This is a genomic window from Mycoplasma leachii PG50, assembly GCF_000183365.1.
Classification (GTDB): Bacteria; Bacillota_I; Bacilli_A; order Mycoplasmatales; family Mycoplasmataceae; genus Mycoplasma; species Mycoplasma leachii.
Genome location: NC_014751.1, coordinates 115,344 through 173,014, shown reverse-complemented (window position 1 = coordinate 173,014; position 57,671 = coordinate 115,344). Strand labels below are relative to the sequence as shown.

Below are 57,671 nucleotides of genomic sequence, written 5' to 3'. Positions count from 1 at the left end.
CTATGACAATTTGTTCAAATAATTTGCTATTCAAAAACAAATAATTGAACAAGCAACACTTGCATTAAATGAATCAATGTTTTTATTAGATGGAACATAAATATTAAAATCACTATTTTTTGTTAATAACTCACTAACACCTTTTTGCTCATTTCCAATAATTACAACAGTTTTATTAGCAAACTGGGTTTTTGTCATATCAGTTGAATTTTGATTTAAATTAGTTGCATAAATTCAAAATCCATTATTTTTTAAAATTTTAATAGCATTATTTAAATTATTAGTTTTACTTATTTTAATATCAAAAGCTGAACCGCTACTTGTTTTAAGAACTGTTGAGTTAACTTGTACTTGTTTTTTATCTAAAATAATAATTCCATCAACATTTAATAAACTACAACTTCTAATAATTGCTCCAAAATTATAAGGATCATGAATTTGATCTAAAACTAAAACTAATGATTTTTCTTTTGTATTTAAGTCATTAATTAATTCATCAAATGGTGTATAGTTAAAATCTTTAATTTCTGCAATAATTCCTTGATGTGGTTCATTTGTTTTTAATAACTGATCCAATTTATTCTCTGATACAACATTTATTTTAATTTTTGTATTTTTCAAATCAAATTCATTTAAAAGCTTTAAATTTTTAACTCAAATTTCTTTAACCATGTTTTTATGTTTTTTTAATAATTCATAAACTACATGCTTACCATAGATTAAGTTATGGTTCATATTATAAGATTCCTTGTTCTATTAAATCTTTTCTAATAAGATCAGCTTTATCAAACTCTTTGTTTTTAACTAATTGTTGTCATTTTAAAAATAATTTTTTAGTTTCTTTTTTAAAATTGTAATTAAATACATTTTTAAATCCTAAAACATCTAGTATATAACTTAATGAACTAATTAATAAGTTAAAGTTTTCAAATTTATTGTCAAGTATGTTTTTATTTATTTGTTTTATTAATGAATCAATTAAAGATAAAACTAAAGAAGTATTTAAATCATCATCCATATAACTATTAAATTGATCTATATATTCAGATTGATTAATCAATTCAATTTCTAAATCATTTTTAATAATAAATTGAATTGTTTTTTTACTTAAATTAGTTAATTTTTCAAAAAATTTATTAGCTTGATAAATTAAATCATCACTTATATTTAAAGGTTGAGTATAATTTGTTGTTAAAAAAATTCAACGTAAAGTATTTTTGTTATACTTTTTAATAAAGTCTTTTACTAAAATTACATTACCTAAAGATTTAGACATCTTTTCATTATTAATTTGTAAATGTCCATTATGTAATCAAATATTAGCAAGTTCTTTATTATTTTTTGCAATAAACTGAATTCTTTCATTTTCATGATGAGGGAATTTTAAATCAATTCCACCAACATGAATATCTATAGTTTGATGATTAAAATACTCATCAATTAAAAGAACACATTCAGTGTGTCAACCAGGTCTACCTAGACCAAAAACTGAATCTCATTTAATTCCTATTTCAGTTTTTTTTCACAAACTAAAATCTAAACTATAATCTTTTTTAGAATCAATCTCAATTCTTTTACCACTAATTAATTCATCTAATTTATATCCAGATAATTTACAATATTCATTTTGATATTTTTTAATATTAAAATAAACATCACCCTCAAGTTCATAAGCAGCTTTAATATCAACTAAATCTTTTATAAATTTAATCATTTCATTCATTTTTTCACTGATCAAAATGATTTTGTCAGGTTGATTAATATTTAAAGATTCTAAATCATTTAAATAAGCTTTAGTGTATTTTTGAGAAATTTCTAATTCAGTTAAATTATTATCTAAAGCTTTTAAAATGATTTTGTCATCAATATCAGTAATGTTTTGTAAATAATTAATTTTAATGTTTCTACTTTTTAAATATCTAATTAAAACATCAACTAAAATAACTGGACGAGCATTTCCTATATGAATGTAGTTATAAACAGTGGGTCCACAACAATATAAATTAATAGTTTTTTTATTTAAATTCTTTTTTGTTTTAGATAATGAATCATATAGTTGCATAAAAACTCCTATTTAACTTTAATTAGAGGTCTTAAAACAATATAAACAGTAGTTAGAATAGCAGTATTAAAAAAGATCTTAATTGGTATTTGAATAATTCTTACTACAACCATAGTAATAAATGGATTTTCAGAACCTGAAGAGTTTCTTAATCCAAACATTTGATAATCTCCTCAAGCCGCAACTAAAACAGTAACCAAAATTTCACTAATAACACATAATAAAATTATTGGTAACATTACTTCTAATCATTTTTGTCTTTTTCTAATATGTAATACTAAAACAATTCCATAAATAAAAATTAGTGTAATAGAAATCATTATTAAAAATAAAAACGGATAAATATCAGCAGGTATTTTAACACCAAATAGTGAAGTTTCTGGATTAATTTCTTTCATTCCTTGCATTAGTCAAAACATAATACCAGCAGATATTAATAAAAACACAGTAACAAATACTAAAGTTAATCAATTCTTTTTTAATTTAAAGGCATAAGAAGTCATTCCTGATCAAAAACCAAAAGAAAAAGCAACAATAAGATAAGCTACATGAATATATGAAGGAACAAACATTAACGTTAATAATTCAGTAACAATTCCAACAGTTAAACCAACAAAAGGACCAAAAATCATTCCTGTGATTTTAATCATAACTCCTTCAAAAGCTACTCTAATTGGTGGTAAAACTGTAATTGGTAATGTTAAAGAAATAACAGTTGTTGTTGCAACTGAAACTCCAACCATCATTGCTACGTATGTAATTTTTCTTGTACTAAATTTAACTTTACTACTAATTCTAAAACCGCTACTATAATTTTTGAAATGAACTCTAACTAGTTTAAAAATTGAATAAATAAAAAGAGCAGATAAAGTTATACATAATGAAGTAATTGCTAAATTATTACTATCTAGTAATAAATGTCTAAATTTATCCATAACTTACCTTCTTTTCTATTGAATCAATATATAAGCATCACGTTATAAAAGTGTGGTAAATTATCCCACACTTGATTAACTTATTATTTATTTTACCTTATTATTGAATTTATTAAAGTTGTTTTATTATTATTTGTTAGCAACTGTTCCATTTATTTTCTTATCTGAGATTTTTAAAAAAATATCTTTAAATCTATAGGGTGTATTAACTCCTTTTGAATAATCATTACTAAATCTATATGAATTAAATGTTCAACCTACAAATGAATGTTTTTTATCATCATTTTTAGTTTTTGGAACATAAGTTTCAATTAAAGGAGTATAAACTTTTCTTAACCCACCAAATTGTACATAAAATGTAAAATCTTTATTATTTATACTATGAGTTATTTGTAATTCCAAAGTTTCAGCATCTTTAGCCATATAATAGAAATTATGTTCTGAACTTAATTCTCATTTTTGATTAATATTATAAATAAATTTACTACTATTTCCATTATCAGCTAAATTAACATATGAGCTATCTTTTTTATTTAATTTTGTTGATGAATAGTTAATAGTTGGTTTTAGACTTTTAATATCTGGTCCCTTATTATCTCCAACAATACTCATTCCAAAAGGATCATTTGTAAGTGATGTTCCAAAAACATAAGCATTATGTTCTTTTAAATCTTTAATATCTCCAATTACACCATTATTTTGTTCACTTAAAGAAATAGAAGATGAACTAGATGGTGCTGTTTTAACATCTTGTTCAAAAGTAGAAAATGATGAATTTGTTTTAGAGACTTTTGAGACTAATTTAACATCTTTAATTTTGTTATCAGTTGATGAATTTACAATATTATTAAGATTTTTTACAAAATTTTCATCTCATTTTTTAACTTGTTCAGCATCATCTTTTAAACTTTTTGTTCATGAATTTACAATAGATGAGTTTTTATTGTTATTAACAAATTCTCTAAATTGTAAAAGACCCTTTAAAGAAGAAATGTGAGTATTTGAATCATCTAAATTTTTATAAAATTCTTGTTGAGTTATTTTCTTTTGTTTAGAATCAGCTCCAGTATAATATCCTAAAACACTAGTATTTTCAGCATTACCTCTAAATAGGTCATAAGATTCTTTTAAATTTCTTACTTCTTGAATATTTCTAGTTAATAAGTTTAAAACATCAGAAATAGTACTAGTATATGCATTAGTTGATCCATTTAAAGACTTTGTAATATCTTGAATATTAGTTGATTGTTCTTCAGTTGTAAATTTATTATCTTTTCAAACATACTTATCAACTTTAATATCACTATTAAAACTAGTTGTTATAGTATGTGTTTTTGTAGTAGAACATGAAATTACTGTTAATGTAGGAAAAACTGTTATAGATCCAAACATTAATACTCCTAATAACTTTTTCATCTTTTTCTCCTTTTTCAGAATATAATACATCAAAATATTATAACAAAATTAAGTCTTTTTTCTATTATCAATCTCTAAACACACCAAAATCTTTAATAAATCTTAAAAAAACTGTTCCAGTAGCACCATTTCTGTGCTTTGCTAAAATTAGCTCAGTTTTTTCTTTTTCTAAATTAGACTGATTATCAGATTGATTTTTTTTATAATAATCATCACGGTATAGAAATGCAACAATATCTGCATCTTGTTCAATAGCACCAGAATCTCTTAAATCTGAAAGCATAGGACGTTTGTCTTCTCTAGTTTCAGCTCTACGGCTTAATTGTGATAAACAAATAATTGGAATTGAAGTTTCTCTTGCAATTTGTTTTAATTGTCTTGAAATTTCACTAACTTCATTTTGTCTATCTTTATTTTGTGAACCAACTATTAATTGTAAATAATCTATTACACACAATTTAATATCATGATCTCTTTTCATTTTATAAAGTTTAGATCTAATTTCTTGAGTTGAAATACCAGGAGTAGCATCAATATAAATTGGAATATCTTCTAGTTTTTCTTTAGTTGCTTGAATTCTTTCTCAATTAAGTTTACTTAAACCTTTACCTGTTCTTAAATTAGTTGAATCAATACTTGTAAGTCTAGTAAATAAACGTTGGGTTAATTGTTCAGCAGGCATTTCTAGTGAAAAAAAAGCAACAGGGTATTTTTTCATAGCAGCATTAAAAGCTAAGTTTAAAGAAAAAGCAGTTTTTCCAACACTAGGGCGAGCAGCTAAAATAATAAAATCTGATTCTTGTCAACCTGAAGTAATTAAATCTAAATAATTATATCCAGTTGGAACTCCTGAAATAATCTCAGCTTTCATTTCAAGTTCTTTAATTTTTTCAACAACTCTCTTAGCAACATCTCCAACAGCTTCAATTTCAAATCTTTTAATAGAAAGATCAATATCTAAAAGTTTAGTCTGAGCAACTTTTAATAATTCATCAACATCAGTATTTCCATTATTTCTTTTTAATTCTAATTCTTTAATAACTGCATCAAGCTTTCTAACAACTCCAGATTTATGAATAACATCTATATATTCTTCTAAACCTTGATCTGTATAGTTTTCAGCAGCTATTTCATAAACAACAATATCTCCACCAACTTTATCTAATTTATTAATAGCTTCTAATCTATTAATCACCGAAATTGGAGAAACAGATTTATTTTTGTTATTTAAATCTATAATTGCTTGATAAATATATTTATTTGCCTCAATTGAAAAATCATCAACTTTTAAAACTGAAATAATATCTGCAAGAGCATTAGAAAAACTCATAGCTACACCTAAAACAAAACGCTCTGCATATAGTAATTCTGTAATTGATAATTCTTTTTTCATTTTAAACTTCCTTAACATCAATTTTGATTATTGCTTCAATACCAAAATCTAGTTTTACTTTTATATAATTAATTCCAATTTTATTAATATTTTTAAAGCGAATAAATTTCTTTTTATCTAGTTCAATTCTATGAACATCTTTTAATTGATTAACAATATCTTGACTTGAAATACTTCCAAATACTTTATCATCATTAGTCTGTAATTTAAAATGAAGTGTCAATTCTTCAAGAGTTTTTTTAATTTGTTTAGTTTGGGCTTTTGCTAATTCTTTTTCTTCTTGATCTGCTTTTAAATGTTCATTTAAAGTTTTAACACTATTATTTGTAGCAATTTTTACTAATTGATTTGGTAATAAATAATTTCTAGCATACCCGTCACTAACTTCTTTTATTTCATTTTTTTTACCTTGACCTGGTACATCTTTTAAAAAAATAACTTTCATAATAAGAACCTTTCTTTTGTTAATCTTATTATAACAATATCCTTTTTAATATTCCTAATTAGTAATCTACAATAACAAGACTGAACCAATTTTACTAATTAATAATAAAAAACTTCGTTTAATACGAAGTCTAATTATATTTATTCATTAAATAAATAAAAGTTTTATTATTAGTAAAATCATTTATAAATTCACTTTTATTAACAAAAGATTCTTTTAATAAATTTAATTCATCATCACTGAACTTTGATAATACCCAATCAATTATTTTTCATTGATTTGCTGGTTTATTTATTCCAACTCTTAATCTATAAAAATCTTGTGTGTTTAAATTATTAATAATTGATTTAATTCCATTATGTCCTGCTGATGAACCATCTTTTTTAAATTGGATTCTAGATATATTTAGATCTTTATCATCATGAATAACTATTAGATCATTTAAATCTATTTTATAAAAATTAATAATTTGTCTAACTGCTAATCCTGAATTGTTCATAAAAGTTAAAGGTTTTACAAACAACACTTTTTGATTATTAATAATAGATGTGTAAACTAGTGAATTAAATTCTTCTTTTACAGAATTATATTTATACTTTTCTAATAAAAGATCAATAGCTATAAAACCAGCGTTATGTCTAGTTTTTTCATACTCTTTTCCAATATTTCCTAATCCAATTATTACTTTCATTAACTTTCCTTATTTACATTTTTTTAATTTTAATAGTTCTTTAAATTACAACAATAGCTTTATTATTCTTTTATTTGTTTAAAAAATATTAATACATAAGACTATATATGTCTTATAATAAAACATTTAAAAGACTCTTTAATTTTTATATTATTTTAGCAACTTATAAATAAATCAATATAATTTAATGTTTTTTATATAACAAGCCAAACTTTTTTCAAATTATTTAATAATCTTTATAAATTTAATATTTACATTATCTTTTTATTTTTAAAATATAAACCTAATAAAAATAATAATGCTATTTTTATAAATTTTACAAATATTATTTTAATAATTTTTAGCAAAAATTTAGTTTTTATTATTCATAAAATCTTGAATTTTTAACTGAATTTCATCTTTGTTTTTATTATAAACTTCTGTTAAAGAATGATGTTCTTGTGATTCTTTAATCATATTTGCTAATAATGGGGCAACTGAAACAATTTTTAGTCCCTCAAAATGTCTTTCTTGTGGAATTTCAACAGTATTAGTTACAACAACATTTTTTACAATACCATCTTTAATAGCTTGAGTCATTCTTTCTTTAGCAGAACCATTAAATAAACCATGACAAGCAAAAATATAAACATCTTTTGCTCCATTTGCTTTTAATGCTTTAGCTCCACTAATAATAGTTCCACCAGTATCAATCATGTCATCTATTATAAAACAAGTTTTTCCATCAATATCTCCTAAAACAAATTCAACTTCAGCTTTATTAGGTTCAGGTCTTCTTTTTCCAATAACAGCAATGCCATTAGTCATATTAGTTGTATATGAATCAACTTTATGAACTCTATTTAATCCTCCATAATCTGGTGATACTAAAATACATTTTTCAGGATCAAACTTTTCTCTAATAATAGTATCAACTATTTCATTTGCTAGACTTTGTGAAGTTTGAAAATTATCCATTGGTACATCAAAAAATCCCATTGCTTGAGTAGAGTGAATATCAAAAACAATTACACGATCAGCTCCTGCTTTTGTTAGTAAATCTGCTACTAATTTAGCTGTAATTGGCTGTCTACCTTTTGCTTTTCTATCTTGTCTTGCATATCCATAATAAGGAATAACTACATTAATTTTTTCTGCACTACCTCTTTTAAAAGCATCAATAGCAATTAATAATTCCATTAAATTTTCATTAATTGGCATTGATGTTGATTGAATAACATAGATTTCTTTTCCTCTTACTGAATCAATTGATTCAACTAAAATTTCACCATCTGCAAACCTAGTAGTTTTTACAACTTTTTGCTCAACACCTAAAAAATGACAGACTTCTTTTGCTAATTGCTGACTTGCTGAAAGACCAAAAACATAAATATCTTTATTATCCATAATTACCTCATTTCATAAATAATAATAACAAAAAAGCAATTATTGATAACCTTGTTTTGCACTAAAAACAAAAAAGCAAAAAAGATAAAAAAAACAACTCTTTTTATAAGAGTTGTTTTTTGGTTCAATCTCCGTCTTTCGGGATCTATTATCACCCAGGTCCAGCAAGAACCACACTGCCAATCTTATAAATATACAAGATATTTATATTTTTAATGTGGCATAGCCTAGTTATATTTGTCAAATATTGTAAATTAATTTGTTTTTTTAGATATTAATTTTTTTTAAATTTTACATGCATCACATTCATAGTTTTCACTATCTTCTAAAACATCTTGACGAATTCTTACATAATAAATTGAAGAACAACCTTGTTTAAAGGCATTAACATATGCTCTATTTAAATCTCTAGTTGTTGCTTTATCAGTCATAAATAAAGTTAGTGAAATTGCTTGATCAACATGCTGTTGAGCTGCTGCAGCAATATTAATAATTGGATCTGGTCCTAATTCATAAGTACCCATTGCATAATATCCCATATTATCAAAATTAATTTGATATGCTGGAACATAAACTCTTCCTAATTTTCCTTCTTTTCTAACTTCAACTGTTGAAACTACTGGTTGTAGTGAAGGAGTACATGATGATAAATAACTAATTGATCCAGTTGGAGCAACTGCCATTAAATGTGAATTTGCTAAACCTGTTTTTTTAATTTCTTCAACTAATTGAATTCAATCAGCTTGACTTGGAATTTGAACATCATAATCTTTAAATAATTCTTTTACTCTATTTGTTTGTGGTGTTCATTTATCAAATTCACATTTAGTATATTTATCAAATCAAGAACCATCAGCAAATCTTGATTGATCAAATGAAGCAAATTTTTCAAATTCTTTAGCTAATTTATTTGAAGCTTTAAAAGCGTTATAAGCAACTGTATAAAAAAACATATTAGTAAAATCAACAGCTTCAGGTGAGTCATACATAATCTTATTAGTTGCTAAAAATCCATGTAGATTCATAGCTCCCAATCCAACGGCATGATTTTCAGCATTTCCTTTTTTAATTGAAGGAGATGCATTTAAATCTGAATTTCTTGAAACTATATCTAAAGCAGAAATTGCATTATAAATAGAATCTGAAAATTCTTTTCCTGATTTCATCATTTTATCAATATTTAAACTACCTAAATTACAACAAATATCTTCTCCAGTTTTTATAAATGATAAATCAGAACTATATTCACTTGCTGTACTTACTTGAACAATTTCACTACATAAATTACTCATAATAATTCTTCCCTTTTTATCATGAGCATTTCTTCTATTAACAGTATCTTCAAATAAAATATATGGATATCCACTTTCAAAATGTAGTTCAGCAACAGTTAAAAAGAATTTTCTAGCACTAATATATGTTTTTTTAATATTAGGATTTTCTAACATTTCATAATATTTTTCAGTAATTGAAATATCTGATAATGGCTTACCATATGTCTTTTGAACATCATAAGGGCTAAATAAAGCCATATCTTTATTATCTCTAGCTAATTCAAAAGTAATATCTGGAATTACTAATCCTAATGATAAAGATTTAATCCTAATCTTTTCATCAGCATTTTCTCTTTTAGTATCTAAAACTGAAATAATATCTGGATGATGTGCTGAAATATAAACAGCTCCAGCTCCTTGACGTTGGCCTAATTGATCAGCATAAGTAAATGAATCTTCTAAAATCTTCATAACTGGAATTGGACCTGAACTTAGACCTGAAATATTTTTAATAGGAGAACCTGTTTCACGTAAATTAGTTAAACAAATTGCAACTCCTCCACCTCTTTTTGAAAGTTGTAGTGAAGTTGAAATTGTTCTACAAATTGATTCCATGTTATCTTCAGTTCTTAATAAATAACAAGAAACATACTCTCCTCTATGCTTTTTAGCTGCATTTAAAAAAGTAGGTGTTGCTGGTTGAAATCTACCTAACATCATATCTTTTAATAAGTTTTTTGCTTTATTAAAATTACCATTACCTAAAAATAGAGCATTCATTAATACTCTATCTGTATAAGTTTCTAAATACATTGTAGTATCAAAAGTTTTTAATCCATAAGCATTAAAGAATTTTAAAGCTCCCATAAAACTTGGAAAATGATGGTTAAATGAATAAGCATAATTATTTAATTGACTAATTTGATCAAAACTATATTTATTTAAAATTTCTGAATCATAATACTGATTTTCTAACAAATAATCTAGTCTTTCTTTTAGACTAGAAAACTTTTTCATTCTAGGTTCAATATAATTTTTTAAATATAATTCAGCTGCTTTAACATCTAATTGGAAATTGTCTTGATCTTTTGAAAAAATCTTAGATCTAGCATTTAATTTAATATATTCATCATCAACATCATCTAAAACGATTGTGTTTTTATTTTCGTTCATTATTACCATCCTCTCAAAACCTAAATAGTATTTGCTTTATTTGACTAACATCATGTTGTGTTCCTAATAATTCAAATTGGTATAAAAAAGGAACATTTAGCTTTTTAGAAATAATTGGTCCAGCAATTCCAAAAGTATCACCAAAATTAGTGTTACCAGATGATATAACCCCTCTACAAAAACTTCTATTTTGTTTATTATTTAAAAACTTAATCACTTGTTTTGGCACTGCACCTTCAACATACTCTCCCCCACCACTATAAGTTGGTGTAACTAAAACATAATCACGATCAACACTAATTGATTGTTCTATTTCATAAGGGATTCTTAAATTTTCTATTTCTAATTTTTGAATAAATCTATGTGTATTATTTGAAATTGAAGAAAAATAAACTACAAAAGGCACACCAACTGGTTTAATTACATCTTTATCTGTAACCTTTTTAACATTTGAATGCATAATATACTCCTAAAATTCTCAATCTTCATCTTCTGTTTCAACTGAAACTCCCATCACATATGAAGAACCATTTCCAGAAAAGAAATCATGATTTTCATCAGCTCTTGCAGATAATTGATTAAAAATTTCTGGTTCAATTCTAGTTTCTTCTTCACTAAATGGTGAATCATATCCCAAGTTTTGTAAGAACTTACCAGCATTATATACACTAAATCTAATAGCATCATCAGCAATATCAAAACCAGCATACAGCTCTTTTAAATAATCGGTTTCTAAATCAATTAATTCATACAATAATTTAAAAACAAATTCTTTCATTTCTGCTTGTTTTTCAACTGATAATTTAGCTACTTTTTTTTGATATTTATAACCACTATAGTAATTATGAATTACTTTATCTCTTAAAATTAGTCTTACAATATCTGAAGTATTTGGTAATTTAGCTCTAGAAGATAAATAAAATGGTAAATAAAATCCCCCATATAATAAAAATCCAGGCATTAAAGCAGCAGCTACTTTAGATTTTAATGGGTCAGTTCCAGCATAATAAGGAATTAAAGCTTTTGCTCTTTTTTGTAATGATTCAGTCTTAACAACTCATTCGTGAGCTTCTTCTATTTGTTCACTTGAACATAATGTTGAAAAAATAGTTCCATAAGAACGAGCATGAACACCAACCATAAAAGCAAAATTAGAATAAATTACTTGTTCATGATCAGTTAGTGAGTGTTCAATTTGAGCAACATCTCCAACTGTTGCTTGAACTGTATCTAATAAAGTCAAACCTGTAAAAGTTCTAGTAACTAATTGTTGTCATTCAGCAGATAAACTTCTTCATGATGGTAAATCATTTGATACTGGAATTTTTTCTGGTAATCAAAAGTTTTGAGTAATTCTATTTCACACTTCTAAATCTTTTTCATCATTAATAACATTTCAGTTAACTGATCTTAAATTTCCTTTGAAATTATTTTTAACAAATTCGATTGGTGAAACTGATTCTTGATAATACTTTTGTTCTTTAGCCATTGTAATTTATCCTTTCTTTTTTTGTCATATAAACTCATTATATTATAAATTTAAGCCTGTAAATTTTTAACCGCTTAAAAAGTATTTCATCTAAAAAAACATTTTTTAGAAATTAAAAAAGTGGGGTTTTTAATAGATTTTTTATAAATTTTATGCTATGTAATAAAAAGATATTTATTTAATGATTAAGAGTATTTATTTAAATTTAACTTATTTTGAGATACTATTATATAGTAATATTTTGGAGGTTTTTATGATAAATCTATTAGCTTCAACAACTAAATTAGCTCAACAACTAATCTTAGGTTTTGAAATCTTTATTTTCATTATTGCATTTATAATGATTGCTATAGGTTTATTACAAAATAAACAATCTCAAACTGGACTAAGTGCTTTAAATGGTGGAAACGAAGAATTGTTTTCTAATTCAAAAGAACGTGGGTTAGATAAAACTCTTTCTATTTGAATGCTGGTTTTAGGAATTATATTTTTTATATTAGCATTAACAATAAGCATCATTACAAACACTATGTTATAAAATAGTGTTTATTTTTTTATTTAAAAAGGAGTAGTATGGAATCTAAAATTATTGAAGTTTTAAAAACTAACAAACATAAAGTTAGTTTAAATAAACTATTAACTTATTTTAATGCTTTAGATTATTCATTAATTAAAAACTACTTAGACCAATTAGAAAAAAATAATAAAATTACTATTTCATTAGAAAATAATATTTACTTATTAGATCAAATTTATAAAAAGGGAACTATTAAATTAAATCCAAAAGGTTTTGGATTTATAAATGATATTAATGAAATTGATGGTGAAGATCATTTTATAGCTGGAGTTGATCTAAATAATAGTATTCATCAAGATGAAGTAGTTTATATTTTAAAACAAGAAGAAGATAATAGATTAAAAGCTATAGTTATTGATCTAATTAAAAGAAATAAAGTTTATTTAATTGGTGAAATAAATAGAAGTTTTGATAAAAGATTTTTAGATTTCATTCCAAACGATAAGTCATTTGATAGTTTTAGATTTGTAATTGTTAATAAAAACGAATTTAAATATGAAGAATTCAATATTATTAAAGCAAAAATTATAAGTTGTAAAGAACGTAAAATTTTTATAAGACTTATAAGAATTATTGGCAATAGTAAAAAAGCAAGCGATCGCATTTTAGCAATAGCTGAAGAATTTGAAATAAAAACCAGTTTTGATAAACAAACTCTAGATAATGCAAAACAAATTAATTTATCAACTGATAAACTAGAAAAAGAATTTTTAAAAAGACAAAATAATTCTTTAGTTAATAAAACGATCGTTACAATTGATGGAATTGATTCAAAAGATTTAGATGATGCTATTTGTGTTGAAAAATTAAAAAATAATAATTATAAACTATTTGTTGCTATTGCTGATGTTTCTTATTTTGTTAGATACAAAACCGCTTTAGATAAAGAAGCTTTATTAAGAGGTAATTCAACTTATTTAGCAAATAAAGTAATTCCAATGTTACCAAACATTTTATCTGATGATTTGTGTTCATTAAATCCAAACACTAAAAAACTAGTTTTTGTGTGTGAAATGGAATTTGATAATAACGCAAACATGTTAAATAAAAAAGTTTATGAATCAGTGATTATTTCTAAAGCTAGATTAAATTATGATGAAGTAAATAATTATTTTAAAACTAAAACATGAACTCATTGTGAACAAACTAAAAAAATGTTAGATGTAGCTTATGAATTGTATAAAAAACTAGAAGATCTAAAAGCTAAAAAGGGAACTATTAGTTTTGATGTTAGAGAACCAAAAATTATTTTAGATAAAAACTTAAATGTAATTGATATTAAAACAAAAACAGCTGATCAAGCTGAAAAATTAATTGAACAATTTATGGTAAGTTGTAATGAAGCAGTAGCTGAATTAATCTATCAAAAAGATTTACCATTTTTATATAGAAATCATAATAAACCAGATGAAGATGAATTAATTAATTGATATAAGTCACTAAAAACATTTGGAATCAATCCTAAATTAACTAATAAACAAATTTTAGATCCAATATTTATTAATCACACTTTAACTCAAATCAAAGAGCAAATTAAAGATGAAACTGAAGTTGAATTATTAAATATTTCTTTATTAAGATATATGGATAAAGCTAAGTATGGATTAGAAAACATTGGTCATTTTGGTTTAGCTAGTGATTGTTATACTCATTTTACTTCTCCAATTAGAAGATATTCAGATTTATTAGTTCATAGATATTTAAAACAATACTTAATTACAAAAGATTTAAATCAAACTAGTTTAGAAAATAATACAAATTATATTAATAAAGTAAGTAATATTATTAATGATACTGAAACTAAAAGTGTTGAATGTGAAAGAGAAGTTATTAAAGCATGTATGTGTGAATATATGTTAAATAAAGTAAACACTACTTATACAGCAACAATTTCAGCAGTTCTAAAATTTGGAATTTTTATTCAATTAGATAATTTAGTTGAGGGATTAGTTCATATTTCAAATATGAATAGTAATTTAGTTTATGATGAAACTAACCATATTTTAATTAAACCAGACAATACTTATTATAGAATGGGACAAAAAGTTAAAATTAAACTAATTAGTGTTGATATTAAAAAAAGAACAATTGATTTTGTTTTAATAGAATAAGAGGTTTTTATGTCTGAACATCTAATTGTTAAAAATAAAAAAGCTTATTTTAACTATGAAATCATTCAAACTTATCAAGCAGGAATTGTTTTAAATGGTCCTGAAATAAAATCAATTAGAAATCATGATGTTTCTATTAATGAAGCTTTTGTTTTAATTAGAAAAAAAGAAATTTATATTTTAAATATGAATATTAAAAAATATCAGTTTGCTAATTATATTAAAGGTTTAGAAGAAACTAGAACTAGAAAACTGTTATTACATAAAAAAGAAATAATTAAAATATTAAATAAAATAAAACAAGAAAATTTAACAATTATTCCTATTAAACTATACTTTAAAAATGACTATGTTAAATTAGAAATCGCTTTAGCTAAAGGTAAAAAGCTTCATGATAAAAGACAAACTATTAAAAAAAGAGATACAGAAAGAAAAGAATTAAGAGATTATAAATAATGATTATATTTAGTCAGCAAACTAGTCATATACCAACTTGAGCAGTTTATTTAATTTTAGGTTTAGGTTTTATTGGTTTAATTATTTCATCATATGGAGCAACTTGTGCTTTAAAATATCATTCAAAATTAAAAAGTAAAAATAATTCTAAAAAAGTTCAAAATATTTTATCAACTCGTCAATCATATGATTGAGATCAAATAAATACTTTAGATCAAAAAGGTTTTTTTCTAGTAGGTATAACTTTTAAAAAATTTGATTTTAATAAAAATAAAACTCCAATTACTATTTTAAAATTAACTGATTTAAATAATGATATTAATAAATTTAAATCTAATTTAAATGATTATAAAAACTTAACAGATTATATGAATAATCAACAACTTTTAGCTAATGATTTAATCTTTTTTATTTTAGAAAAAGCTGAAAATTTAGATGAACTAAATCAATTATATTTAGACTGATTATCTTTAATAAGTTCTTAATTGTACTAGTTTAAATAAAAAAGAAGTATTAATTGCATTAAAATACAAAATTTTAATTTATGCAAATTAAACTTCTTTTTTTTGTTATACCATTATAAAGAGGTGTGCAAATATTTTTATGTTATTAATGTTAGTAGTTAAAGCAGAGTTAGCAATCCAATTAGGAGTATTGGTATTTGGTGCTTTTTTTATTTTACTTGGCTTATTTTTATATTGAAGACAAAAAAATAAAAATCGATATTCTTTTGAAAAACAAAACAGAGAATCAAAAAACGCTTGAGAATTTACAAAGAAAAACTTTTACTTACTAGTTTTAGTTATTGGGTTTTTATTTATAATAACAGCAATTATAACACTAATAACAAAATAATAACACAAAACTAATTAACATCTTTTTATAGAAAGGATTTAACATACTCATGTTAACACAAACAAACAAGAGTAATTTTAAAGATAAATTAAAGGCGTTTGGTGCTAATATTATGCCTACTTTATCTAAATTAAGTAAAGCATTTTTATTACCTATTGCTTTGCTACCTATTGCTGGTGTGTTTTTAGGAGTTGGGGCAGCTATTACTGCAAATACAGCTGAAAAATCTACTTTGTGATTTATTGGTGCAGTTATGAAAACCATGGGAGAAGTTTGTTTTGGTAACTTACCTGTGTTATTCTGTATTTCTGTAGCTTTAGCTTATACTAAAGACTCAGGAGTTGCTGCAATTACTGCTGTTGTAGGATTTTTAGTATTTAATGGTATCCAAGCTCCTTTATTTATTAAAGGAGTTGTTATAAGTGAAAAGGTTTCTGAGTATAGTTTATTATGATATAAACATGTTTCAAACTCATTAACTGGATATAATATGGGGATCTTATCACTTAATACTGGGGTTTTAGGTGGTATATTTGTTGGAGCTATTGCTGCTAAATGTTATAACAAATTCCATCAAACTCAATTACCAACTGCTATTAGCTTTTTTAGTGGTACAAAATTAGTTCCTATTATTACTTTTGTAGCAGTTATTCCATTGTCATTCATTTTTATGGCTGTATGACCTGTTATTGGATTAGGGTTAAATAAATTTGGTCAAGTATCAGGTACTTTACCTTATGGAACTGATTCATTAATTTTTGAAATCGTTGAACGTTCATTAGTTCCATTTGGACTACATCACGTGTTCTATGCTCCATTATGATGAACTAGTGCTGGAGGTTCAATTGCTGAAGGATTTGAAAATCTTCAAAAACAACCAGAAAGTGTTAAAACTGCATTTGTAACTGCTTATAATGCATTACACTCTACAAGCCATAGTAGTTTAGATAAAATTGTAGAAGTAATTAAAAAGAATGATAAATTATGAGGTGCAGTTGGTGACCAATTAATTTCTCAAGCTGTTATTGCTAATTTAAAAATTTTAAACTTTACAGATGTTGAAAAACTAGGAATTAACTTAGGAAGATTCCAATCAGGTAAATTTGGATTTATGTTATTAGGTTTACCAGCAGCTGCACTAGCTATGTGATTAGCAGCACCAAAAGAAAATAGACAACAAGTATTTGGTATTTACTTTTCAGCTGCATTTACTTGCTTTTTAACAGGTATTACAGAACCTATTGAATATACATTCTTATTTGTTGCTCCATGATTATTCTATGGTGTACATATGCCATTAGCTTCAATTGCATTCTGAATTACGGGAGCTTTACAAACACACATTACTCAAACTGTTTCTGGTGGAATCATTGATTACATAGTATTTGGAGTAATTCCATTTATTGGTGGAGCTATGAAACCATTATCAGCATTTGGTGTATTAATAGTTGCTGTTGGGTTAGCACCAATTTACTTCTTTGCATTCTACTTCTTGATTAAGTTATTTAATGTTAAAACACCAGGTAGAGATGGAAATGCTGAAGCTAAATTATACACTAAAGCAGATTATAAAGCATCTAAAGGATTAAATGTTGATAGTTCAAAAATGAGTTCATCAATTGATGAAAAGGAACAAGCTAGATTAGCAAAAGCTGCTGCTATTATTGAATATCTAGGTGGAGAAGAAAATATTGTTGATGTTGATTCTTGTGCTTCAAGATTAAGATTAACTGTTGTTGATTCTAAAAAAGCTGATATTGATGGAATTAAATCTTTAGGTGGAACAACTGGGGCTTTAGTAAAAGGAAATAACATTCAAATTGTTTATGGTGGAGAACAAGAATCTATTAAACCAAGAATGCAAAAACTTTTAGAACAACAAAGAAATGAAAAAATGATGACTCACTCAGAAGAAATGAAATCTGATGAAATGAGTATGTCTTGTGATGCACAAGAAGCTTGTGAGAAAAAAGATTGTAAACTAAAAGAAAAATCTTGCGGTTGTGAAGAAAATTGTATGTGTGAAGAAAACAAAATGCAAGATCAACCTGTAAGTGAAATGAAAGTTGAAGAAAAAGTAGTTGATGAAATGATGGTTGAAAAACCAAAATCAACTAGAGCTAAATCAACTAAAGCTAAATCTACAACTACAAAGTCAACTTCAAAATCAACTAAATCAACAAAATCTACAGCTTCAAAGCCAAAAACAACTAAAACAAAATCTACTAGTTCAAAAGCTAAATCAACAAAATAATATTTTTAATACTTAATAAAATACTCAATTTGTCTATATAGAATTGAGTATTTTTTTATTAGTGATTTTGAAATTTATTTTAAAATTAAAAAGAGGTAAAAATAATGGAATTTGTTAATATTGAAAAAACAATTAACTCTTTTATAAAAAATAAATATTTTAAAGGTGCAACAATTAGAATTGCTAAAGACAAAAAAGTTATTTATGCTAAACAATTTGGATATAATGATCAAAATAATACTATTTTATTAAAAGGTGATGAAATTTATCAAGCTTATTCAATGACTAAACCTATAACTACACTAGCCTTTTTACTTTTAGTAGATAAAAAACTAGTTAGTTTAGATGATGATTTATCTAAATATATTCCATCATTTAAAGATAAGAATATTAAAATTTGAAACTTATTAACTATGACTTCAGGTTTAACTTATAGTGGTAATAAGTCAAATACTCAACTTCAAATTAAAAAAATATTAGAAGATTGAAAGCTAAATAATTTAACTTTAGAACAATTATGCGATGAATTAAGTAAAGTTGATTTATTATTTATCCCATCAACTAATTGATATTATGGATTAAGTTTAGATGTATTAAGTAGAGTAATAGAAATAGTTTCAAATAAAACTTATAGAGATTTTGTAAAAGAAGAAGTCTTTAACAAATTAAATATGAATGACTCTGATTATTATTTATTTGATAATAAAAGAAAAGCAAATGTTTTTAAGTGATCTTATAAAGAAGATCAAAATCATTTAGATCGAGTTGAAAACTTTGACTTTTTATTTCAATCAATTGATAAATTATCAGTATGTAATTTAGGTGGTAGCGGCTTGTTTACAACAGCTGATGATTATTTAAAATTTCTAAATGTTTTAATTGATGGTAAATTAGAAGATAATACTCAGTTCATTTCATTAGATTTATTAAATGAAATGAAATCAGATCAACTTACTAAACATAACTTAAAGCAATTTTTTAATTGAAATTTAAATGAAGATTATAGCTATGGATTTGGTGGAAGAGTTAGAGTTAAAAATGAACTATATCCACTAACAGAAGTTGGTGAATATGGATGAGATGGATTATTAGGTTCATCTGGCTTAGTTGATACTAAAAACAAAATTACAATGACAATAATGTTATCTTCTCACCCTGGGCATAATAAACTAGTTGAAACTGAGTTTTTTGATGCTTTATATCAAGATTTAAGATTAAATAATCTAGCTTAATTTTTTAATTTTTATTAGTTTTATTTTAATATAAAAACTAAAAGAACTAATATGATAATAAGAAATTATAAATTAATAAGTAAGGAAATAAATGAAAAAAATATTAGGAGTAGATCTTGGTGGAACTTCAGCAAAAGTTGGAATTATTTCACAAAACGGAGATTTAGAACATAGTTTTTCTATAACTAATCCAAAAACTAAAATTATAGAAAACTTATATTTTGAAATTCAAAAAACTTTAAAAACACTAAACATAGATGAAAAAAACATTATGTTAGTTGGAATAACAGCTCCTGGATTTGTTGATCATAATAAGGGAATTGTAATTATGGCTCCAAATATTGAAAATGGATGATTTAATTATGATTTAAAAACTGAAGCTGAATTTTTATTCAAAAAACCTGTCTATGTAATTAATGATGTAAATGCTGCTGCACTTGGTGAATACAAAAAAGGATCAGGACTAGTTTATAAATCAGGTTTATTTTATTGATTGGGGACTGGAATTGGTGGAGCTATAATTTCTAATGGAAAACTAATTTCAGGATCACATGGGTTTGCTGGAGAATTTGGACACGGTGGAAGTAATCAATACAATTTAAAATGCAATTGTGGATTAAATAATTGTATTGAAAAAGTATGTTCAGCTACAACTATACCAAACTCACTTTTAAAAATTTTAAATAACAAATATCCCGAATTTTATCAAAAACATTTTTCAAATATTAAAAATTTAGATATGAAACTTTTATTTGAAATCTATAACAATTTAAATAAACCAATAGAGTTAAAAAATAGTTTATTAGAAGTTTATAATGAATTATTCAATCATATGTCATTATTAATACATGCTTTAGATCCAGATGTAGTTATTATTGGTGGTGGTGGTTCTTTAGCTGGAAATAATTTATTAGAAATATTTGAATTTGGTGTAAGAAATAAATTAACAAATTCATATAAAGATATAGTTGATTTTAAATTAGCTTTATTAAAAAATGATGCCGGAATGATCGGTGCTGCTTTTTATGCTTTAGAACAATCACTAAAAGCAAGTTAAATATAATAAAAAAGTTCAAATGTATTAACATTTGAACTTATAAAGTAGTTATTAACTACTTTTTTATTATTTAAAATTTAGTTGCCTTAGATTTTTTAAAACTTTTTAAACTTTATCTAATAAACTAATATATGTTGGTTTACCATTATTTTTTAACAAATTATTACAATTTGAACTTCTAAAAGCATTGAACCTGGTGCAAATTGGTTTTAAAATGCTGTATTCATTTTTATTTACTAAAGTTTAAATAGCAACACTTAGTGTTTGTTTATTAATTTTCTTTGGTTTAATTCATTGTCAATTACTTTTATAAGTAATACTCAATATGTATCTAATTGATAATTACATTAAAAAAAAGTAATACAATCTTTAAAAAATATAAAATTATAATTTAATTTTTAGACAAAATAAAAAGTTCAAACACTTATGTATTTGAACTTAAATAATTTATTTATTTTATGATTATAATCATTTTTTAAAGATTTTTTTATAAACCATTTTAGTTAGTTGAGCAACTACACAATAACTAAAAATGATTGTGATTGAAATAGGAATATAAATTAATCCCGGACTTGTTAATTGAACCAAATTTCCAATTTGACTTACATAAACAATCATAAAAGCAATTATTGTAGCCATAGCTCCAATTACATAAACAGGTCAAGTTGAACGAGATTGAATTATTGGTAGTCTTTCAGTACGCAATACTTGGAAAACAAATGTTTGAGATAATAAACCAATAATAAATCAACAAGCATGGAATTTAGCTAGTGATATGTTAGCTAATGAAGTATCACTAGAAACAATTGCATTATTATAACTAGTAATATAACCAAAATAATATCCTGCAATTGCAAATGTTATTAAATCAAAAAATGTACTTACTGTTCCATTAATTGTTGTAAATGGTAAGAGGTCTTTTGATTGCCATCGCTGAGGAGATGTTAAAAATGTAGCATCAACTTTATCTAGTGCAACTCCAAATTGTGAAAAGTCATAAATTAAATTTTGTAATAAAATTTGAGCAGGTGCCATTGGTGAAAATGGTAATCAAACTGTTCCAATTAAGACTGATAATGAATTTCCAAAATTTGAAGCAGTTGTTATTTTAATATATTTTAAAATATTTCCAAAAATAGTTCTTCCTTGAATAATTCCTTTTTCTAAAACTAATAATGATTTTTCTAATAAGATAATATCACTAGCATCTTTTGCAATTTCTGTTGCATTATTAACTGAAATAGCAACATCAGATTGTCTTAACACAGGAGCATCATTAATACCATCTCCCATATAACCAACTACATGATTATTTTGTTTTAAAACTTGAATAATTTTAACTTTTTGTAATGGATTTAATTTAACAAAAATATTATTATCTTCAACAATCTTTTTTAATTCATAATCACTAGCAGCATCAATTTCTTCACCAGTTACTAAACCTTTAATATCTAAATTAACCATTTTACAAATAGCTCTAGTTATAGGTTCACTATCTCCAGTTAAAATTTTTAAATCTACTCCGTATTTTTTTAATAGCTTGATAGTTTGTTTTGTTGATGGTTTTGGTGTATCTAAAAATGAAGCAAATCCCATAAAGATTAATGAGTCTTCATCTCTTGGACTAAATTTAGCTTGATTATCTCTAATTTTTTTATACGCAATACCTAATAAACGTTTACCTTGTTGATTGATTTTTTCATAATAAGCAATAATTTGTCTTTTAAAAGTATCAGTTAAATTAACAACTTTATCATCTTGAATAACTCTTGTACAAGAATTTAAAATTTCTTCAACACTACCTTTTGTAACCATAAAACGTTTTTCATTTTCATCATCAAAAATAACAGTTAGTTTTCTTCTATTAAAATCAAAAGGTATTTCATCAATTTTAGTAATATCTTGAATAAAAAAGTTATGATTGTGTTTATTAACATAATCAACAATTGCTTTATCCATTGGATTTTTTAACCCAGTTTGATAATAACTATTAATATATAGATATTTTAATAATGTTGGATCTGCTTTTTTATCAACTCTTAAATAGTCAACAAGTTCTATTTTATCATTTGTTAATGTACCAGTTTTATCAGTACATAAAACATCAATAGCTCCAAGTGACTGAATTGCTTCTAATTGTTTTACTACAACTTTTTGTTTTGACATTCTAGAAGCTCCATTTGCTAAATTAGTAGTTACTATCATTGGTAACATTTCAGGAGTTAATCCAACTGCAACAGCTACAGCAAAAAAGATTGCTTGAAATCAAGGGTTGTCTTTAATATTGTCAAAAGAACCACCGCTTGAAATAGTTCCAATAATTGATTTTGCTAAATAAACAGTTGGAACCATTACAAGCATAAAAATTAATAACATTCTTGTTACTTGTTTAATTCCTTTAGTAAAGCTTGAATCAGGACGTTTTTCTAAAATAGCTTTACTAATAGTTGAAAAGTAAGTGTCATTTGCAGTTGCTAAAACTACAGCTAAAGCACTACCAGAAACTACACTAGTTCCTGTATAACAAATATTTTCTAAGTCCAAAATATTATTTGTGTTTTTTTTATTATTTGCATGTTTTTCAACTGGTATTGATTCTCCAGTTAAAGATGATTGATTAATAAATAAATCAGTTGATTGAATGATTCTAACATCAGCAGGTAACATATCACCACTTGATAAATAGATTAAATCACCTGGAACTAGTTGTTTAACATCAATTTCTTCACCAAGTCTAATTAAATCTAACTGATTTCTTTTAGTTATTTTTATATAATCTTCTACATCTTCGTCATTTTTATGTCTGATAATATTAGTAGTACTTTTAACAATAGAACTAATTTTTTTAGTAACTAAATGAGATCTTAATGATTGAATAAAAGAAGCTAAACCACTTCCAAGAACCATTACTAAAACAATTAGTGCACCTACTAATTCAAATTTAGAATCACTACTTTTTGTTTCTTGATAAAAACCATTAGTAGCATATGAAATAAAATTATATAAAGAAATCAGTAATAAAATGATATTAAATGGACCAAAAAAAGCATGAAAAAACTCTGTTAATAAGTTAAACTTTTTCTTTTTTAACTCATTAGTTCCATATTTTTTTAATCTTAATTCAAATTGTTCGTTAGTAAGTCCAAAATGTTTAAGTTGTAATATTTCTAATACTTCATTTTGTTCTAAATTACTAACTTGTTTAATGAATCTTTCATTTGCAAAGTGGGTCTTTTTTTTGTGTCTTGTTATTTTTTTAGGAGAAAACTTTCTCTCTTTAAATAAAAACATTTCTTCACTCCTTTACAAGACTAAATAATGTTATAAAAGACCTATAAGAACAATATGGGATTATTTATAACATTATTTAATCTTTTTATATATTTACTATGGGACTCTGGACTTTCATCTATAGAAAAAGTTAAATTTGTCATAAAATAATCACCACCTTAACTATTTTATTATACTTTAAAAACATAATATATAATAAAAATTAAATTAAGATATAGATAATAAACTATAAAATAAAACTTGTATATTTAAATAAAAAGTTTTGTTTTTAAATTATTTGATTTATTTGATTTTTATAAAATTAAATAAATGATATATAAGTAAGGAGATCTAAAATGCGCGATCATAATTCATCTAATAATTCAAACGATCATCAAAATTTTCATCCAAATAATCAACATCACAATTATTTAGATGACAAATACTATGATCAAAATCAAAGTTCTATTTCAAATTATCATAATCACTATCAAGATAATAGATATTATAATCAAGATTTTAGATATGAACAAAATTATCAACAAGAATATGAACAGCAAAAATATTATGAAGAACAATCTGAACAAGATAATCAATCAAATAATGAAAAAGTAAAATTTGAACCTGATATAAAAATAAAAAATATAGTTAAATTATCTTATTTAAAATTTTGAATTTTATTATTTATATTTACTTCTTTGATTGGATATTTTGTTATTTTTTTAATAAGTAAGTATAACAACTTTTTATATGATCCAAACAACATACAAAAATATAGTAAATCACTTCACAATTGACTATATACAATGAACAAATTTAAAGTATGACATTTAATAGCAATTATTATAATTTTGACTCTAATTTGATTTATATATATAGTTTTAATATCAACACTATTTAGTAACTATAAAAAATATCTAAAAGATATGCAACAAAGAACAGAAGAATATCAAGCACAAAAACTACCTATGCTTTATTTAAATAAACCAGAAGAAGGTATGGCACCTTTATTAATTAAAAAAATGTATGAAAGACAAATTAAAAAGCCATACTATGCTAATTGATTTTGTTTGGCTGTATATATTTATACTGGTGTTGGTGCTATTATTTATTCAATGTTTGTAATGTTTAAATGAGGTTCTGGAAAACTTCAAGATAATGAAGCAATTCATAGGTTAACATTAAAACAATATTTTGCTCAACCAGGTCAACTAACTCCTTACTACATTTTATTAGGAATTTTTCTTGGAGTTATTCTTATACATATAATTACATTATTATCTGTTAAATATGTTCGAAACGCTTTAGAAGAATATTGACAAACTCCTATTTTATCTGATGAAAAAATAAAAGAATTAGAAAAAAAAGCCAATCGTAGATCACTAATCGTCTTTATTATATTAATTATAATTGCATTTTTTGTACTAGCTTTCTTCTTTATATTTTTTAAAATTGAAAGAAGAAAAGGTTCAATATTTAGTGTTTTAAAAAGATCAGGAAAGTAAAATTAATAAAAACCTATACTTATAACTAGTCAAACTAGATATAGTATAGGTTTTTTTATTATATTAATTTTAAAGGAGTAGCTAATTCTTTGTCTTGTTTATCTACAAGATATAATTTTTCAGTAATAATTTTACATTCTTTGCTATTAATAAATACTAGCCCTTGATCAAGATGAATATAAGTGTATTTATTTTTTTCTTTAAAACTTAAAGTATCATTTCTTAAAGCTGTTACAAATGGAGCCATATTTTCTAAAACCCCAATGTCTCCATCAATAGTTTTAAGATTAATTATATCTACTTCTTTATCTTCAATAAAAACACCATTAGGTGTTAAGATTTTTAATTTAATTCCCATTATTTATCTTTATCATTGTTATATTTTTCAATAACATTATCAATAGTTGAAGAATATAAGAAGTAAGTTTCGGGAATGTGATCAACTTCACCATTTAAAATAGATTTAAATGATCTAACAGTATCACTTACCTTAACAAAAACCCCAGGTCTTCCTGTAAATTTTTCACCAACAAAAAATGATTGTGACAAGAAATTTCTGATTTTTCTTGCTCTTTGAACAATTAATTTATCCTCTTCACTTAATTCATCCATACCCAAAATTGCAATAATTGATTGTAATTCTTGATATTTTTGTAAAGTAATTTGTACTTTTAAAGCGATATCATAATGTTCTTGTCCAACAATTTCTGGATCTAAAACACGAGATGAAGAAGCAAGTGGATCAACTGCTGGATAAATTCCTAAACTAGCAATAGATCTATCTAAAACAATACGTGCATCTAAGTGAGTAAAAGTAGTAGCTGGGGCTGGATCTGTTAAATCATCAGCAGGAACATAAACCGCTTGAACTGAAGTAATTGATCCATTTTTTGTTGAGGTAATACGTTCTTGTAATGAACCCATTTCAGTTGATAAAGTTGGCTGATATCCAACAGCTGAAGGCATACGTCCTAACAAAGCTGAAACTTCTGAACCCGCTTGAGTAAATCTAAAAATATTATCAATGAATAATAAAACATCCATATTTTTTTTATCTCTAAAATATTCAGCAATAGTTAAACCAGTTAAAGCAACACGCATTCTAGCTCCTGGTGGCTCATTCATTTGTCCAAATACTAAACAAGTTTTATTTAAAACTCCAGCTTCAATGAATTCGTGATATAAATCATTTCCTTCTCTAGTTCTCTCACCAACTCCAGCAAAAACTGAAACCCCATTATGAGCTTTTGCAATATTATTAATCAGTTCTTGAATTAAAATAGTTTTACCAACTCCAGCTCCACCAAATAATCCAACTTTTCCACCTTTTGTAAATGGAATCATTAAATCAATAACTTTAATTCCAGTTTCTAGAATTTCAGTTGTTGTAACTAGTTCTTCATAAATTGGAGCATCTCTATGAATTGGCAATCTTTTAACATCTAAATCTGGTTTTTCATCAATTGGATCACCTAAAACATTAAACATACGACCCAAAACTTCATTTCCAACTGGAGCTGTAATTGGTGAATTAGTATTAATAACATCTAATCCTCTTTTTAACCCTTCAGTTGGACCCATTGCAATAGTTCTAACTATTTCATCTCCAATATTTTGTTCAACTTCAAGAACTAATTTTTTACCATTATTATCAACAATTAATGCATCATAAATTTTTGGTATATTATTTTCTGAAAACTTAACATCAACAACTGGGCCTAATACTTGAATAATTTTTCCAATAACTTGAGTTTTGTTTTTATCTATTGTTTTTTTACTAGATACCATATGTCCTCCTAAGATTTGTTATTAGCTCCAGAAACAATTTCACTAATTTCTTGAGTAATAGCACCTTGACGTTGTCTGTTATATTTTAAACTTAAAGTTTGTTCAAGATTTTTACCATTGTTTGTTGCATTTTCCATAGCAGTTCTTCTTGAAGCTTGTTCACTAACTTGTGATTCTATAATAGTTCCATAAATAATTGCATTAACATAAATTAAAATTGTACTATTTAAAATTTGTTCAGCATCAGGTTCGAATATTAAGCTTTGTGAGTGTTTAAATTTATTTTCTAATTTAATAATTGGAAAAATTCTAATTATAGTTGGTTCAAAAGTTACATTATTAATAAATTTAGTATAAACAATCTTAATTTCATCAAATTCATGATTTATATACACATCTAAAAGATCATTACTAATTGATCTTGCTTTTTTATTTGTAAAACTAATATCAATATCAGTAATTTGATTTTTAATTTTAATTTTTTTAGATCTAAAAAATGACACAGCTTTAGAACCAATAGCAAAAATTTCATCTTCTAGTTTAAGATTTTGTAAAACTAGTTTATTAACATTTGAATTATAGCCACCACACAAACCCAAATTAGAATTAATAACTACTCACAAAGTTTTATTTGCTTTAAAATTACTTTCTTTTAAAAAAACAGATTTATCAGTTTGTCTGATAATATCATTAAATAAAGAATATACTTCACTAACATAATTATGAGTATCAATTACTTTTTTACTAATTTTTCTTAATTTAGCAGAAGCAACAAGTTGCATTGCATTAGTAATTTTTGAAATATTTCTAACAGATGAAATCTCTGTTTTTAATCCACTCAAATTTGGCATACTATTTTCCTAGATTTTGATATTCTGTAATATTACCAAATGCTTCAGGTTTATATTCTTTAATATTTTTGGTTATTTTTAAAACTACTTTTTGAGCTTGCTTTAAAATTTCTTTTTGTAATTGATCATCAAAAGTCTTTTGTTCATCTAATTTTTTGCGAAGTTTAGCTGCTTGTTGGTCATTTTTAAAATGTGACAAAATTTCGTGTTTAAAGTTATAAATACTATCTAGTGGTAATCATTTTAATAAGTGTGATTTAATAGTTAATAATAAAATTGCTTGGTCAACTTGCTCTAATGGATTAAATTGTTTTTGAATTAGCATTTGAATAATTTTTGCACCTTGATCTAAAGTAGCTTTAGTTGTTTCATCTAAATCAGATCCAAATTTAGCAAATGATTCTAGTTCATAATACTGAGCTAATTCTAGTTTTAAAGTTCCAGATACTTGTTTAATTGATTTAATTTGAGCAGCAGATCCAACTCTTGAAACTGAAGGACCAATATCAACTGCAGGTCTAACACCTTGATTAAATAGTTCACTTGATAAAAAGATTTGTCCATCAGTAATTGAAATAACATTTGTTGGAATATAAGCAGAAATATCTCCAGCTTGAGTTTCAATAATTGGTAAAGCAGTAATAGAACCACCACCATAGTTTTCATTTACTCTAGCAGCACGTTCTAATAATCTTGAATGTAAGTAAAAAACATCACCGGGATAAGCTTCTCTACCTGGTGGTCTTCTTAATAGTAATGACATTTCACGATAACTTACTGCATGTTTTGTTAAATCATCATACACTATTAAAACATCATTTCCACTTTCCATTCATTCTTCAGCAATAGTTATTCCTGTGTATGGAGATAAATATTGTAAAGAAGCCGGTTGACTTGCTCCTGCATTAACAACTACTGTGTAATCCATTGCTCCATATTTTTTAAATTTTTCAACAACTTGAACAATAGTTGAGTCTTTTTGACCAATTGCAACATAAATGCACTTAACATTTCTATTTTTTTGATTAATAATAGCATCAATTGCAATAGCAGTTTTTCCTGTTTGACGATCACCAATAATCAATTCACGTTGCCCTTTTCCAATTGGAATTGCTGAATCAATTGCTAAAATTCCAGTTTCTAATGGTTGTGAAACAGATTTACGAGCCATAACTGAAGTTGCAACTCTTTCAACAGGTCTAGTTTTTGTAAAATCAATTGGTCCTAGATTATCAATTGGTTGACCTAGAGCATCAATAACACGTCCTAATAAAGCATCACCAACTGGAGTTTCAACAACTTTATTAGTTCTTTTTACTATATCTCCTTCTCTAATTAAAGTTTCATCACCTAAAATAACAGAACCAACAGCTCCTTCTTCTAAATTTAAAACCATTCCATAAACATTATTTGAAAATAATAGCAACTCTCCCATAATTGCATTATCTAATCCATAAATTAGTGCAATTCCATCTCCAACACTAACAACTGTTCCTTGTTCAGTTTGAACTACTTCTTTATTATAATTTCTTATCTGTTTTTCTATCATCTCAGAGATTTCTTTGATATTAAAACTCATCTTAAACCTCCTTATGTATTCATTTGTTTTTTAAGAGCTTCTAATTTAGCTTTTATAGAACCATCAAAAACTTTTCCTTGAACATTAACTTTTATTCCACCAATTAATGTTGGATCAATTTTATTAACTAGTTCGACTTTTTTATTAACTTTATTTGAAATTTTCTTCTTAATAGCTGATAGTTGAGTTTTTGTTAATTTTTCAGTAGAATAAACAACACCTAAAACTATGTTTTTATAATCAAGCAACTTATTATACAAAGCTTTTAAAATCATTCTTGTATTTATAAACAATTGATTTTCTACTAAAATTTTTAATGCATTAATTAAATAAATATCAAACTCAAATGAAGCAAAAGTTTTTTCAATAATTAAAATGGCATCTTGTTTTTCTTGTTTATTAGAAAAACTTACAAGTTTATTAAAATCATCTTTATCAGACAAACTTTGAATTAAAGCATCAACTTGAATAATATAATCATCAACTAACTTTTCTTTAACAGCAATGTTAAATAAAGCGGTTGCATAATTATTTATTGTACTGTCTTTTAAAATCATACTAATCTAGATCTTTAATAAACTCTTCAATAAGTTTTTTGTTTGTATTTTTATCAATTTCTTTACTTAAGATTTTTTCAGCTGAATTGATTGCCAAATTAACTATAGTATTTTTAATTTCTAATTGTGCTTTAATTTTTTCTTGTTTAATAGAATTTTGAGCATATGACTGAATATTTTTTGCTTGTAAATTAGCGTTATCAATAATTTTATTTTTTTGAATTTCAGCATCTACTCTAGCTGTGTTAATAATTGATACTGATTCGGTTTTAGCTTCTTCTAGTAATGAGTTTGCTTGTTTTATTTTAATGTTTGCTTGCGTTTGTTTTTCAATAGCATCACTTAAAACTTCAGTAATTTTTTGTCTTTGTTTTTCAATCATTTGCTTATATGGTTTATAAACTAATTTTGCTAAAACAATAACTAAAACAATAGTTGCTAATAAATGAGCTATAAAATTTGGTAAATTAGGAAATAGCGATTCAATAATTTTTGGCACACCTTGAGTTGCTGCGTTAATCGCTATATTAAAACCTACAGATAACACAATTTATTGTTCCTTCTTAATAAAAATCTAAACAACAAAAATTAATAAAATAGCAATAACTAGTGAGTAAATTGCTCCAGATTCAGAAATACCAGCAGAAACTATCATTGTTGAAGTTACTTTTGAAGCCATTTCAGGATTACGTCCAATTGCTAAACAAGCTCCTTGTCCAATTAAACCTTGTCCAACTCCAGTTCCTAAAATTCCAACAGAGGCTAGCCCTGCTCCAATATATTTAATATCACCAGTTACAGCTAAAATGTTTGGTAAAATTACTGACATTGCCCCTAAATAATTAGCTAAAATATTTGAAATAAATGCTGTATGTAACATGTTATATTCCTCCTTTAATTTAATTAGAATACTTTTTATTATTGATATTTATTAGTTATTTCTTCTTTAACTTGTTCAATTAAATCAGTTTTCTTTGCATTATCATCAATTTGTGCAGATCAATATGAAAGTGTTAACATTGCAAAAACTGTTGATTGAATTACACCACTAAACAAATCAAAATACATATGTAAAAAAGGCATAATTGGTGTTGTAAATAAATTTAGACCCGCTCATCAAAATTCATATTGTTTTAAATAACCATTTTCAACTAATTCAGGATTTCAAATTGCATATGAGGCTCATCTTGTCATTCCATCAACTTGAATATTATTTACACCTCAACTTAATTGAAAACCAATTAATAATCCATATAATAAACCTAAAATAATAGATCCACCAATTAAATTACCAAATAAACGAAACGAAATAGAAATTAGTGGTGTAAATTGAGTAAATAATTCAACTGGATTTTTAAATCTTTTAAAAAAAGCCAGTTTTTGATATTTAATCCCAAAATAATAAATCATTATAAAAGTTACCATTCCCATAGATAAAGTAACTGTAAAAGAAGTCCCTTGTGCTTCAAGACCTAATATTGAAAGAAGACACCCTATAAAAATATATGCAAATAAATACATTATATAAGGTGTAAGTTTTTGATATTTTTTACCTAATATTGAAACTACGATATTTTCAACACTTGCTACAAAAACATTTACTAGTACTAAAAAACCTGGCATCTTATCATCAATATTATAATTTCTAATTTTTTTATTATAAATTATTGAAATTATGCAAACTATAATAACAACTAATAAGATTGTTATTAAAATTCCATTAAATTTATTTCAAGTAGCTAAATTATCTTTTATTGATGCAAAAGTTACTAGTTTCATTAAGTTCCTCCTTTCTTTTCTAGTCTTTTATGTATAAAAAATGGTATTACTAGATTTGAACTATAACCAATTAAAATACCTAAATAACTAAAAATATTTTCATCACTTAATAATAAAGCAATAAAAAGTGGAATAACATATATACCTATTCTTAAAAGGAACATTAAATAAATTAAATAAGGATTTTGATATTTTATAATTAATGATTTAGTTAAAAACAATAAAAATATTGCTATATATGAGCAAAAATAAGCAATAACCAAACTTATTAAATTAATCCAATTTAGCGTTTTGATTATTGATAATACTATAAAAACAATAATAAGTATGAATCATCAAACAGTATTAAATATTAAAGCTTTTCTTAGTTGTTTATCTAAAAAAGTTTGCTTTAACATTATAAATGAACCTTTCTTGAAATATGAAACTCCTTATATATATTCTACTCTCTTTTTAAAAAAAACATTTAATTTTTAAAGTCTATAAACTTAGAGTAAATAAAAAAATGATACATAATGTATCATTTATAAATCTTAATTATTTTGTACCAAAAATTCTATCTCCAGCATCTCCTAATCCTGGAACAATATAACCTTTTTCATTTAATTTTTCATCTTTTGAAGCTGCGTAAATTTCAACATCAGGATGTTGTTCTTGCAATCTTTTAATACCAGGTTCTACAGCTACTAAACAAACAAACTTAATTTCTTTAGCTCCTCATTGTTTTACAATATCTATTGCTTTACATGCACTTCCACCAGTTGCTAGCATTGGATCAACTACTATTACATAGCTTTTATCAATATCTTTAGTAGTTTTTGCAAAATATTGATGAATTTCTAAAGTTTCTTCATCTCTATATAATCCAATATGAGCAATTCTAGCTGTTGGAATTAATTTTTGAATACCGTCTAGCATTCCAATTCCTGCTCTTAAAATTGGAACTAAGACTACTGGTTGATTAATTGTATATCCAGTAGTTTTTGCAACTGGAGTTTCAATGTCAACTGATTCAAGTTTTAAATCTCTAAAAATTTCATAAACCATTAATTGTGCTATTTCACTTAAGTTTTCTCTAAAATCTTTTGAAGAAGTTTCAGTTTTTCTCATTCTAGTTAGCTTATCTATAATCAATGGGTGTTTAATTTCTGTAAATGCCATAATATATTCTCCTTTTTTTATGCGCTCGATTGATTGTATAACAAAAATAATTAATTAGCAAATTCCTTTTTTAAAAAAGTACTCAAAAAAGAGTACTTAAAATTAGTATTTAATACTTTGATATATTGGAAATTTTTCACATAAACTAACAACTTGTTTTGCTAGTTTTTCTAAATTCTCTTCTGATTGATCTTTTAAAGCACTAACAATAATTAGTCCTACTTGCTTAAATTCTTCTTCTTTAAATCCTCTAGTTGTCATTGCAGGAGTTCCAAGTCTAATTCCAGAAGTATAAAAAGGTTTTTCAGTATCAAATGGAATCATATTTTTATTACAAATAATTCCAATTGATTCTAAAATTTTTTCAGCTTTTTTACCTGTAATTTGTAAAGTAGATTTAATATCTACATTAATCAAGTGATTATCACTACCACCAGCAACAAGTCTTAAACCATTTTCTTGTAAAGCATTAGCTAATGCTTTAGTATTTTTTACAATTTGTTTTCCATATTCTTTAAATTCATCAGTTGAAGCTTCTAAAAGAGCTTGAGTCTTACCAGCAATTAGATTTTCTAAAGGACCACCCTGTGAACCAGGAAATACTGCTGAATCAACTTTTTTTGCAAACTCTTGTTTACATAAAATTAATCCACCACGTGCTCCTCTTAAAGTTTTATGAGTAGTTGTTGTCACAATATCTGCATATTCCATTGGATTTGGATGAACTCCAGCAGCTACTAGTCCAGCAATATGAGCCATATCAACCATCAAATAAGCTCCAACTTTATCTGCAATTTCTTTAAATTTTTTAAAATCAATAATTCTAGAATAAGCACTTGCACCAGCTACAATTAATTTTGGCTTATGTTCTAAAACAATTTGTTCAATTTCTTGATAATCTAGTTGCTCAGTATCTTTATTAACTCCATAAAATCTAAAATCATAAGTATATCCAGAAAAATTAATAGGATATCCATGAGTTAAATGACCACCAGCGTCTAAACTCATAGCAACAACACGATCTTTTGGTTCTAATAAAGCCTTATAAGCAGCATCATTTGCTTGACTTCCTGAATGAGGTTGAATGTTAGCATGTTCGGCATGAAACAATTCTTTAGCAGTTTGAATTCCTAAACTTTCAATTTCATCAATAAATTCACAACCACCATAATATCTTTTACCAGGATAACCTTCAGCATATTTATTAGTTAAAACAGAACCATTTAATTCTAAAACAGCTTGAGAAACATAGTTTTCAGAAGCAATTAATTCAATGTGAGATTGTTGTCTTTTTAATTCTTTATTTAATGATTCTCTTATTTTTGAATTAATTTTTGTATTCATTTAATGTATCAACCCTTTCTATATGTCTTCCACCTTCAAATGGTGTATTTAAAAAGATATCGACCAAATTTATGGCTTTTGGTATTGCAATCATTCTAGCTCCTAGTGCTATAATGTTTGCATCATTATGAATTCTTGCTAATTCAGTTGTTTCTTTTTCATATACTAAAGCAGCTCTTGCAGTTTTAACTTTATTAGCAGCTATACTAATACCAATTCCAGTTCCACAAATTACAATACCTCTACTATTAGTATCTTTTACAACATGTTCAGCTACAGTTTGACCTATTTTTGCATAATTACAAGATTTACCATCATTATTTCCTAGATCAATTACTTCATAATTTTTTGATTTTAAATGATTAACAATTGCTTGTTTCATTTCAACTGCACTATGATCATTTCCTATATAAATTCGATTTGACATACTAACCTCTCTTTTAAAATATTTTACAATAATATTTTTAAGAATTTTTAGCAAATAAAATATTATTAGGTGAGCTTAATGAAAAAAATTATTGAAATATCTAATGATAAGTTTTTTGAATTACTAGATAAAGGTTGACAAGTAATTGATGTTAGAGATAAGTATGAATATGAAAATTTTGAAAAATTTTTACCAAGTACTAATATCTCTTATCCAGAAGTTTTAGATAACGTTAATAAAAGATGACCTAATTTAGATACTAAACTAATTTTTGTATGTAATCATGGTAACCGATCAGGTTTAACAGCTAGACACTTAAACAAACTTGGTTATTATAATGTTTATGTACTAGATACAGGAATAGCTGGGCTTTAGAGTTTTAGCTATTTTTTATTTGGATTTAATTTAACAGTAATTAAATTATCTTTTTTTAATTTTTTAATAAAATCAGTTCTTATATTTCCATCAAATCCATTTTCATAATCACTTTGACCTTGCATTAAACTAATTGCATTTGTTATTGTATTATGTTTATCATCACTAGTAAGTAAATAATTAATACCAATTAAATTAAATGAAGAATCAATAGCCATTGATCCAGATGAGCCTTTGTCTAAAACTTTATGTTCTTCATTTTTTTCTATTCTTGTAAATAAAGATGAATGTTGAGTTAAAACAGTTTTAACCATTCCATGTTGATCTTTTATAAATGGTTCAGTATATTTTTTTCAATTTTCATGATGTGAATTTCAGTCTTTATTTTCTTTTTCATCATACTTAGTTCATAAACTTTTAAAATTGTTTGCATCAACACTTCTGTTTTGAGTACTAATAATCCCACCTATTGATTTGTTAGTTTTAAATACATAATCAAATTTTCTTTTGCTATAATCGTAATTTTTAGCTGGATATCCTGCATAGAATTGGGTTTTTATAGGTGAATGTTTTTCATTTCAACCTAAACCTATATGCCAGTTTTTCTCTTCTTCTTTTCCAATAACTTTATCTAACTCTGGTAAAATGTGTTTTAATTTGTTCTTCTTTATTTTTAGTTTTAAAATAACAAAATCAGCACCACCATTTTTTGTTTTTGCCATAAGACTAGTTTTATCAAATTCCTCAAAATATGCTAAACCATCATCATATACTTTGCTTCTTAATCCAGAAACTGAATATCTAGGAGTATAGTATGGTGCAGTTAGGTATTCATTTTGAATTTCAAATGTTTGTTCAAGCGAACTATCAACTTTTATTTCATTAGAATCAAAATTATTACTATTTAATCTACTTGCAGATATATGTGGTATTGTATTTTGGTCTTTAAATGTTTCATAATCTCAAAAACTAGCATTTCAATCACTAAAATATCTTTGATTCTTATTATTAATATCAAAGTGCAGTGATTTATCAAAGGCATCTCTTAAACTAAATACATGTATATTAGTTGCTATTAACAACTCATAATAATCTTGTCTTTCAAATTCTTCATTAATTGTTCTATCTATTACTCAAGCTGTTCCACCTATGTGATCAATTTCAATTGATGGGTCTTGTAGTTTAAATTTATCTGTTTTTCATTTTTTAAGACCAATAAGTATATTAAAACTTCTGTCATTAATGTATTTATAATAATCAGAATCACTTTTTAAAGATTTTGTATTTTGTTTATCAATTTTTTTATAGTATTTCTCGCCATTGGAGTTAGTTAATAGAATTTCAAATTCACCTTTCTTATCATCAAAATTAGCTTTAATATCGATAACTTTACCAACATTAAATAATTGAGTAATCGATTCAAAATCCATATAATAAAATAACTGACTTAAGTTTGATGGTAAAAATCCAAAAGGGTTTTTTAAAATAAAACTATTAAAATTAAAGTTTAAGGATTTACTAGAACTAATTTCTTCTGCTTTAAAGTTTTTCAAATATGCTTGTTTTACCATTCCATCAACTGATATATGGTCATTATAAAAAGCTACTTTTTCTTCATCAGTTTCTCCAAAATCACCATACCAACCAATATCTTTTGTGTGTTTTCAAAATTTATCATCAGTATTTGAATTATAAATACTTCTAAAATCAACTGGATTATTATAATTACCAGTTTTTAAAAACACATTCATATTATGTTTAGCCGTATGAAATTTGTTTGTAGATCTACTAATTGTATAAGCTGAATTATTTAACAAAAAATCTGAACTGAATAAATGGAAATCTGTAAAGTATTCAGGATTTTTTTCAACTTCATAAATCTTGTTAGGTTCATAAACTAATTTAGTTATATTACTTGGTGTGTAGTTAGAGTTTTCTGAATTATCTGAATGATTATTTTGATCATTAGGTTTTAGATTATTGTTGTCAGGTGTTTTAGGAATTTCTGGTTTATTGTCACTATGATTTGGTACATTTTCTGGAATTTTTTCATTTGGAGTTTCAGGTTTTTTATTAGTATTTGGAATTGTTGGAATTTTATTAGTGCTTGAATAATTATGAGTACAACTAATAACTAATAAAGATGAACTAGTAATTAAACTAAATAAATAAATAAACTAATTAAACTTAAAATCTTTTTCATAACTTTTAAATAATATTTTTACATATGTATTAATTATACTAATCTTTTAAAATAAAAAAATCTCATTTAAAATGAGATTTAATTATTAATATTCATTGTTATGGTATTGTTCTGCTAGTTGTTCAACTTCTTGAGTTCCAGTTAAACCAGTACCAGCTGGAATTAAATTACCTAACATAATATTTTCTTTTAATCCTTCTAATTTATCTTCTTTTCCTTTAATAATTGCTCTAGTTAATACTCTAGCAGTATCTTGGAATGAAGCAGAAGATAATCATGAACTTGATTCTAAAGGTGCTTTTTTAATACCAAAGATTTGAGCTTTTGATAAAGGTGGCCTAATTGATTTAATAATGCAATCTTGTACTACTTCTTTATAGTTTTGAATTGTAATAATTTCTCCAGGTAATAAATCAGAATCACCACTATCAGTAATTTTTACTTTGTTTAACATTTGTTTAATGATGATTTCAATATATTTATCTGAAATTTCAATACCTTGTAATCTATAAACTTTTTGAACTTCTTTTAAAATGTAATTTTGTACATCCTGAATTCCACCAAATTCTAATAATTGGTGTAAATCAATAGCTCCTTCAGTTAATTTTTGACCAGCAACAACACTTGAACCTTGTTCAACACGTAATACTGAGTTAAATTCAGTTTTGTACTTTTTAACTTCTTCATTTTCAGTAACAATATTAATTACAAATACACCATTATAATCTTCAATTTCACTAACTACTCCATCAACTTCAGAAATTATAGCAACAGCGCCTTTTGGAGTTGTAACGTCTAATAATTCTTTAATACGTGGAAGCCCTTGAGTAATATCAACATTACCAGCAACTCCTCCTGTATGGAAGTTACGCATTGTTAATTGAGTTCCTGGTTCTCCAATTGATTGAGCAGCAATAACTCCAACTGGTTCACCAATATTAACAACTGAAGCAGTAGCTAAGTTTAATCCATAACATTTTTGACAAACACCACGTTTGTTATCACAAGTTAAAACCGATCTAATAACTACTGAACTAATTCCTGACATAATAATTTTTTCAGCAATATTTTTATCAATTAATGTATTAGCAAAAGCAACTAGGTTTTTATCATCATCATAAATATCTTCAAATGTAAATCTTCCAACTAATCTATCTTTTAGTGGAACAATAACATTATCATGTTTTGTATCAATAATAGCTGATACTTCAAATCCTTTACTTGGTTCACAATCTTCATTAACAACAACAATTTCTTGACTAACGTCAACTAATCTTCTAGTTAAATAACCTGAATCAGCAGTTTTTAAAGCAATATCAGCCATACCTTTTCTAGCTCCATGAGTTGAAACAAAGTATTCTGAAACAGTCAATCCTTCACGGAATGATGACTTAATAGGAATTTCTTTAATATCTCCCTTAGTATCGTTCATCAATCCACGCATACCAACTAATTGAGTAAAGTTTGAAACATTACCACGAGCTCCTGAATCAACCATTACAAAAATTGGATTTTTAACATCTTTACGCAATACTGTTGCTAATTCATTTTGAATTTTATCTTTAACTTCTGATCAGACATCAATAATTCGACGTTTCTTTTCACTATTAGTTAACATACCCATATTGTAAAAATCAGTAATTTGTTCAACTTTTTGATCTGCTTCTTTAAATTCATCATATTTATGAGTAAAGGCAACAACATCTCCAGCTGAAATTGTAGTTCCTGATTTTGTTGAAAAACTAAATCCTAGATCTTTCATCTTATCTAGCATTTCAGCAGTTTTTCTAGCTCCATGAGTTTCAAAGTATCTTTCAATAATAAGTGATAATTCTTTTTTCTTAATTGGTTGTTGAACTTGAATATTTTCAATTACGTTATTAATGTCTTGTGAAAAATCATAAATAAATTCTTTAACCGCTTCTTTAGCATTTCAAATATTATTTGAATTGATTCATGAGAAATTATCATCAAAAATTTGATTAAAGTAAAGTTTTCCAACAGTTGTTAGTAAATAAGAATTTAATCTTTGATTTTTATCACTAAATTTTTGTTTAGGTAAAGCTGATAAAGCAATTCCAATTAATGAGTTTAAATGAATTTGACCACTATTATAAGCCATAAACGCTTCATCTAAACTTGAAAAAATCATTCCTTGACCTTTAGCGTTTTTTTCTTCAGTAGTTAAATAGTAGTTTCCTAAAATAATATCTTGACCAGGAGTAACAATTGCTTTTCCATCTTTTGGTCCTAAAATAGCACTTGAACCTAACATTAAAGCTCTTGATTCAGCAACAGCTTCTTTTGTAATAGGTACGTGAACTGCCATTTGATCCCCGTCAAAGTCAGCATTAAATGCAGTTGTAACTAATGGGTGTAAACGAATTGCCTTTCCTTTAACTAACTTAGGTTCAAATGCTTGAATTCCTAAACGGTGTAATGTAGGAGCACGATTTAATAAAACAGGTCTATCTTTAATTACTTGTTCTAGTGCTTCTCAAACTTTTGGATCATTTTGTAATAACATTTTTTCAGCAATTTTTACATTTTCAGCATACTCATGATCTTGAAGTCATTGAATTACAAATGGCTTAAATAAAGTAATTGCCATTTCTCTTGGTAAACCTGCTTGATACATTTTTAGATCTGGTCCAATTGCAATAACTGATCTAGCTGAATAATCAACACGTTTTCCCAATAAGTTTTGTCTAAAACGGCCTTGTTTTCCTTTTAAAACACTAGTTAAAGATTTTAATGGGCGTTTGTTTTTTCCTTGAACTGGTTTTGGTTTTCTTTCATTATCAAATAAAGCATCAACAGCTTCTTGTAACATACGCTTTTCATTATTAACAATAATTGAAGGCGCACCCATTTCTTTAACTTTTTTTAATCTTTCATTTCTAATAATGATTCTTCTGTATAAATCATTAATTTCAGAAGTAGTAAAACGACCGCCATCTAATTGAATAATAGGACGAATATCTGGTGGAATAACTGGAATTACTCTCATAACCATTCATTCAGGACGTTGTTTAGAACGTTTTAAAGAATCAAAAGTTTCTAAACGTTTTAATAATTTAGTTCTTTCATTTGGGGTTTTTTTAGAATTTTCAAGTTGAATTTTGATTGCTTCAATTTCTTTAGTTAAATCTACTTTTTCTAATAGATATTCAACAGCTCTAGCTCCAATCCCAAATTTTGCATTAGTATATTTACTAATTAAACTAGTTGCTTCATCAATTGAAAATGGAATAGAAGTATTTTTTAATTCTTCTAATAATCTATTAGCTTTTTTAGTATCTCTATGCTCAGGATCATTAATTTGATCAATAACATCTAAAATTGATAGTTGTAGTTTTTCTCTAGTTTTAGTAATTCTTGATGAACCTAAATCTAAAACTTCTTTTTCTAGAAAATGATTTTGATTACCTTGTTCTAAAACAATATGAGAAACAAAGTAAACTACTTCTTCTAATTCTTTTGCTTTTAAATCTAAGATTGCAGCAATTCTATAAGGAGCAACTTTAAGCATTCAAATGTGAGTAACTGGTTCTTCTAACTCAATATGTCCCATTCTTTCTCTACGAACGATTGATTCAGTTAATTCAACACCACATTTTTCACATTTTTTCCCTTTATTCATAGGGTTAGCTTTTTTATATCTTCCACAAACACATTCATAATTTTTAGTTGGACCAAAAATTCTTTCATCAAATAAGCCATCTCTTTCGGCTTTTAATGTTTTATAGTTAATAGTTTCTGGTTTTAAAACTTCTCCATGTGATCATGAGCGAATTGTATCAGGGTTAGCTAATTCAATTTTTATTGCTTTTTTACGATTTAAATTTTCCATATTTGCCCCCAATTATTCTTCTTCATTATCTAGTTTAAATGATTTTAAAATATCATTTTCATCAACATAAGTTAAATCTTCAAATTCAGCATCAACATCTTGATCATCAATGTATAAATTATCAGTTTTGATTAGAATTTCATCATCATAATTATCAGCTTCAAAGTCTGTTTTATCATATGCATTAATTACTGATTTTTCACCAGTTTCATCAATCATATACATATTAAATCCTAGACCCATAATTTCTTTTGATAAAACATTAAATGATTCTGGAATTCCAGGTTCAGGAATTCTTTTTGATCTAACAATTGCTTCATAAGTTTTTGAACGACCTTTAATATCATCTGATTTAATTGTTAGAATTTCACGTAGTGTGTGAGCAGCTCCATAAGCTTCTAAAGCTCATACTTCCATTTCTCCAAAACGTTGACCACCATTTTGAGCTTTTCCTCCTAATGGTTGTTGAGTAATTAATGAATAAGGACCAACGTTACGTGTATGTATTTTATCATCAACCATGTGAGATAGTTTTAACATATACATAACTCCAACTGCAATTGGTTTATCAAATGGTTCACCAGTTTGACCATCAATCAAAGTAACTTTACCATAATTTGTCATTCCAGCTTCAATCATTATTTCTTCTAATTCTTTTTCATTTAATCCTTCAAAAACAGGAGTAATAACTTTTTGATTTAATTTTTTAGCAGCCATTCCTAAATGAATTTCTAAAATTTGACCAATATTCATACGTGAAGGAACCCCTTGTGGATTTAAGATAATATCAACTGGTGTTCCATCTTCTAGATGTGGCATGTCTTCAACAGGTAAAATTCTTGAAATAATACCTTTGTTTCCATGTCGACCAGACATTTTATCTCCTTCTTGAATTTTACGTTTTTGAACAACATAAACTTTAATTACTTCTATAATGTCAGCTGGTAATTCAATTCCATCAAGATTTGATGCACTTTTTGCTTTAAAACGTTTAATTGACTGAACAATTCCTTCTCCACCATTTGGAACTCTTAATGAATTATCTTTAACATTTCTAGATTTTTCACCAAATATAGCATGTAATAACTTATCTTCTGGAGAAAGTTGAACTTGTCCTTTTGGAGTTACTTTTCCAACTAAAACATCTCCAACTTTTACTTCAGTACCAATAGCTACAATTCCTTCGGCATCTAAATGTCTTTTAGCTTGTTCTGACATATTAGGAATTTCTCTAGTTACTTCTTCTTGACCTTGTTTTGTATTTCTTACTTCTAAAGTATATTCATCAATATGAATTGAAGTAAAACGATCATCTATAACAATTCTTTCACTCATAACAATAGCATCTTCAAAGTTGTATCCATTATAAGTTGAAAAGGCAACAACAACATTTTGACCAATTGCTAATTCACCTTGATCCATTGATGGACCATCAGCAATAATTTCACCTTTTTTAACAACATCTCCAACTTTAACAATTGGTGATTGAGTTAATGAAGTTCCATTATTTGATCTTTCATAATCTGATAAAATATAAGTTCTAATTCCAGATTCTCCATCAGTAATAATTGTTTTTGAATCAACATATTTAACAATTGCATCTTCTTTTGCAACAATAGCTTCTCCTGAATCACGTGCTGCTTCAAATTCAATACCAGTAGCAACAATTGGTGATTCTGGTTTAATTAAAGGTACTGCTTGACGTTGCATGTTAGCACCCATTAAAGCACGGTTGGCATCATCGTTTTCTAAAAATGGAATACCACTTGTAGCAACTGAAACAATTTGTTTTGGAGAAACATCAATATAGTGAATTTCTTCAACTCTAGCCATATAGTCATCACCATTAAAACGTGAAACTATAATTTCATCTAGAATTTTTCCATTTTCATCTTGATTAACATTAGATTGAGCAATAATAAAGTTTTTTTCTTGATCAGCTGTTAAATATTCAACTTGATCATTTTGAATAATTCCGTTAATAACTTTTCTATATGGAGTTGTAATAAATCCATATTCATTAACTCTTGCATAAGTTGATAAGTTATTAATCAATCCAATATTTGGTCCTTCTGGAGTTTCAATAGGACAAATTCTTCCATAATGAGATGGGTGAACGTCACGTACTTCTAATCCTGCTCTATCTCTTGATAAACCACCAGGTCCTAAAGCTGTTAATCTACGTTTATTAGTTAATTCTGATAATGGATTAATTTGATCCATAAATTGAGACAATTGTGATAAATTAAAGAACTCACCAATAATTGCAGTTAAAGGCTTTGCATTGATAATTGTTGAAGTTTTAACTTTATACAAATCACTTGTAGCTAATTTTTCTTTAACATTTTTATCAATACGGTTTAATCCCATTCTAAATTGATTTTGTAATAATTCACCAACAGTTCTAACTCTTCTATTTCCTAAATTATCAATATCATCAATTTCACCAATGTTATATTTTAAGTTTAATAAATAAGAAACAGTTGATAAAATATCAGCTACTGTTATAAATTCTTCATTAGATGAACTAGTTAAACCAATTAGACAAGTAGTATCAGTTTTTAGTTCACTATCTTTATAAACTCTAATTTTTTGAACTTTTCTAGTTCCTGGAATGTCAGATAAATATTTTAAATCAATACTCATTATATCTTGATCTAAAATATTAGAAATTTTTTGAATATTATTTTTAGTAACTTCAGTACCTTTAGCTATTAATACATTATTATTAGCATCAAGAATATCTTCAGCTATAACTCTATTTAAAATTCTGTTTTTAATAGAAAGTTTTTGTTTTAGTTTAAATCTTCCAGCTTTAGTTAAATCATATTTTCTTTTATTAAATAAAATACTATTAATAAATTTAGAAGCACCTTCACTAGTTGCAGTTTCACCTTGTCTAATCTTTTTATAAATTTCTTGAACTTGATTTGATCAATCTATTTTGAAATCACCAATAATTGAGTCTTGTTGTAAAGTTTCAACTAATACTTCATCATTATCAAAAATATTTAAAATATCATCTTTACTAATACCAAAGGCTAATAATAAAGAAGTAGCTGTAGTTTTTCTTGATTTATCAATTTTTACATATAAAGGATTAATTGCATCATTTCCAATTTTTTTAGAATCAGTTTCGTATTCTAATCAAGTTCCTCTACTTGGAATAATGTCTGCAAAATAAATCATCTCTCCAGTTTTACGATTTAATTCTTTATTAAAATAAGCTCCTGGAGATCTTACTAATTGAGATACAATAACTTTTTGAGAACCATTAATAATAAAAGTTCCAGCTTCTGTCATTAATGGAAAATCACCTAAAAACACTTCACCTGATTTATAAATAGATACATTACAAATCAATGAAGTTTTTTTATCTTCAATAATATCAATTTGAATTAGATCTGGTTTTTCAGATTTTTTAATAGTTATTTCAAAAAAATAAGAATTTTGTGATTGTTGTTTAAATGTTATATTACCATTACCAGTTTTGTCTTCTAGTCAATGAGTTAAAACTTTTAAAGTATCTTCTTGATCAACACCATCAAATTCTTTTTGAATTTCTTCAGTTTTATTAACTGATAATTTTAAATTTGCATAAATTGGGGCATCATAAATTTTTGATTCTTCTCTTGCTTGTCTAACAGATAATCTAGGTTCTTTAAAACCTCAATTTTCTAAAGTTAAAACACTAGATCCATCAAATGATAAAATTGGGAAAAATTCATCTAAAACTTCTTGAATTCCTTTAGTTTTAAATCATTCAAAAGTTTCAGTTTGAATACCAATTAAATTTGGCAAAGAAAGATTCATTGATACTTTAGTATAATCACGACGTTCTACATTACGATTGATTTTTCTAATTTTATAAGCCATTGTATAGTCCTTTCATATTTACTAAATATTTAGATTTTTCTAAATATTTATCAACTAATACATATTTAACAACATGATGATTTGTTGTTTTTAAAACATTATCAAGCACTAGCTTATCTAATGTATTTTTAATTTGTTCTTCATTTAATAACTTAATTTTATTAATTGTTAATAAACTTTTTATGTTATTAAAAGATAAATTTGATGAATTTTCTAAAAATAAAGTTAAAACAATAAAACTAGCATCATCTTCAAATATTCACAACCTTTTTTTATCTTTTATAATTCATTTATAAACACAACTTGCATGGTTATACATATTAATACTTCTTAAATAATCATTGCTTAAAAGATCTATAAGATTATCAGCTTGAAAATCAGTATTAAGATTATTAAATTCTAATAAATAATTATTTAAGTTTTTTAAAAATCAACTAATAGGAATAATTAATTTATTTGAACTATTATGTTGAAATGAAATTCATTGACTAAATAAAGTTATAAATATTAAATTATATTTTTGAAATGGTGAAATCATAATCAAAGTACTAAATAATAAAAAGGTTTGACTATAAGTACAAAGACTATTAACTTGTAAAAAGTTTAAATAATTAAACAAATTTTCTAATTCTTTACTAATTAATTGGCTAGATAAAGCATTGGAAGTTATTGTCTTAGTTTTTGGTGTTCTATAATAATTAGTTTTTAAATCAAGATCAAATTCTAATCCTACTAACAAAATACTTATTAGCATTTCTAAATTATCTTCATTAACTAAAACTTTAGGTTTTTTAATATATTCATAAGCATAAATAACATTAAAAATTAATCTTTCTAAATAATTAGTTGGCCTTTTACCTTTTTTAATTTCTTTAAAAATTTTTAAGACAGTTAAAAAATCTAAATTAGTTTTAGTTTCTATAATCACTAAAAAAGCAAGTTCATAAATTCTTAGTTTTTTTTCAACATCAGATTCTAAAAAAACATCATAAAAAGCTTTTGTATAATAACTTAAAAATCGATCTTTAGATACTTTATCAACAAAATTAAAAGTTAATTTTTGTTTTGTTGAATAAAAAAGTGGTGTTTTGAACATATTATTTTCTAATTTTTTATTGATTTTATTAAGTAATTTGGTATTTAAAAAATAGTCAAAACTCATTAATTTTATCCTTTTATACTTAACCAAAAAATAAGATAGAGTATAGCAGAAGCTCTTAACAACTAAACTACACTCGATTATTTAATTATATTTTTTTTTACTATAAAAAGCAATTAAACACACAAAAACTCACCCATTATGGTGAGTTTAAAATTTATTTAAAAATTCAACTATTTTAAATCAATTGAAGCTCCAGCTTCAACTAATTTAGCTTTCATTTCTTCAGCTTCTTCTGGTTTTACATGTTCTTTAATAGTTACAGGCATTGTTCCATCAACCATTTTTTTAGCATCCATTAAACCAACACCAGTTAATTCTTTAACTACTTTAATAACTGCAACTTTTTGTTGTCCAACAGAAGTCATAACAACTGAAACTTCAGTTGGAGCAGCATTTGCAGCTTCTGCTGGAGCAGCAGCAGCTACACCAACTGATGCAACAACACCAAAATGATCTTCAATAGCTTTAACTAATTCGTTTAATTCGTTTAATTTCATTTCTTCTAATGCTTTAATAATTTCGTCTTTTGTAATTGGCATGATATTAATTCTCCTTTATATTTTTTTAAAAATATTGCTACTAATACATAATAGTTGTATAGCTTATTAATTTCTAGTTTCAGCAACTGCGTTAATAGCAGCCATAACTTTTCTCAATGGGTATAGTAAGCTTGAAGCAAACATTGAGTATAGTTCTTCTTTTGATGGTAATGAAGCAACTTCATTGATTCCAACAGTATCAACAACTTTTCCTTCATAAATACCAGCTTTTAATTTAAGAGCTTCATTTTTTTTAGCAAAATTTGCAACTAATTTAGCTGCGGAAATTGAATCTTCATTTGAAAAAATAAATACATTTTGCTGAGTTAAAAATGGAATTAAATCAACTAAACCTAATTCTTCAGCAGCTCTTCTTACAAGTGAATCTTTATAAACCTTAATATCAATATTTTGATTTAAGGCTTGAACTCTTAATTCAGTCATTTTAGCAACTGTTAAATGCTTGTATTCAGCAATTGCAACACCTTGAGCACTCTTAATTTTTGAAACAATTTCAGCAACTATTTCAGCTTTACGTGCATGAGCAGGTCTTGAATTTGACATTTATACTCCTCCTTTATTAAATAAAATAAAAACCTTGGCTAGTAACACTAAACCAAGGACAAAACAAAAAAATGTTTTTTAAAACAAGTCTTTTCCTCGGTAACATAATTAAGGGAATAACCCCGTTACTGTCTTAGGTATTAATAGCAATATAATAATATCATTTATTTTTAATATGTTTATATTTATTTACAAAAAAACAACTCATATCCCCCCGCTACCATAAACACGGACTAAAAATTTTGGAAAAATATTCAAAAAAAAGACGAGATAATGGTTTCATCCTGTCTTCTATATATAGAACATATTTCTGGAATTCTTTATTTATTTCTTTCTCAAGCTTCTGATACTTCTTTTTTGTATCCATATGTCTTATCGAAAATATTACTTGAATTTTTGAATACATTCTCTTTAATTTTTCATTTTGACAAGTTTTGTGAAAATTTAACCGCAGAAAGAAACATTTCACCTAATCTATTAACATTCTGAACGTTTCAGTTGTCTATTTTTCCATTAAAAGATTCTGCACCTAGAAACATTGATTCCATATCTATTACACTAGAAACATTTCATTTATCTAAATGTTGGTTAAATTTCTTCGCTTCATGAAACATATAAGACATTTGAGCTACTTTAGATACATTTCACGAATTAAGAGATTGGTTAAAATTTTCTGCACCAGCAAATAAACCTGCCATACTTTTTACATTTTCAGTATTTCAATTTGATATGTCTTGATCAAAATTTGTTGCATCTTAAAACATTTCATCCATTAATTCTACATTAGAAACATCTCATTTATCTAAGTTTAAAACTTTTTCTAATTTAAAGCCTCTAAATGCATTTTTTAGACTTTTAATTTTCAAAGGTAGATGTTCTGGAACTTCTATTGTATTTCCTGGCATTTTATGTATTTCTATTACTTTTTCACCATTATTAGAATATTCATCTCTCGGTTTTGATGAATAACCTATTTGAGTAATAACTACTTTATTATTTAGATTTGAAAACTGGTCATCTTGATCTGTAATGATATTTCCTTTATCATTTTCAATATAATATTTTGTAGCCACTCTATCCATTAAAACTTTTCCCAGTTGTACTTCGAATTCATGAGTCCCTAAACGTAATTTAACATTATTTTCTGGGATATTTTCACCCTCTTTAAAAGTTTTATTTTCATTTTTATTTGCCAGTTCTAAGTTTTCAATTCCTTTTTCTTTAGCAAAAACTTTTATTTGGTCTAAGAAGTCTTTACGAGTGTGAAACGTTGCAAATGCGTCTTCTTGTTTTTTTACAATAGCTTTTATGACCTCAGAATTCTTTTTATCATTTTCAGTATTTATTGGTTTTGATTCATTTTTTTGATTTTCTTCATTATTTTTATCTTTTTTATCTTCTTTTTTAGTTTCTTCAGTAGGTTTAGTATCTGGAGTTTTTTGCAAAGTTTTATCACCACAAGCAATTACTGCAGCACTAGTTGTTGCAACTAAACCAACAGATCCTAATATTGTTAATAATTTTTTCATATAATATCCTTTACAATTGGTTGTTTATCTTTTTATAAGACACATTATATATATATATATATATATATATATATAATGTCAATATATTTTTGAAACAGGTGCTGTTTAGAACATTATGATAAATAACTATTAAATACATATTTTTTTTTAATTAAAACTAGCAATTCCCCCTGCTACCATAAACACAGACTAAAAATTTTCAATATCATAACAGGATTGTTTTCTGAATTGTACAGCAGACAATCCTTTTAATTTTTCTTTTATTTTTATGTTATTGAATCAATAAATATATTTGTGTATTGATCTAATTAATTCTTGTATTGAATTGTATTTTTCACCATAATAAATTTCTTGTTTTAACAGATCAAAAAAATTTTCTATTATAGCATTATCTAAACAATTACCTTTTCTAGACATACTTTGAGTTATGTTATTTTCTTCTAGTGTTTTAACTCAGCTAATATGTTGATAATGAAATCCTTGATCAGAATGAACTATCAAACCATTAGTATTTTTAACTTTTCTAAGTGCTTTTCTCAACATAGAATTAGTTAAGTTTAAATTAGGACTTGTATGAATTGAATATGAGACAATTTCACCATTATAAAGATCAATGATTGGTGATAAATATAGCTTTTGATCATTAACCCTAAACTCTGTTACATCAGTACATCAAACTCTATTTGCTTCTGGTGAGTAAAAATTTCTTTTTAAAACATTATCAGCAATTTTTCCAACAGTTCCCTTATAAGAACTATATTGTCTATTTTTTGTTCTAAATTTAATGCATTGAATGCCAAGTTCTTTAGTTAACCTTAAAATTTTCTTATGATTTACAATATATCTTTTTTGATTTTAAGGCCATTTTTAGCCTTCTATAGTCATATCTTTCAAATGATTTGTAGAAAATATCAATAATCATTTTCTTTAATTCTTTATCTTTGTCTATTGGATTTTCTAATTTATATTTTCATTCATAAAAAGAGGATTTAGGCAATTGAGCTATTTTTAATAAAACACAAACTTTGACATTTTTATAGATTTTTAACATTTTTAAAACTACTTTTGTTTTTTCCTTGTTGATTTTTGTTTTGTCAGCAAGGTGTGGAACCTTTTTCAGAATTCAGCCTCCAACTTATAGTATTCAACTTGTTCTTTTAATTCCTTAATCTGTTGTTCATTGTTAATTTCTACTTGAGATTTCTTTATTTTAGTTAGTTTTTTATTAGGGTTTTTCATATTTTTCTTAGGTCTTCCTATATTATTATTTAACCTTAAAAATCCATATTCTTTATACTTTTTAAATCATCCAGCTATAGTTGATGAATAAACAATATTAAATTTTCTTGCAATTTCATCATAAGACTGATTAGTTTTAAGTTTATATAATACAATTTTGAGTTTTGATTTTGGACTATAATAAGATTTTTTATCCTTATTAATAAGTCCTTCGATTCCGAATGCTTCAAATCTATTAACTAAATTTTTTACAGTTCAATCTGAAATATTATACTTATTTGCTAAATAAGTGCTCCTTTTTACATTAAGTTTTTTAGCTTCTTTAACAATTTTTAACTTTTTTTCTAAATCTAATTTGGACATATAAAAACCCCATTTCCTGGATTTTTAGTCTGGAATATGGGATTTGGGGGAGTTTTTTATACTATGAACTAGTTTGAAAAAACAATAAAATTTTAATTTATGCAAAATTAAATTTGCTGTTAGAAGATTTTAAGTATATAAAGTTTTATAATTACTAATTAATTGTTATTATTTTAGAATCAGAAGCTAGTGAATTTTTTTGAGGTTTCACCCTTATTTCATAACTTCCACGAGATGGTTTTTCTATTTTAATTCCTATAATGTCTACTCAGTTATTAGTACCCACTATACAATACTGCATTGATGGATCCACACCAATAATATCTCCATTATAATATTTAACTTTTATATCTAAATCTGCTGGTTTAGTTGTGTGAATAACTTGAACTTCAGAAGCTTCTTTTGCATCTGTTGGTTTAACACGTACTGATATAAATTTTGCACCAACATTATCTAATTTAATTTCTGTTCTATCTCCAACATCTTTTCATTCATCATATAATAAACGATATTGGATTGTATTATTTACACCTTTTAGAACCACTGATTCATTATCGACACCTTCTAAGTATGCATTTGGTTTGTTGTTTCTAGATACATTAAAATTAAATTCTTTTTCTTTTACATCAAAGTTATATCCGTTTTTGAATATAGATGCTTTAACTTTAGCAATACCTATTTCATTAAAGTTTCCTAATTGAACGTATGTAGCATTTGAATTGTTTTCAATTTTTCTAATAAAAGCACCAGCTATATCAAAATTATTAGCATCTAATGTTACACCATCTTTAAGACCTTCTATTTTTAATCTATTTTGTTCAGCTGTAACAGTTAGTTGCATTTGGTTTTGACCAATTGGTTTTATATTATTTTTAAATTCAAAAGTAACTCTATTTAAATTACGATTAATTTCTGTTTTATCTCGTTGAATTTGCAAATTTAAATTATCTGTAATAAATTTTTTAAGTTCTTCTATTTTAATAGAGTTGCCATAATATTGGAATGATATAACCTTTGAATCTGGATTTTCAAGCCTAGATTTTTCAATAATTTTCTCAACGTTTTTTAAACTAGTGATAAAATTTCTGGCTTTACTAAAACGATATTTAGTTCCCATATTTTGGGTTGGATGAATAAATTCTCTTCCAGATCCAAAATCATCATTATTTAATAAGAATCAATTGTAATTAGTTAAACCAATTTTGTCTTTTCCTTGCACTCTTCCTCATGTTGAATCAATATGGTATCAACCATCATCTAACTCAACAAGGTTTCAAATATGCTTAACACCTCCGACAACACCTTCAATTGCCTTGTTAGGGATTCCTAAGTGATCCATAAACATCTTAAATGACATAGTATAACCTGTACATACTGCCTCTTTTTCAATAATTCCTGCATAAGCAGTTTGGTCAGCAGAAAAAGAATCAAATCGTTCTACATAATTAATATTTTTAGTAATCCATTGATAAGTTTTTAGTATTTTTTCATAATCAGAATATTTTTCCCAACCTTGTGTAATTTTTTTAACTTCATCTAAAGCTATTTGTTCTTGTTCTTTTGCTGTTGAAGTAAATTCACTTAAAACAGTAACTACATTTCTAAATAAATAACCCTTGTGTTCAGCTCATATCTCAATATTTTTAGTATCGGGTGAGTTAAATTTAAGACCAGTTAGTGTTCCGTCATCATCTAGTTGGAGCACTCTACCTTCATAGTCAGTGTTAGATTTATAAACTTCTTGTGGTGAATAGTTGTCTTTAAGATATCAATTAACACCCTGAACTACTTCATTGTTTTGATCAACAAGTTTTAAATGTAATTTATTTTGAGTCTTAGAGTTTAGTGGTGCGTCATTACCTATAATTTTGAAATTAGGATGTGAGTAGTAATTATAAGTAGTTTTTTTAGTATCTAGAATCTTGTCCTTAACTGTTTGAAAATCATTATTTGAAGGTAAAAATGGCTCTATATGTTGTTGTGGATGAATTACATTAATTGGTGGTTGGTTATATGTTGGTTTATTAATACCATCACTAGATGGTGTTGCTTGAGTATCATTTTTAGAATCGTTATCTATTAAATCTTGATGATTTATGTCATTAGATTCATCATATTTGTTTTTATCTGAAGCATTATTAGTTGGTGTATTTGTATTATTTGATGAGAAATTAGCATTATTTTGTTTTCAAATATAATTTGTTGATAAAGTTGTAAGACCAAGTGAACTAGATCCAACAATTGATAATAATTTCAATAAGAATTTCATAGTATCACGCCCTTAGATTTTTTATACATTTGTAAATCACAAAAATTATATAGCTACTAAAAAAGTAAAGAAAAACATTATAAGTATTTCATAAAAATATTAAGAAAACTTAATAATAGATTAATTAAACACTTATAAGATTTATAGAAAGTTATATAGCTAAATAATATAAATAAAAATAATACTAGATTATTTTATTTAGATAAATCTTGATTAAACGAAATCGTTTATCTAAATATACTAGACACATTAGTTATATTTAAAACACACCCTTATAAAACTAGGACAAAATATTTGAATAAACATAATTATTTGTCCAAATATTTTGTCCTAGTTTACATATATGAGTTGTTTTATTATTAAAATTGAACTTTGATACCAGGACCCATTGTTGTTGATAAAGTTATGTTTTTGATGTAATCACCTTTTACAGTTTGAGGTTTAACTCTTCTAATTTCATCAATAACAGCTTTAAAATTTTCTTCTAATTTTTCAGATTCAAATGAAACTTTACCAATAATTAAATGAATATTTCCTTCTTTATCAGCACGATATTCAACTTTTCCTTTTTTAATATCATCAACTGCTTTAGCAACATCAATAGTTACAGTTCCAGTTTTTGGATTTGGCATTAATCCTTTAGGACCTAAAATTTTACCGATTGCTCCTAATTTTGCCATCATTTCTGGAGTAGCAACAATAATATCAAAATCAAATCAATTTTCATTTTTAATTCTGTTAATTAATTCTTCTCCACCAACAATATCAGCTTTTGCTTGTTCAGCTTCTTTAGTTTTAGTATTAGTTAAAACTAAAACTCTTTGAGTTTTTCCAGTTCCTGCAGGTAAAACCACAGCACCACGAATTTGTTGATCAGCTTTTCTTGGGTCAATATTTAGATTAAATGCAACTTCAACTGTTGAATCAAATTTAGTTGTAGAAGTTTGTTTTGCTAAATCTAAAGCTTCATTCAATGGATAAACTTTATTTTTTTCAACTTTACTTAAAGCTTCTTTGAATCTTTTACTGATTTTAGCCATTATTTAAAGTCCTCCATACCTGTAACTTTAATCCCCATATTTTTAGCTGTTCCTATAATTTGTTTCATAGCTGCTTCAATATTATTTGCATTTAAATCAGGCATTTTATATTCAGCAATAGATCTAATATCATCTAATGTAACAGTTGCAACAGTTTGAGTTTTAGAATTACTTGCTCCTTTTTCAATCTTTGCAACTTTTTTTAACATATATGCAGCTGGAGTAGTTTTTAAAACAAAATCAAATGATTTGTCATCATATGCAGTAATAACAACAGGAACTACATCTCCTGCTCTATCTTTAGTAGCATCATTAAATTCTCTTGTAAATGCAGGCATATTAATTCCTAGTGAAGCTAACTCTGCACCGGGTTTTGCTTGCATAGCCATGAATTCTAATTTAGCTATACGTGTGATTTTTTTAGCCACGAATTTGTTCTCCTTATTTTTTTAAGGTCGTTTTTTATCCGCTGTGGTTCATATGAATTATAAAAATAAAGTTCTCCCACAATAAAAATCGCCTAAGAATTATTATACATTTTTTATGTAAAAAATGATTAATTAAATTACTAATTAATATTAATAAAGAAAAAAGGTACTTAAATAAGCACCTAAATTAGTTTAGTATAACTAGTTGTTTGATGATGTTTTTTCAACTTTAGTTTTTATTAAATCTAAAAACTCTTCTTTCAAATCTTCTCTTTCTAAACCAAAATCTAAAATAGCATCAAGATAACCTAGTTTATTTCCAATATCATATCTTGAACCATCAATTATCTTAGCATAACATTCAGATTCATCCATTGTTTTTAAAATTGAATCAGTTAGTTGGATTTCACCACTTTTATCTTTTATTTTCATATCTAAATATTTAAATATTTCAGGTAATAAAACATATCTACCACCAATTGCAATATTACTTGGAGAATTTTCTGGTTCTGGCTTTTCAACAACTAAATCAACTTTATAAACATCTTCTGAAATTTGATTACCTTGACAAATTCCATATTTTTTACTATTTTGTTTATCAATATAAATAGTACCAAGAACATTTTGATGATACCTATCATAAATATCTATTAATTGTTTAATAGCTGGGGTTTTACATTTAAATAAATCATCACCTAACAACACAGCAAATGGTTCATCTTTTATAAAATCTTTTGCTAAAGAAATAGCATGTCCTAAACCAAGTTGTTCTTCTTGAATTAGATAATAAATTGTTGCGTTATATTTTTCACTTATTAGTTGTAATTCACTTATCTTATTTTTTTCTGTTAAAAAGTATTCTAATTCAATATTTCTACTAAAATGGTTGACTATGTGATTTTTTCCAGCACGTATTATAATTAAAATTTCTTCAATTCCACTATTTATTGCTTCTTGAACAATAAATTCTATAGCAGGTTTATCTATTATAGGTAGCATTTCTTTTGCTTGTGATTTAGTAAAAGGTAAAAATCTAGTACCAAATCCAGCGCAAGGAATGATGGCTTTTCTTATTTTCATAGTTAAAAGCTCCTTTTAGTTTTACTTAATTTTTCTTCTTTATCATTCATTTTAAAATTAGATAAAACAATAATAAATGGTGTTAATGCTAAAGGAACAGTAATTATTAAAGTAGGTACAACCGTTCCTCATGAAAAGTAAATTAAAAGTGATATACAAAATGAAAATATCAATGGTTCAATTGAATGCAATATCACATATCTTAGTGGTATTTTATTTTTATCTTTTGGTGTTACTAAAAACACTGCTTTTTTATTAAAAAAACCAAGAATAACAGTTCTTATCATCATAGGTGTTAGACTAGTGTAGTTAATAATTGAAACAATAAAAAAAGGAATTACAAAAAAGATTTTTTTAGATTTTGCATAAACAAAGAAATTTGGAATAACTGGAGATATTAAAAATAATAAAGACATTGATAATAAAGCGATTCTGTATGGATCTATTCTATATTCTAAAAATCCTAACAATGATGTATTAATAATTAGTATCAAACTAAACATAGGAACAATAGGTAAAGAATAGTGAGATAATTTAATATCTAATTTTTCATATCATTTATATGATGATTTTTTAATATTTTTAGAATATTTTTTCATATACTCAACATTACCTTGAGTTCACTTGCACTGTCTTTTTTTTAAAGAAATATAATCATTTGGAAATTCTTCTTTACAAAATATATTAAAAGCATATGCTATTTTATAACCAGCATCTTTTACTTCAATAGCAAAGGCAATATCTTCAGCTACAATATGTGGAAATCCATTAGTTTTTTTATAACATTCTTTACTAATCATCATCCCATGTCCTAGTAATGAATTTGAACCATAAAAATTTTTCATTACTTGAGTCACTAAAGAATTACTATCGATTGATAATCCTAATAAATATTGATAAAAATTGTTTGGCTTTGCAGCTAAATGTACTGCTTGTACAACACCAATATTTTGATCATATTGAAAGTATTTTAAGGATTCAGAAATAAAGTTATTTGGTAATATTTCATCACTATCTAAAACAACAAAATAATCATAATCATTATTTTTTAAATAGTTATTTAGATTACCTGCTTTAAAACCTTCTCTGTTTTTTCTTCTTATTACTTTTATATTATGTTTTTTACTAAACTCATCTATTTTAGAAATATATTCTAGTTTAGTACTATCATCTAATATTACAATTTCATAATTTATATGATCTTGAAACATAGATTTTTTTAAAGCATTTGGGTCAAAATCATCACAAGTACAATATAAAAACACAACTTTTTTATTTTTAAATTCCTCAGTTAAAACAGATTTAACTATAGGATCATATTTTTTTAATATTGATTTTTTTCTAATTATAAAAATTAAAGAATACACAAAATCTTTAATACTATTTAATCAAAAATAAGAAAGAATTATCGAGTTAATTCACAAAACAATCATTATAAGAATCTTATTGTATAGCTTTAAATCGCTTTGTCTTATAAAAAGCATTACTGAACTAGTTGCTACAGAAGCAATAATAAGACAGTTACATATTGTTCAAAAACCAATAATCAAACTATAAACGCTTGAATTCTTTTTCATATATTTATCCTCGATTCTTTTTTGCCTCTGGTCTATACAACTACAAAAATAATTCTAATTAATTTTACAATATCTTTTTTTAAAAAAAAAAAAAAATCTAAATTATTTTTTTACATTACTTGCTATTTGCATTTTAAAGTCTGAATTAAATAAAAACAAATTGACTAATAAATTAGTATAAAAACAAAACTAATTATTTTTAATTAAAATTATATTTTAAAAATGTATTATATAATTTATTTATATGTCTGATTAGCGCAACTGGCAGAGCAACTGACTCTTAATCAGTGGGTTGTGGGTTCGATTCCCACATCAGGCACCATTTTTGATAACACAAAAAAAGACTTTTAAGTCTTTTTTATTTTATACTTTAAAATTATAAATAGGAGATAAAAAATGAATAGTCAGTTTATCGCTTTGTTTTGTGATTTTAAGTATTTAACTGCTAAACTTTTAAATAAATTTAATAAAAATCAACTAATTATTTTTGGATATAGTTTAAATAAA

48 protein-coding genes, 1 tRNA gene, 1 pseudogene and 1 other annotated feature (1 of these 51 only partly in view) are annotated in these 57,671 nt (G+C 25.4%); of the genes and pseudogenes, 12 read left to right on the top strand and 38 right to left on the bottom strand.

Translation table 4 applies throughout. From position 1 onward, the window contains the following. From rlmB to nrdF, 11 genes are all read right to left on the bottom strand, one after another. The gene (rlmB, locus tag MSB_RS00755; RefSeq protein WP_013447471.1) at positions 1-735 is read right to left on the bottom strand and encodes a 23S rRNA (guanosine(2251)-2'-O)-methyltransferase RlmB; all 735 of its coding nucleotides are present in this window, start codon (positions 733-735) and stop codon (positions 1-3) included. A gap of 1 nt (position 736) precedes the next feature. After that, complete coding sequence (gene cysS, locus MSB_RS00750) at positions 737-2,062, bottom strand: cysteine--tRNA ligase (RefSeq protein WP_013447470.1); 1,326 nt, start codon at positions 2,060-2,062, stop codon at positions 737-739. Between the two features lie 8 nt (positions 2,063-2,070). After that, positions 2,071-2,997: an ECF transporter S component gene (locus tag MSB_RS00745; protein WP_013447469.1), complete on the bottom strand. Its 927-nt coding sequence runs from the start codon at positions 2,995-2,997 to the stop codon at positions 2,071-2,073. A gap of 129 nt (positions 2,998-3,126) precedes the next feature. Beyond that, a complete protein-coding gene (locus MSB_RS00740; RefSeq protein ID WP_013447468.1) occupies positions 3,127-4,413 on the bottom strand; it encodes a hypothetical protein in 1,287 nt (428 codons plus the stop codon). A 64-nt stretch (positions 4,414-4,477) separates the two neighbouring features. Continuing rightward, complete coding sequence (gene dnaB, locus MSB_RS00735) at positions 4,478-5,806, bottom strand: replicative DNA helicase (RefSeq protein ID WP_013447467.1); 1,329 nt, start codon at positions 5,804-5,806, stop codon at positions 4,478-4,480. A gap of 1 nt (position 5,807) precedes the next feature. Next, on the bottom strand, positions 5,808-6,251 hold the full coding sequence (rplI, locus tag MSB_RS00730) for a 50S ribosomal protein L9 (RefSeq protein WP_013447466.1): 444 nt from the start codon (positions 6,249-6,251) through the stop codon (positions 5,808-5,810). Between the two features lie 130 nt (positions 6,252-6,381). Continuing rightward, positions 6,382-6,942 carry an aminoacyl-tRNA hydrolase gene (gene pth, locus MSB_RS00725; protein WP_013447465.1) on the bottom strand — a complete coding sequence of 187 codons (561 nt, stop codon included), beginning with the start codon at positions 6,940-6,942 and terminating at the stop codon, positions 6,382-6,384. A gap of 351 nt (positions 6,943-7,293) precedes the next feature. Beyond that, positions 7,294-8,328 (bottom strand): ribose-phosphate diphosphokinase, encoded by a 1,035-nt coding sequence (locus MSB_RS00720; protein WP_013447464.1) that lies wholly within the window; start codon positions 8,326-8,328, stop codon positions 7,294-7,296. Between the two features lie 284 nt (positions 8,329-8,612). Further along, the gene (gene nrdE / locus MSB_RS00715; RefSeq protein ID WP_013447463.1) at positions 8,613-10,775 is read right to left on the bottom strand and encodes a class 1b ribonucleoside-diphosphate reductase subunit alpha; all 2,163 of its coding nucleotides are present in this window, start codon (positions 10,773-10,775) and stop codon (positions 8,613-8,615) included. After that, positions 10,762-11,235, bottom strand: coding sequence for a class Ib ribonucleoside-diphosphate reductase assembly flavoprotein NrdI (gene nrdI / locus MSB_RS00710; protein ID WP_013447462.1), 474 nt, complete (start codon positions 11,233-11,235; stop codon positions 10,762-10,764). Before nrdI ends, nrdE begins: the two co-directional genes overlap by 14 nt. Positions 11,236-11,244: 9 nt before the next feature. Continuing rightward, positions 11,245-12,264, bottom strand: coding sequence for a class 1b ribonucleoside-diphosphate reductase subunit beta (gene nrdF, locus MSB_RS00705; RefSeq protein ID WP_013447461.1), 1,020 nt, complete (start codon positions 12,262-12,264; stop codon positions 11,245-11,247). Between the two features lie 253 nt (positions 12,265-12,517). Between nrdF and secG the strand changes: the two genes are divergently transcribed. The 8 genes from secG to MSB_RS00665 all read left to right on the top strand — a co-directional run bounded on the left by secG (position 12,518) and on the right by MSB_RS00665 (position 20,806). Beyond that, entirely contained in the window at positions 12,518-12,802 is a 285-nt protein-coding gene (gene secG, locus MSB_RS00700; protein ID WP_013447460.1) for a preprotein translocase subunit SecG, read from the top strand. Positions 12,803-12,837: 35 nt separating this feature from the next. Then, positions 12,838-14,952 (top strand): ribonuclease R, encoded by a 2,115-nt coding sequence (gene rnr, locus MSB_RS00695; RefSeq protein ID WP_013447459.1) that lies wholly within the window; start codon positions 12,838-12,840, stop codon positions 14,950-14,952. Positions 14,953-14,961: 9 nt separating this feature from the next. Next, positions 14,962-15,408: an SsrA-binding protein SmpB gene (gene smpB / locus MSB_RS00690; RefSeq protein ID WP_013447458.1), complete on the top strand. Its 447-nt coding sequence runs from the start codon at positions 14,962-14,964 to the stop codon at positions 15,406-15,408. Further along, positions 15,408-15,893, top strand: a complete 486-nt coding sequence (locus MSB_RS00685; RefSeq protein ID WP_013447457.1) for a hypothetical protein — start codon at positions 15,408-15,410, stop codon at positions 15,891-15,893. Before smpB ends, MSB_RS00685 begins: the two co-directional genes overlap by 1 nt. A 118-nt stretch (positions 15,894-16,011) precedes the next feature. After that, positions 16,012-16,263: a hypothetical protein gene (locus MSB_RS00680; protein ID WP_013447456.1), complete on the top strand. Its 252-nt coding sequence runs from the start codon at positions 16,012-16,014 to the stop codon at positions 16,261-16,263. Between the two features lie 49 nt (positions 16,264-16,312). After that, positions 16,313-18,517: a PTS transporter subunit EIIC gene (locus tag MSB_RS00675; protein WP_013447455.1), complete on the top strand. Its 2,205-nt coding sequence runs from the start codon at positions 16,313-16,315 to the stop codon at positions 18,515-18,517. A gap of 104 nt (positions 18,518-18,621) precedes the next feature. Next, a complete protein-coding gene (locus tag MSB_RS00670) occupies positions 18,622-19,749 on the top strand; it encodes a serine hydrolase domain-containing protein (protein WP_013447454.1) in 1,128 nt (375 codons plus the stop codon). Positions 19,750-19,840: 91 nt separating this feature from the next. Beyond that, positions 19,841-20,806, top strand: a complete 966-nt coding sequence (locus MSB_RS00665; protein ID WP_013447453.1) for an ROK family protein — start codon at positions 19,841-19,843, stop codon at positions 20,804-20,806. 462 nt (positions 20,807-21,268) lie between these two features. On the opposite strand, the gene mgtA is transcribed toward MSB_RS00665, so the two are convergent. Continuing rightward, a complete protein-coding gene (gene mgtA, locus MSB_RS00660; RefSeq protein WP_013447452.1) occupies positions 21,269-24,097 on the bottom strand; it encodes a magnesium-translocating P-type ATPase in 2,829 nt (942 codons plus the stop codon). 335 nt (positions 24,098-24,432) lie between these two features. Between mgtA and MSB_RS04900 the strand changes: the two genes are divergently transcribed. Then, positions 24,433-25,581, top strand: a complete 1,149-nt coding sequence (locus tag MSB_RS04900; protein ID WP_013447451.1) for an MSC_0882 family membrane protein — start codon at positions 24,433-24,435, stop codon at positions 25,579-25,581. 58 nt (positions 25,582-25,639) lie between these two features. Here the strand turns inward: MSB_RS04900 and MSB_RS00650 are convergent, their stop codons facing one another. The 12 genes from MSB_RS00650 to rpiB form a co-directional block, all read right to left on the bottom strand. Then, positions 25,640-25,939: a hypothetical protein gene (locus MSB_RS00650; RefSeq protein ID WP_013447450.1), complete on the bottom strand. Its 300-nt coding sequence runs from the start codon at positions 25,937-25,939 to the stop codon at positions 25,640-25,642. Further along, positions 25,939-27,369 carry a F0F1 ATP synthase subunit beta gene (gene atpD / locus MSB_RS00645; protein WP_013447449.1) on the bottom strand — a complete coding sequence of 477 codons (1,431 nt, stop codon included), beginning with the start codon at positions 27,367-27,369 and terminating at the stop codon, positions 25,939-25,941. Before atpD ends, MSB_RS00650 begins: the two co-directional genes overlap by 1 nt. A gap of 8 nt (positions 27,370-27,377) precedes the next feature. Continuing rightward, on the bottom strand, positions 27,378-28,220 hold the full coding sequence (gene atpG, locus MSB_RS00640) for an ATP synthase F1 subunit gamma (RefSeq protein WP_013447448.1): 843 nt from the start codon (positions 28,218-28,220) through the stop codon (positions 27,378-27,380). A 1-nt stretch (position 28,221) separates the two neighbouring features. After that, positions 28,222-29,799, bottom strand: a complete 1,578-nt coding sequence (atpA, locus tag MSB_RS00635) for a F0F1 ATP synthase subunit alpha (RefSeq protein ID WP_011386982.1) — start codon at positions 29,797-29,799, stop codon at positions 28,222-28,224. 11 nt (positions 29,800-29,810) lie between these two features. Further along, complete coding sequence (locus MSB_RS00630) at positions 29,811-30,356, bottom strand: F0F1 ATP synthase subunit delta (RefSeq protein ID WP_013447447.1); 546 nt, start codon at positions 30,354-30,356, stop codon at positions 29,811-29,813. Position 30,357: 1 nt separating this feature from the next. Then, complete coding sequence (gene atpF / locus MSB_RS00625; protein WP_013447446.1) at positions 30,358-30,903, bottom strand: F0F1 ATP synthase subunit B; 546 nt, start codon at positions 30,901-30,903, stop codon at positions 30,358-30,360. A gap of 27 nt (positions 30,904-30,930) precedes the next feature. Next, positions 30,931-31,236 (bottom strand): ATP synthase F0 subunit C, encoded by a 306-nt coding sequence (atpE, locus tag MSB_RS00620; RefSeq protein ID WP_013447445.1) that lies wholly within the window; start codon positions 31,234-31,236, stop codon positions 30,931-30,933. A 38-nt stretch (positions 31,237-31,274) separates the two neighbouring features. Continuing rightward, a complete protein-coding gene (locus MSB_RS00615) occupies positions 31,275-32,135 on the bottom strand; it encodes a F0F1 ATP synthase subunit A (protein WP_013447444.1) in 861 nt (286 codons plus the stop codon). Further along, positions 32,135-32,533: an MG406 family protein gene (locus MSB_RS00610; RefSeq protein WP_041362206.1), complete on the bottom strand. Its 399-nt coding sequence runs from the start codon at positions 32,531-32,533 to the stop codon at positions 32,135-32,137. The genes MSB_RS00615 and MSB_RS00610 overlap by 1 nt, the downstream gene beginning before the upstream one ends. A gap of 139 nt (positions 32,534-32,672) precedes the next feature. Further along, positions 32,673-33,296, bottom strand: a complete 624-nt coding sequence (gene upp / locus MSB_RS00605; RefSeq protein ID WP_013447442.1) for a uracil phosphoribosyltransferase — start codon at positions 33,294-33,296, stop codon at positions 32,673-32,675. Positions 33,297-33,398: 102 nt separating this feature from the next. Next, a complete protein-coding gene (locus tag MSB_RS00600; RefSeq protein ID WP_013447441.1) occupies positions 33,399-34,640 on the bottom strand; it encodes a serine hydroxymethyltransferase in 1,242 nt (413 codons plus the stop codon). Next, a complete protein-coding gene (gene rpiB / locus MSB_RS00595; RefSeq protein WP_013447440.1) occupies positions 34,624-35,067 on the bottom strand; it encodes a ribose 5-phosphate isomerase B in 444 nt (147 codons plus the stop codon). The genes MSB_RS00600 and rpiB overlap by 17 nt, the downstream gene beginning before the upstream one ends. Positions 35,068-35,145: 78 nt before the next feature. Here rpiB and MSB_RS00590 point away from each other — a divergent pair, with 78 nt between their 5' ends. Further along, positions 35,146-35,442, top strand: coding sequence for a rhodanese-like domain-containing protein (locus MSB_RS00590; protein ID WP_013447439.1), 297 nt, complete (start codon positions 35,146-35,148; stop codon positions 35,440-35,442). 8 nt (positions 35,443-35,450) lie between these two features. On the opposite strand, the gene MSB_RS00585 is transcribed toward MSB_RS00590, so the two are convergent. The 14 genes and pseudogenes from MSB_RS00585 to MSB_RS00510 all read right to left on the bottom strand — a co-directional run bounded on the left by MSB_RS00585 (position 35,451) and on the right by MSB_RS00510 (position 57,164). Further along, positions 35,451-37,616, bottom strand: coding sequence for an MAG2960 family serine endopeptidase lipoprotein (locus tag MSB_RS00585; RefSeq protein WP_129619728.1), 2,166 nt, complete (start codon positions 37,614-37,616; stop codon positions 35,451-35,453). Between the two features lie 114 nt (positions 37,617-37,730). After that, positions 37,731-41,498: a DNA-directed RNA polymerase subunit beta' gene (gene rpoC, locus MSB_RS00580; protein ID WP_013447436.1), complete on the bottom strand. Its 3,768-nt coding sequence runs from the start codon at positions 41,496-41,498 to the stop codon at positions 37,731-37,733. Between the two features lie 12 nt (positions 41,499-41,510). Continuing rightward, positions 41,511-45,374: a DNA-directed RNA polymerase subunit beta gene (gene rpoB, locus MSB_RS00575; protein ID WP_013447435.1), complete on the bottom strand. Its 3,864-nt coding sequence runs from the start codon at positions 45,372-45,374 to the stop codon at positions 41,511-41,513. After that, positions 45,364-46,536: a hypothetical protein gene (locus MSB_RS00570; protein WP_013447434.1), complete on the bottom strand. Its 1,173-nt coding sequence runs from the start codon at positions 46,534-46,536 to the stop codon at positions 45,364-45,366. The genes rpoB and MSB_RS00570 overlap by 11 nt, the downstream gene beginning before the upstream one ends. 170 nt (positions 46,537-46,706) lie before the next feature. Further along, positions 46,707-47,075, bottom strand: a complete 369-nt coding sequence (gene rplL, locus MSB_RS00565) for a 50S ribosomal protein L7/L12 (RefSeq protein WP_013447433.1) — start codon at positions 47,073-47,075, stop codon at positions 46,707-46,709. Between the two features lie 66 nt (positions 47,076-47,141). Further along, complete coding sequence (gene rplJ, locus MSB_RS00560) at positions 47,142-47,639, bottom strand: 50S ribosomal protein L10 (protein WP_013447432.1); 498 nt, start codon at positions 47,637-47,639, stop codon at positions 47,142-47,144. 17 nt (positions 47,640-47,656) lie between these two features. After that, positions 47,657-47,795: a sequence feature (ribosomal protein L10 leader region), on the bottom strand. Between the two features lie 164 nt (positions 47,796-47,959). Then, positions 47,960-48,370 carry a BspA family leucine-rich repeat surface protein gene (locus MSB_RS00555; protein ID WP_274376977.1) on the bottom strand — a complete coding sequence of 137 codons (411 nt, stop codon included), beginning with the start codon at positions 48,368-48,370 and terminating at the stop codon, positions 47,960-47,962. Positions 48,371-48,394: 24 nt separating this feature from the next. Then, positions 48,395-49,168, bottom strand: a complete 774-nt coding sequence (locus MSB_RS04865) for a lipoprotein (protein WP_013447430.1) — start codon at positions 49,166-49,168, stop codon at positions 48,395-48,397. Positions 49,169-49,357: 189 nt separating this feature from the next. Further along, positions 49,358-50,770: pseudogene (locus tag MSB_RS04685) on the bottom strand (IS3 family transposase). A 154-nt stretch (positions 50,771-50,924) separates the two neighbouring features. After that, on the bottom strand, positions 50,925-53,039 hold the full coding sequence (locus MSB_RS00530; RefSeq protein WP_013447426.1) for an MAG6410 family transglutaminase-related lipoprotein: 2,115 nt from the start codon (positions 53,037-53,039) through the stop codon (positions 50,925-50,927). A 359-nt stretch (positions 53,040-53,398) separates the two neighbouring features. Continuing rightward, the gene (gene rplA, locus MSB_RS00525; RefSeq protein ID WP_013447425.1) at positions 53,399-54,079 is read right to left on the bottom strand and encodes a 50S ribosomal protein L1; all 681 of its coding nucleotides are present in this window, start codon (positions 54,077-54,079) and stop codon (positions 53,399-53,401) included. Then, entirely contained in the window at positions 54,079-54,507 is a 429-nt protein-coding gene (gene rplK / locus MSB_RS00520; RefSeq protein ID WP_013447424.1) for a 50S ribosomal protein L11, read from the bottom strand. Before rplK ends, rplA begins: the two co-directional genes overlap by 1 nt. A 201-nt stretch (positions 54,508-54,708) precedes the next feature. Continuing rightward, positions 54,709-55,587 carry a UTP--glucose-1-phosphate uridylyltransferase gene (locus MSB_RS00515; RefSeq protein ID WP_013447423.1) on the bottom strand — a complete coding sequence of 293 codons (879 nt, stop codon included), beginning with the start codon at positions 55,585-55,587 and terminating at the stop codon, positions 54,709-54,711. Positions 55,588-55,589: 2 nt separating this feature from the next. Further along, a complete protein-coding gene (locus MSB_RS00510; protein WP_013447422.1) occupies positions 55,590-57,164 on the bottom strand; it encodes a glycosyltransferase in 1,575 nt (524 codons plus the stop codon). Positions 57,165-57,410: 246 nt separating this feature from the next. Here MSB_RS00510 and MSB_RS00505 point away from each other — a divergent pair. Both MSB_RS00505 and MSB_RS00500 read left to right on the top strand, forming a co-directional pair. Then, positions 57,411-57,486, top strand: a tRNA-Lys gene (locus MSB_RS00505). A 74-nt stretch (positions 57,487-57,560) separates the two neighbouring features. Next, on the top strand, positions 57,561-57,671 hold the 5' portion of the coding sequence (locus MSB_RS00500; protein ID WP_013447421.1) for a riboflavin kinase. The gene runs 642 nt beyond the window's last position; the window shows 111 of its 753 coding nt (coding positions 1-111); it begins with the start codon at positions 57,561-57,563; the stop codon falls past the right edge of the window.